Origin of the sequence: Duganella aquatilis, assembly GCF_009674565.1 — a bacterium.
GTDB classification, from domain to species: Bacteria; Pseudomonadota; Gammaproteobacteria; order Burkholderiales; family Burkholderiaceae_D; genus Rugamonas; species Rugamonas aquatilis.
On sequence record NZ_WKJL01000039.1, the window covers coordinates 1 to 42,806 of the forward strand.

The following is a 42,806-nucleotide window of genomic DNA, read 5'->3' on the forward strand; positions in this document are numbered from 1 at the left end:
GGCGCGACGGCGGTCGGCGCTGTCGGTGCGGCCGGCATCGGCGCCGGAGCGGCGACTGGCGGCGCGGTGGCGATGGCTGCGGCTACCGGCGCATCCTCCTCCGGCCGCTCATCCGCCAATGCCTGCACTGCCGCTGCAAAACCATCGACCTCCTCCGGGCCGCTGCGCAATTTCCATTGCACGCCAACGCCCATTTCCTGCAAAAACGCGCTGCTACGCGCCGCCGACTGACTCATAGCTTAAACCGCATCACAATGGCGTCCTCGCGTTGCTGGTTCGCCGCCGGGTAATATCCCTTGCGCCGGCCGATCTGTTTGAAACCATAGCGCTCATAAATCTCCAGCGCCCGCGTATTCGACGGCCGCACTTCCAGCAGCACCGACTCCATGCCCAGCCCGCGCGCGCAAGCGGCCGACTGGTTCAGCAGGAACCGTCCCAGGCCCTGCCCCTGCTTTTCCGCCGACACCGCCACATTCAGCAAATGCGCCTCGTCGACGATCGCCATCAGCAGGAAATAGCCGAGCAGATCGCCGTCGCGGTCGCGCAGCACCCAGGCCTCGTAACTGCTGTTGAGCGAATCCTGAAAATTGGCCATGGTCCACGGATGCGGATACACGCTCTGCTCCAGCGCGAACACCTCGTCCAGGTCCGCTTGCTGCATCGGCTCGTAGTTGAGCCGGGCCAGATCCCAGACTGGCGCGGTCATGCGCCACCTTCGGCCGGCTTGGCGGCGGCCATGTCGCGGCGCTCGGCCTGCGTGTAGGCCACCTTGTTGCGCAGGTACAGCGGCTGCGCCTCGGCCGCCGTCACCGTGCGGCCGGCGGCAAAGGCCACCGCCGCCAGCTGCGCGATCTGCTCGGCATGCGGCATCACCTCGGCAAAACCGCCGGCCGGGAAGGCCTCGGCATAGGCCGACAGGCCATTGCCGCACGCCACCGGCGCACCTTGCGGCTGCACATCGGCCGGCGCCGACAGCACCGGCGGCAGCACCGCCACCGGCATGCCGTTTTCAAAACGGTATTGCGCCCAATAGACCTCGCCCATGCGCGCATCCAGCACCACCAGCACCTCGGCGGCGCCGTGCTGCTGGTGGCAGGCCAGCGCCATCGCGTCCAGCGTCACCACCGGCACGGCCGGCAGCTTGCCGCCGAACGCCAGGCCCTGCGCCACGCCGCACGCGGTGCGCACGCCGGTGAACGAACCGGGACCGGAACCATAGGCGACGGCGTCGCAATCCTGCAGCGCGATGCCGGCTTCGGCCAGCAGTTCCTGGATCATCGGCAACACGGCCTGGGAATGGGTACGCACGCCGCTGGAGAGGCGGCTGATGACGGCATCGCCCCGCAGCAGAGCGCAGGAGGCGGTTTCGGACGAGGTTTCAATGGCAAGAATATTAGGCATGCCGTATTTTAACCCGGCGCGCTGGCAGGCGCGACCCCGCGCGGCCATGTAAAATACCGTTTTGGGCCGAGCTCGGCCTTGCCAGATCACCACCATGCATAGTCTGACTCTGAATTCCGAAAACCGCGAAGACGTGGCGGCGGCCCTGGCCGGCGACCGCTGGATCGTCGCCTGCCTGTGCGCCGCCTGGTGCGGCACCTGCGAATCCTACCGCGCCACCTTCGACGAACTGGCGGCGCGCCACCCGGACAAATTCTTCGTCTGGATCGACATCGAAGACCATGCCGACGTGGTCGGCGACCTGGACGTGGAGAACTTCCCGACCCTGCTGATCCAGCACCACGAGCTGGTGGCCTTCTTCGGCACCATGCTGCCGGACGCGGGCATCGCCCACCGTCTGGTGCAGTCCACCACCGCCCAAAGCGACGACGAGCTGCAGGAACTCATCGTCAACAACGCCGAACGCGCCGAATGGCAGCGCAACTGCAACCTGCGCACGCTGCTGCGCGACGCCCTCTAAACCGGGGTCAGTTCTGCCAATCGCACACGAGCTCAACTACGCTATAGTTGAGCTCGTGTGCGATTGGCAGAACTGACCCCGGTTTTACAACGTCAACGGCAAACTGCGCAGGCGCTTGCCGGTCAGTTTGAAGACGGCGTTGGCGACGGCCGGCGCGATCGGCGGCATCGCCGGTTCGCCCATGCCCTCGGGATGCGCGGTGCTTGGCAGGATGATTGTTTCCACTTCCGGCGCCTGATTCAGGCGCACCACCGGATAGTCGTGGAAATTGCTTTGCTCGATCTTGCCGTCCTTGATGGTGGCGGCGCCAAACAGCGCCGCCGACAAACCGAAGATCACGCCCGATTCCGCCTGCTGCGCAATGATGTTGGGGTTGACCGCCAGCCCGCAATCAATCGCACAAACCACGCGGTGCACGCGGATCTCGGCGCCGTCCACCGACACCTCCGCCACCTGCGCTACGATGGTGCCGAATGACTGGTGCAGCGCCACGCCATGCGCGCGGCCTTCCGGTGCGGCGCCGGCCTTGGCCACCGCCGCGTTCAGCACCGCCAGGTGGCGTGGATGCTGGGCCAGCAGCTCGCGCCGGAACGCCACGCTGTCCTTGCCCGCCGCATGCGCCAGTTCGTCGATGAAGCTCTCCTTGAAGAAGGCATTGTGCGAATGGCCCACCGAGCGCCAGTAACCCAGCGGCACCGCGCTGTCCACGATGACGTGGCGGATGCGCTGGTTGGCGAAGTGGTACTGCATGTCGAATTCGCCTTCGGCCGTGGTCTTGTCCGGCCCACCGGACGGCAGGCCGAGATTCCGCTTGAAGAACTGGTGCGAGATCGAGCCGCTGGCCGACTTGTTGTCGTAGCCAAGCACATTGCCCGCCGCGTCCAGCGTGGCGCTGAAGCGCGCCAGCGCCGCCGGGCGATACACGTCGTGCGTGGTGTCGTCCTCGCGCGACCAGATCATCTGCACCGGCTGGCCGTCGGCCTGCCTGGCGATGGCCACCGCCTGCGCCACCATGTCCACATCCAGCCGGCGTCCGAAGCCGCCGCCCAGCATGGTCACTTCCAGCACCACGTTCTCCGCCGCTACGCCGCCCACCTTGGCCGCCACGTCCACTGCGAAGCCCGGCGACTGCGTCGGCGCCCACACATGCACCTTGCCGTCCTTGACCTGCGCAGTGCAGTTGACCGGCTCCATGGCCGCATGCGCCAGGTATGGCGCGCGGTATTCGGCCTTCACGGTTTTGGCGACGCCGGCGGCCTTGCCTTCCACCGCGTCCATGTCGCCGGCCTTGTAGTAGGCGAAGCCGTCTTCCTTGTCCAGTTTTGCAGCGAAATCGGCGTAGATGGCGGCGCTGGACAGGCCGGCCTGCGGCCCGTCGTTCCATTTGACCGCCAGCGCCAGCGCCGCCTGCTTCGCCTGCCAGTAGGTTTTGGCGATGACGGCCACGCCGGCGCCGGCGCCGGTTTTCTCGGTCAGCGCGCTCGAAAAATCGACGACCTTCAACACGCCGGGCATCTTCAGCGCCGCCGCGCTGTTCACGCTGGCGACCGTGCCGCCAATCACCGGCGACATGCGCACCGCCGCATACACCAGCCCCTGCGGCCGCGCGTCGATACCGAAGATGGCCGTGCCATTGACCTTGGACGGCGTGTCGCGGCGCGGCTGCGGATGGCCGATCAGTTTGAATTCTTCAGGAGACTTGAGCCGCACCTCGCCCGGTTGCGCATGCACCGCCTTGTCGGCCAGCGCGCCATACGCGAGGCGGCGGCCGTCGGCATGCACCACGTGGCCAGCCTCGGTACGGCAGTCGGCGGCGCGCGCCGACCATTCGGCGGCGGCAGCGGCCACCAGCATCGCGCGCGCGGTGCCGCCGGCTTCGCGCATCGGCTCCCACGCATCCTTGACGCTGGAAGAGCCGCCGGTGATGATCAGCCCCAGTTCGCGCGCGACCTTGCCCACCACCCAGCTGACGGCGGATTTCAAGCGCCCCGTATCGTCCGGATGGAACGGCAGTCCATCCCTGAGCATGGCGATATTGCCGAAGATTTTATCGATGGGCGCCTGCACCAGGCGCACGGCGGACAGCGGCACGTCGAGTTCCTCGGCCACCAGCATCGGCAAGGCGGTGTGCACGCCCTGCCCCATCTCGCTGCGCGGCATGGCGACGGTCACGCTGCCGTCCTTGCCGATGCCCACCCAGCCGTTCAACGCCACGCTGTCGCCGGCCAGCGGCAAGGGATGCGTACCATTCAGGCGCTGGCGCGGCGGCATCACGCCCCAGCCCACCACCAAGGCGCCAGTTACCGCCACGCCGCCCATGATGAAGCGGCGGCGCGATTTGCTCTTCGCTGCCTGCATTGCGTCTCCTGCTGTTTTTATTTTTTCCAGCGTGTGAGCATATCATCCGCCGCCACCGGACGGCTGTAGAAATAGCCCTGCGCCATATTGCAGCCATGGCGCAGCAGGAAGGCGGCCTGCTCTTCGGTCTCCACGCCCTCGGCGATCACCGACAAATTCATGCTCTTGCCGAGCTGGATAATCGCAATCGCGATCGCTTCGTCATTGACGTCGGTCGAGATGTCCTTGATGAAGGAACGGTCGATCTTCAGCGTTTCCACCGGCAACTGCTTGAGGTAGGCCAGCGAGGAATAGCCGGTGCCGAAATCGTCGATCGCCAGCGCCACACCGATCGAGTGCAGGTCGTTGATGAAGACCATGGCGTCACCGGTGTTCATGATGACCGACTCGGTCACTTCCAGTTGCAGGCGCTGCGGCTCCAGGCCCGTATCGCGCAGGATGTCGGCCACCATGTTGACGATGGAGCCGCGCTCGAACTGCTTGGCCGACAGGTTGACCGCGATCTTCGGCACGTGCAGGCCGGCTTCCTGCCAGCGCACCATCTGGCGGCAGGCTTCGTGCAGCACCCACTTGCCCAGCTGGTTGATGAAGCCCGTGTCCTCGGCCAGCGGAATGAAGCGGATCGGCGGGATCAGGCCCAGTTCCGGATGGTTCCAGCGCACCAGCGCCTCCACGCCCACCAGGCGGCCGGTGTCGATTTCCACCTGCGGCTGATAGTTGAGGAAGATCTCGTCCTTTTCGATCGAGCGGCGCAGGAAGGTTTCCAGGCGCAGGCGCTCAACGCCCTCGCCGGTCATCGACGGCGCGTAGAAGCTGAAGCCGTTGCGGCCGCGCGCCTTGGCCTGGTACATGGCCACATCGGCGTTACGGATCAGCATATTCAGATCGGTGGCGTCGTCCGGGAACAGGCTGATGCCCACGCTGCACGTGACAAACAGCTCGTGGCCGGCCACCATGAACGGCTCCTCGAACATCTGCACCAGCTTTTCGGCGACCTGGCTGGCGCCGTACTGGTTCTCGATGTTCTCCAGCAGGACGATGAATTCGTCGCCGCCCAGGCGCGCCAGCGTGTCGCCTTCGCGCAGGCGGTCGTGCAGCGCCGCCGCCACCTGTTTCAGCAGCTCGTCGCCGATGTGGTGGCCCAGTGTGTCATTGACGTTCTTGAAGCGATCCAGGTCGATGAACAGCAGCGCCAGCTGTTCGCCGTCGCGCGAGGCGCGCTGCAAGGCGTGCTGCAGGCGGTCGTGGAACAGCAGGCGGTTCGGCAGCGCGGTCAGCGGATCGTGGTGCGCCAGGTGGTCCAGTTTTTCCTGCGATTCCTTGGCCTTGGTGATGTCGCTGAACACGCCGACATAGTGCGTGGCCTTTCCGCGCGGGTCGCGCACCGCGCTGACGGTCAGGAATTCCAGGTACAGCTCGCCGTTCTTGCGCTGGCTCCACAGCTCGCCGCGCCAGAAGCCCTTGTCCAGCTGTTCCTGCCACATGCCTTCGTAGAACGCGTGCTCGTGGCGGCCGGAGCGCGTCAGCGTGCGGTCCTTGCCCAGCGCTTCCTCTTCGGTGTAGCCGGTGATCTGCGTGAAGGCCGGGTTGACCGCGACAATGGTGCCCTCCGCATCCAGCACCACCACGCCGTCGGCGATGTGCTCGATCACGGTGCCGGACAGGCGCAGCTTTTCCTCGGCTTCCTTGCGCTCGGTGATGTCGGCGAACACCCAGATGCTGCCCTCGTTGGCGCGGTGGTGGTCCAGCGCATAGCCGCTGACCAGGCACCAGAACACGCCGCCGTCGCGGCGGCGGTACTGGCGCTCTTCGTTGAAGTAGTCGCCCTTGGCCAGCAGCGGATACTGGCGCGCGCCGGACGATTCGAAATCGAAGTCGTCGAGGAACAGGATCGAGGTCGAAGCGCCCGACATGTCGCCCGGCTCGTAGCCGAACAGCTCTTCGCAGCGGCGGTTGACCGAGACAATGGTCCGGTGGCGCACGAACATCACGCCGAACATCACGTTGTCGAGAATCGCGCTTTGCTCGGCCAGCAGCGCCTCGATGCGCATTTCATTGTGCTTGCGCTGGCTGATGTCGGAGATGATGCCATCGACCCACGGCGCATCGCGGTCGCCGTCCGAGGGCTGCGGCTGGCCGTTCTCCTGCACCCAGCGTTCGGCGCCGGCGGCGTCCTGGATGCGGTATTCGATTTCGTAGGGTTCGCCATCCTGGATGGCCTGGGCGATCACGCGGCGCTGCTTCTTGCGGTCTTCCGGCGCGATCAGATTGGTCCACGAATGGGTGGTACTGCGCATGAACTGCGCGGCCGAGTAGCCGGAGATGTCCTCGATGGCGTCGGACACGAAGTCGATCGGGCCGTCGGGACGGAAGCGGAACACCGCGCCCGGCACCTGCGTGACGATGGTGCGGAAGCGCTCCTCGCGCTGGCCGATGTCCTCGAACAGGCGCTTGATCGCCACCCGCATCTGCTCCAGCTGCTGCGCCAGGCGGCCCAGTTCATCGCTGCCGGTGACCTCCAGCCGGGTTTCAAAGTCGCCGTGCGACAGGCGGTCGGAGAAGCGCATCAGCTTGCGCAGCGGCTTGATCAGGCGGGAATTCAGGAACAGCACGATCAACAGCAGCGACACCATCAGCTGCGCCGCCAGCACGAACACGTAGGACAGCTGTTTCTCGCGCAGCTCCTGCTGGCTGCGCGCATCGTCCATTTCAACCATGATGCGGCCGATGCGTTCGCCGCGCACCAGGATTTCGCGCTCGGCGCGGTACACGTTGCCGCTGGCCGCGCGCGGCGAGCGCACGTGCATGAACTGGGTGTCGGCCTGGCCGACCACCTGCACTTGCAATACGGAACGGTCGCGCATCACCGATTCGACCAGCGAATGGGCCGATTCGGCATTCATATTCCACAGGGATTCCTGCATGCCCAGCGCCAGGATGTCGGCGTTGCGCTGCAGCGACTCGTTGAGGGCGACGCGGGCCGACTGCTGCTCGTGCACGCCGATCAGCAGATAGCTGCCGATAATGGCCGGGATCACCAGACCGCCGAACACCACCAGCAACAATGCCCCGTAGATGGACAGACCGTAGAGCGCGCTGAGGCGGGCACGCAGTTTCTGATAAATCGTGCTAGTCATGCACAGGTACGGCGTATTGATTAGTTTGCATCGTCGGTCTGAGGTTGTTACTTAATAGGAATTATGCACGTAAATATACGCAAAAAGTATCGGAGTCAGCAAAAATCCCACAGCCGCGCTATGATCGCGACTCTTTTTCCCACACATAGGAACCGCCATGACCACCTTCTCGATGTATTCCGCTTCCATTCCTGTGTTTAAGCAGATCCTGAACAGCCTGAACGCCATCCTCGACAAGGCCGAAACGCACGCTGCCGACAAGAAAATCGATCCGGCCGCGCTGCTGCAATACCGCCTGTTCCCGGACATGCTGCCGTTCACGCGCCAGATCCAGATCGCCTGCGATTTCGCCAAGGGCGCAGCCGCGCGCCTGGGCGGCCAGGAAGTGCCGTCGTATGAAGACAAGGAAGTAACGTTCGCCGACCTGAAGGCGCGCATCGCCAAGACACTGGCCTACATCGACAGCGTGCCGCAAGCGCAGATCGAAGGCAGCGAAGAGCGCGCCATCACCACCGGCAGCGGCGAGAAGACCAAGCACTTCGTGGGCCAGACCTATCTGTTCCACTACGCGCTGCCGCACTTCTACTTCCACGCCACCACCGCCTACGACATCCTGCGCCACAACGGCCTGGACATCGGCAAGAAGGACTTTATCGGCTCGTATTAATCAGGTGTTCCGGCGCGGGTAGCCCTGCGCCAGGATGCGCTGCCAGACCAGCTCTTTGGCCTCGGGTGTCATCGACACCCAGTGCGCCACCTCGACCACCGTGCGGCCGCAGCCGCGGCAGATTTCATCAAAGGTGGTCGAGCACACTGCCACGCACGGCGTATCCGGGCGGATCGGCAGATCGCTCATGGTTTCCCCATCAGTTTGTCCCAGCCTGCACGCCCCAGCTTTTCCAGCGTCTCGATATTCTTGTCGAAGATGTCGGACGCTTCCGGGAAAGCCTCGACCGCGCGGTCGATCGATTCCTCGCGCAGCAGGTGCAGCGTCGGGTACGGCGAGCGGTTGGTGAAGTTGCTGATGTCGTCGACGTCGGTGCCGTCGAACTGGTACTGCGGGTGGAAACTGGCCACTTGCAGGAAGCCATCCAGTCCCAGATCCTCCAGCGCGGCGTCGGCGACGTCGAGGAATTCGTTGTAATCGAAGAAGTCGGTCAGCACTTGCGGATGGATCAGCAGCGTGGTGTCGAGCTTGTCCGGATCGGCGTCGGCCAGGTGCTGTAGCTCTTCCATCAATTTTTCCAGCAGCTCTTCCGGCGTTTCCGCCTCGCTGACCACATAGCGCACCTGCTTTTTCACATGCACGCTCTTGGCGAACGGGCACAGGTTCAGGCCGATGACGGCTTTTTCCAGCCAATGCACGGTGTCGGCGATGACCACATCGCGGTCGATGGCAGGGGTACTCATATTGCTATTCCTCAATCACTACGCAAAAGCAGGATTGTACGCACTCTTCCCCGCAGCGCCTACGCCTCCCCTCTACTTCCGTCAATTTGACGCGATCTGACTCTTATTTGTCCGGAATTGTTGCATATAAGAATTTGTCATAAGGGTGACATATTCCTTGACTGATTGTAGGGACATTCGTACACTCCACGTTTAATTCATAGTCCACGCGAAGTTTCTTCTCGCTAACTCACGGAAAACTATGCAAGCACGAATTCCCACATCTTTCGCCCTCGCCACCTTGGTAGCGCTACTTGCGCCCACACTGGCCCTGGCTTACGATCATGCACCAGAGTTGCCGACGGTCACCACCGCGCTGTCTCCCCTGCCAAAATCCCCGATTCCCGACGTCACCTCCCTGAAAACCACCAAGCCGGCCAAACTGGTCGACGAAGATGCTTTCCGCGAAAAAGACGTGTGGGGCCGGATCCGCAGCGGTTACGCCATTCCCGACGTGAACAACGACCTGGTCGCCAAGCACATCAACTGGTACGCCACCCGTCCCGACTACATCGCCCGCACCACCGCGCGCGCTTCGCTGTACCTGTTCCACGTGGTGTCCGAGCTGGAAAAGCGCGGCATGCCGACCGAACTGGCGCTGCTGCCGTTCATTGAATCCGCCTTCAACCCGAACGCCCTGTCGAGCGCCAACGCGGCCGGCATGTGGCAGTTCGTGCCGGGCACCGGCCGCGACTTCAACCTGAAGCAGGATGCCTTCAAGGACGAGCGCCGCGGCATCCTGGCCTCGACCGACGCCGCCCTGACCTATCTGCAGCGCCTGTACGATATGTTTGGCGACTGGCAACTGGCGCTGGCCGCGTATAACTGGGGCGAAGGCTCGGTGCAGAAAGCCATCAAGCGCAACCAGGCCGCCGGCAAGCCGACCGACTTCGAGAGCCTGGCCGACCTGATGCCGGCCGAAACCCGCAACTACGTGCCGAAGCTGCAGGCGGTTAAGAACATCGTCGCCAATCCGCAGCAGTACGGCCTGAACCTGCCGCTGATCGACAATTCGCCGTACTTCACCGCCGTCGACAAGACCAGCGACATCGACCTGACCGTCGCCGCCCACCTGGCCGAGCTGTCGGTGGACGAGTTCAAGGCGCTGAATCCGCAATTCAAGCGTCCGGTCATCACCGGCGACGAGCAGACCAAGATCCTGCTGCCGAAGGAAAACGCCGAGAAGTTCCACCTGAACCTGTCGCAATGGACCAAGGAACTGTCGACCTGGAGCACGCACAAGATCACCAGCGCGCGCGAATCGATCCGTTCGCTGGCGTCGCGCTTCCACACCTCGCCCGAGGTGATCCGTCAGGCCAACAATATTCCGCAGAACTCGGTGCTGAAAGCCGGTTCGACCATCCTGGTGCCGAAGATCTCCACCTCGGCCAGCATCGACATCGCACCGGACGTGGCCGACACCGCCAACATCTCCTACGAAGCCGAACGCGCCAGCGGCAAAACGGCCAAGGGCTACAAATTGCCGAAGGCTAGCAAGTCGGATAAATCGAGCCCTGTCTCGCTGGTCAAGGCGCGCGTCTCGCGTGACGCCGCCCACGGCAAAAAGCACCGCAAAGCCAGCCAGTGACGCCGGCCCGGCCCCGCTCCGGCGGGGCCGTTCACCGCGATTCAGATGTTGCAGTCGCGGCTGACACGTCCTACAATCTTGGTCTTGCGTGTCGGGCAATACTCGCACACTAAAAAAACATAACCCCACTGACGTCGCCAGCCAGCTCTGAGAGCAAGCCCGGGCACGCAGTCGCAATCGGAGTCCCTATGGCGTTCTTGCAAGGCAAAAAAATCCTCATCACTGGTTTGCTGTCGAACCGTTCCATCGCTTACGGTATCGCCAAGGCTTGCCACCGCGAAGGCGCCGAACTGGCGTTCACCTACGTCGGCGAACGTTTTAAAGACCGCATCACCGAATTCGCCGCCGAATTCGACAGCAAGCTGGTATTCGACTGCGACGTCTCCAGCGACGAGCAGATCGACGCCCTGTTCGCCGACCTCGGCAAGAGCTGGTCGCAGCTGGACGGCCTGGTGCACGCGATCGGCTTTGCGCCGCGCGAAGCCATCGCCGGCGAATTCCTGGACGGCCTGAGCCGCGAGAACTTCCGCATCGCCCACGACATCTCGGCCTACAGCTTCCCGGCCATGGCCAAGGCTGCGCTGCCGCTGCTGAAAAACGGTTCGTCGGTGCTGACCCTGTCCTACCTGGGCGCGGTCCGTGCGATTCCTTACTACAACACCATGGGCCTGGCCAAAGCCTCGCTGGAAGCGTCGGTACGCTACCTGGCGGAAAATCTGGGCAAGCTGGGCATCCGTTCGAACGGCATTTCGGCCGGTCCGATCAAGACCCTGGCCGCTTCGGGCATCAAGGACTTCGGCAAGCTGCTGGGCTTTGCCTCGTCGCACGCGCCGCTGCGCCGCAACGTCACCATCGAAGAAGTCGGCAACACCGCCGCCTTCCTGCTGTCGGACCTGGCGTCGGGCATCACCGGTGAAATCACCTACGTCGACGGCGGCTTCTCGCACGTGATGGGCCTGAACGCGGAAGACTACCAGTAAGCCCTCCCCGCTTCGCGGACATCAAAACGCCCTGCCTGCTGGGCGTTTTTTTATGGCAGCGTGGCCAGGCTGGCGTACAGCTTGTCGCAGTCGGCCATGCTGGGCGCCTTCTGCTGCGAGATGCCGAGCTGGTTGGTCTGCCAGTCCTGCAGCGTGCGTTTTTCCTCTTCCAGCAGCGGGCCCATGGCCCTGGCGTCGTCGCGGCTGGTGAGGCTGACCATCAGCACATCGGCCTGCTTCGGCTTGGCCTCATTGGCCTTGCGCCAGGCTTGCACGGCGCTGTCGTAGGCGCTGGCGTGTTCAGGGAACTTGCGGCCGCAGGCGCCGCTGACGGCGGTCAGGAAATCGCGCCGGATGCCGAGCTTGACCGCCGACCGGTCCGCATCGCTAAGATCTGCCGCCAGCGCAGCCCCCACCTGCACGGCACATAGTCCAGCCACCACCAATTTTCGCCACATAGATCCCCTTTTTTTCAAAATACAAAGTTATCTTATAGACAACTACTGTGGCGCACGATAGAAATTATCAAATCGGTTAACCGGCGAACAGCTGGTCCATCGCATTCCGGCAGGCTGGAAACTGGCGTGGATGGAAGGCGCGGCGGATGGCGCCTACATGGCCGAATACATTCGCGAGAAAGAAGAAATCACCAGCTGGCGCGAAGGCTCCTACCTGGCGTTCGCCGAGGGCAGGGATTTCCTGTTCCAGATCCAGTACGGCTGGCGCCCGCGCACGCAGGACGAGCACGACAGCAACCTGCCATGGCGTATTTCCGCCGAGGCCAGCCTGTCCTACCTGAACGCCATCAAGGACACCATCCTGTGCGGAGGCACCAGCGAACCGGCGTGCTGATAAATCGGCGCACTGTTGACTGACCTATACAAGAACGGCAAACTAAGGCATAATAGCTGTCTTGCACTGCAATGCGTGTGTCGATAGCAAGCGATACCGGTTGTCCAGTCAGTAGTTTTTTAGCAGCATCGCAGCCTCAGCGCATCGTTCCTGGTGCCCTTATAAAGCCCTCCCGCCTCTGGTGTCGCTTCCTGACACCGTCCCGGCGCAAAGCTTTTGTGCCGAAATTTCTTTCGATTTTGATTGAGTCATTTCGTTTTGGTAGGCGTTGCTATTTCGCGTTCCGTATTTGCGTGAACGCAGATTTTTACGAAAGAAAAGCATGACATTTGAAGCACTAGGTCTCAACACGTCCATCATCAAAGCCCTGACCGACGCCGGCTACACCGCGCCGACCCCAGTTCAGCAGCAGGCCGTGCCTGCCGCGATCGCAGGCAAGGACTTGTTGGTTTCCTCGCAAACCGGTTCCGGCAAGACTGCAGCCTTCATGCTGCCGTCGCTGCACCGTTTGTCCGAGATCGATCCGGCCACCGCCGGCAAGACTCCAAATCAAGAAATGCAAGCCGCCCGCGCCCGTGGCGAGCGTCCACGTTTCAAAGCCGCACAGCCAAAAATGCTGGTGTTGACCCCAACCCGCGAACTGGCCCTGCAAGTCACCACCAATACCGACAAGTACAGCGTCAACCTGCGCCGCATCAAGGCCGTGTCGATCCTGGGCGGTATGCCTTACCCTAAGCAGATGCAACTGCTGGCCAAGAATCCTGAGATCCTGGTCGCCACCCCTGGCCGCCTGATCGACCACATGGAATCGGGCAAGATCGACTTCTCGCAACTGGAAATCCTGGTGCTGGACGAAGCCGACCGCATGCTGGACATGGGCTTCATCGACGACATCGAGAAAATCGTTGCCGCGACCCCGGCCGGCCGTCAGACCATGCTGTTCTCGGCCACGCTGGATGGCGTGGTGGGCAATATGGCCCGCCGCATCACCAAAGACCCGCAAGTGATCCAGATCATGAGCGCGGCCAACAAGCACGAAAACATCACCCAGCGCGTGCACTTCGTCGACGACCTGTCGCACAAGAACCGCCTGCTGGACCACCTGCTGCGCGACGAGACGCTGGACCAGGCCGTGGTGTTCACCGCCACCAAGCGTGACGCCGACACCATCGCCGACCGTCTGAACATCGCCGGTTTCTCGGCTGCCGCGCTGCACGGCGACATGCACCAGGGCGCGCGTAACCGCACCCTGGACAGCCTGCGCCGCGGTTCGGTGAAGATCCTGATCGCCACCGACGTTGCCGCCCGCGGCATCGACGTGCCGACCATCACCCACGTGTTCAACTACGACCTGCCGAAGTTCCCGGAAGACTACGTGCACCGCATCGGCCGTACCGGCCGTGCCGGCCGCAATGGTCACGCGATCTCGCTGGTGAACCATGCTGAAGGCATGAACGTCAAGCGCATCGAACGCTTCACCAAGCAGCTGATTCCGGTGAACGTGGTCGAAGGCTACGAGCCGAAGAAAACCGGTTCCGCACCACGCTCGTCGGCACGTCCAGGCGGCTGGAAACCAGGCGACAACCGTGGTGGCGCCAAGCCAGGCCAGCGTTCGTTCAGCAAGCCGGGCAGCAGCAGCGGCGCCCCGCGCCGTGAAGGCAGCGGCGGCGGCTACAAAGGCAGCAACCCACGCAGCGCCGACGGCCAGCGCCGTACCTACGGCGACCGTTAATCCCGGTTAGTCTGTGACAAAAGCCGCCAGAGCGATCTGGCGGCTTTTTTTATTTGAGCACGGCGACCGTGTCGACGATGTCGACGCCCTGCAACTGGCCGAGCCAGGCGTCGAACCACGGCTTGTGGGTGGCGCCGACGATGGACAGCACGCGCGCGCCGGGGCGTTCGCGGAAGGTTTCGCGGATATTGGCCACCATGCGCATGTTGCGAATCTCCCAGCCCGCCACCCATATTTGCGGATAGCCTTCCGGCGATTGGGCGCGCATGGCGGCGCCGACGTTGCCGTCGGCCCGGACTTTCAGCGCGGCGGCGTCGTTGAGCTGGCGGTACAGCGGCAGCAGGTCGTCCGCCTTGCCGAGCGCGTCCAGCTGCTTTTCCTGCTCGCCCAGCGTTGCACCGCCGGCCGCCCACGCGCCTTCGATCGAGCGCACGAAGGCTTTGATGTCGGGCACGTCGATGTAGTCGCCGGTGTGGTTGTCGACCGGGTAGACGCGCTGCCGGCCCAGGCGCGCGGCCAGGCGGGCTGCCAGCTGGTAGCTTTCGTCGTTGACCGTGCTCATCTTGTTGAGCTTGTCCACCAGCGCGGCATCCAGGCTGTCGCCGGCGTGACGCTCGGCCTCGGGCAGTTGCAGCCACTGCACGTAGGCGGAAGCGCGGTTGTTCGCGGCCAGGAACAAGGCGGCGAGGTGGCGCCGCTGCGATGGCGTCGGCTGCGCCGGCCAGGCGGCCAGGGTTTTGTCGGCTTCCGTGATGGCGGCCGGCGCGTCCAGGCCGGTGGCCGCCTTGGCGGCGTCGGTGGACGGGCAGTAGTCGTTGCCATACTTGGACGGCTGGCGCGACGCCAGGTCGCATTCGTCGCCCGGCAGGTCTTCAATGGTGATGATGTCCGGCTTGAACGCCGCCAGCCGGTCCAGCACGCCGCTCAGCGAGGCCGGGTTGAATTCCTTGGACATGCCGCGCAAGTGCACGGTGCCCAGCACCAGCACCTGGGCGCGCGGCCCGGTCATGCCGCGGTCCAGTCCTGACAAGTTCCCCTGCGCTTGCGCAGCCAGCGGCAATGCCGCGATGACGCCCCATTTCCACCACTTGCCCATGACGCTTCCTTCTCATCGTTAAAGAGAGTCCAGTGTAAAAAAGAAACTATTGCCGGACAGCCGGTTTGGGACAGAACGCCGATTTTGCCGTCCAGACGGTTAAATAGGTGAGAATGTGTGATTATTGGGAGTTGCCAAATGGGTACACTGGCGCATCCTCCATATTTGAAAGGCAGGCGGCATGATGGACGGTTTGCTCAAGCTGGCCCGCATCACGACCCGCCTGCTCAGTGGCGCGCTGGCGCTGGGCCTGCTGATGATGTCGGTCATGTTGTCGCTGCTTGCCGCGGCGATGCCGCAAGGAGAAGACTTCATCCCCGGCTGGCAGATCATCGCGGCGGTGATTGCTGCCGGTGCGCTGGTGGCGTCCGGCTTCATGATGTTTTCGCTGGGCTGGCCGATACGCTTCGCGCGGCCGTCGTTCAGGTGGCTCACCGCCCTGCTCCTGCTGGTTCCTCTGGTGGCGGGCTGTGTGCTGGTGAACGCGACGCGCACGCAGTTTCCGCCGGTGGATCTGGCCTTCATCTTGATCGGATTTACCGTCTGGCTGCTGCTGTTGTGCGTCAAGCCGGCTTTGCTTGGAACGGCGGAGAAATAACATGACGTTCGATTGGCATGGTGAAGAAATCACGCGCCAGACCGCTGTTGATGCCGGCTATAAAAATACGCAGAACGCACGCCGCTTCCTGATCGCCCAATGCGGCGACGGCTTCAAGTTCGACCGCGAGTTCATGGCGTGGATACGCAGCGGCGCCGCCAGAACCATGGGCGATGTCGCCGACGAATGGCAACGCCGCCATGCCGCCACCAATGGAGATTCGTGATGCGCCACCTGATCACCGCCGGGCTGCTGGCATGTGCACTGAGCGCCCATGCCGCCGATGCGCTGCCGCGCTACCTCACCGGCACCTGGGGCACGGCGGCGTCGCTGCATGAGGGGGCGGAGAAGCAGGCCGACATCTATCTGCTGCCGGACGGTTTCGGCGCGCTGGCAGGCTCCACTTCGGCGCCACGCCGCGCCGATGGCTTGGACGACGGCAAGCCGGCGCCGCGCGGCATCGTCGGCTTGCCGATTTTCGCGACGCTGGATGGCGATACGCTGACCGCTCGCCTGTTCCTGCCCGACACCCTGTCGGCCGCGGAGGTCAAGGGCGCCGCCAGCATCCGCCTCATTTGCCGCTACCAGCAAGCCGGCCCGGTAATGACCTGCACCGGACTGGACGGCGCTCCCATGGTGATGAAACGCCACAGCGACACCACACCACCCGACATCATCAGCTTGCGCGACAGCATGCGGCACTAGCGATAAGTGACTTCCAGCCCGTCGCTGTCGGTGAAGCGTCCCAGCGCCACCATGATGAAGTCGACGAAGGCCCAGATGCCGAAACCGCCGAACGTAAACAGTTGCAGCAGGCCGGTGCCGATCTTGCCGACATAGAAGCGGTGCACACCGAGGAAGCCGACGAAGAAACACAGCAACAAGGTCACGGCAAAATCCTTGTCGGAACGCGGCGTCTGGCGGTAAGGCGAAGGCAAACCTTGCGGCGCGCCGCATTGCGGACAGGTCGGCGCCGTCTCGTGTATCTCCCTGGCGCATCCGCGACAAAAAACCATGGTCATGCAGCTTTCCTTTTAAATAATTATCAGATTGTCACAATAAAGGAAAGTGCTTGCTTCGCCAGGCATAATTCCGGCTCAATACAATATTCCCCGCAGGTCACACGTCTTACAAACATGACCGCACCAATAACAACAACTGAGCAAGATCAGGCCATCACCGCGACGGTGCTGCGGGAGCGTTCGCGCCTGTGGAATTTCATCCGCCGCCGGGTGGCCGACCAGACCGACGCCGACGATATCCTGCAGGACGTGTTCTACGAGTTCACCCAGGCTTACCACCTGCCCGAACCCATCGAGCAGGTCAGCGCATGGTTGTTCCGCGTCGCCCGCAACCGTATCATTGACCGCTTCCGCAAGAAGAAGGAAGTGGCGCTCGACGATCTCGGCGGCGGTGGCGGCGACGAGGACGACTGCCGCCTCGACCTGATGCTGCCCTCGCCCGACGCCGGCCCGGAAGCCGCCTACACCCGCGCCATGCTGCTGCAGGAATTGCAGCTGGCCCTGGAAGAATTACCCGCCAACCAGCGCGACGTCTTCATCGCGCACGAGCTGGAAGGCGTCAGTTTCAAGGAGATGGCCGAACAGACCGGCGTCTCGATCAACACTTTATTGGCCCGCAAGCGCTACGCCGTGCTGTACCTGCGCCAGCGCCTGCAAGCCCTGTACGAAGAATGAAAGGAGTAAGACCAACATGCGTCCCGAAAATATGAGCTACAAGAAATTCAAAGTGATGAAAGGCCTGTTCATCCTGGCCTGCGGCGCCCTGCTCGGCGCCATCGTCATGCTGTTGTGGAACTGCCTGATCCCCAACATCTTCCCCGGCGCCAATGCCGTCAATTATTGGCAAGCCCTGGGATTGCTGCTACTCTGCCGCATCCTGTTCGGCGGCTTCCGCGGCCACCACCGCGACTGGCACGAAAAGCGCGAGCACTGGCAGCGCTGGCAAGCCATGACGCCCGACGAACGCGCCCAGTTCTTCAAACAGCGCGAAGGGTTCTTCAAGCACCGCCCGCCGTTCTGCCGCCCAGGTTCACCAGACGAAACGAAAGAATAATTAATGAAGAAAACCCCTGCGCCGCCCTTCAGCGGCTACCAGAAAATCGTCGTGGCGATGCTGGCCTTCCTGCAGTTCGCCGTCATCCTGGATTTCATGATCATGTCGCCGCTGGGCGCCGTGATCATGCCGGACCTGAAGATCGGTCCGGCGCAGTTCGGCCTGGTGGTCTCGGCCTACGCCTTCAGCGCCGGCGTCTCCGGCCTGCTGACCGCCGGCTTCGCCGACCGCTACGACCGCAAGAAACTGCTGCTGTTCTTCTACACCGGCTTCATCGTCGGCACCGTCTGGTGCGGCCTGGCGCAGAGCTTTGAAAGCCTGCTGGCGGCGCGCATCTTCACCGGCCTGTTCGGCGGCGTGATCGGCTCCATCGTGCTGGCCATCTCCACCGACCTGTTCCCGCCGCAGATGCGCGGCCGCGTCATGGGCCTGATCCAGACCGCGTTTGCCGCCAGCCAGGTGCTGGGCATCCCGGCCGGCATCTACCTGTCCAACCAGTGGAACTGGCACGTGCCGTTCATGGCGATGGCCGCGTTCGGCCTGGCGGGCGGCCTGCTGGTGGCGTGGAAAATGCAGCCGGTGAACGGCCACCTCGGCAAGCCGCAGGAACACAGCGCCTTCATGCACCTGTTCCACACGCTGACCGAGAAGCGCTACCTGCTGGCGTTCGCCATCACCGCCCTGCTGACCACCGGCGGCTTCATGCTGATGCCGTTCAGCAGCGCCTACATCGTCAACAACATGGGCATCGATTTGCACCATCTGCCGACCGTGTACCTGATCACCGGCGTGTGCACCATCTTCATCGGCCCGATGATCGGCCGCGCGGCGGACGCCTTCGGCAAGTTCCGCGTGTTCCTGTTCGGCACCGGGCTGTCGATCGCCATGGTGCTGATCTATACCCACCTGGGCCGCGTGCCGCTGTGGATGCTGGTGGTGGTGAACACCATGATGTTTGTCGGGATCTTCTCGCGCATGATTCCGTTCCAGGCGCTGTCGTCGACGGTGCCGGTGCAGACCCAGCGCGGTTCGTACAACGCCATCAGCGCCTCGATCCAGCAGCTGGCTGGCGGCCTGGCGTCGGTGGCTTCCGGTCACATCGTCACGCAGGCGGCGGACGGCCATTTGCAGCACTTCGACACGGTCGGTTACGTGGTGGTCGGCACCTCGCTGGTGGCCTCGTTCCTGGTGTGGCGCCTGCAACGCAACCTGACGGCGGAGGCGGCACTGGCGCCAGCCTGAGCCCGGATAGAGGTATCAGTTTGTTTCTAATTGTTAAGAAATTCTAATTTAGTTGCCATGCGGCATTATTTCGAATTACAATGTTAACAGTACGAAACTAACCACTAACTATCTAGGGAGAAGTGCATGAACTCCAGAAATATGGATGCCGCCTGCCTGCGCGCCCTGCGCAGACGCGGTCATTCCGACGCCAGTATTGCTGCGATGACGCCGGAGGAAGCGTTTTGTGAATACTGTGCGTACCACGGGATCATGAACCTTCTGCCGACCACCTTGCAGATGCTGGACAAATTGCGCGGCAACGTCAGCGCGCAGTAAGACCGAGTCGCCTGCGGCCATCGAGGGCCGGGTTCCGTTTCGCGCGGAACCCGGCCCTTTTATTTGGCGCCCACGATAAGGCGCACTTATTGCAAGGATAATAATTTCGAATTGGAGTGCGGCTTGCATCCTGCGTAGAATTCGGCCGGTCCCGTTGAAAATTTCCCGCATGCGCAACCGAAAAGTCCTGATTACGCCGGCTGAGCTCTCGGACCTGGTTTTTCGCGAGCGGCAGGCCGAGCGCAACCGCATCGCCCGCATCCTGCACGACGACTTCCTCCAGCAATGCCAGATGATCGTGCTGTCGCTGCAAAGCAGCTCGGCCAACCTGCATGCCATCGCGGAAAAAGCGGCCGACGCCATGGCGCTGGGCCGCGACCTGATCCTGGAACTGCGCCAGCCCAACGTCTCGGCCTCGCTGCAAACCCGCCTCGACAGCCTGGCGCGCGCGGTGTGCGAGCCGGCCGGCATTCAATTCCGTTGCAGCCTGTCGGCGGCGCTGGCGGCACAGCGCGACGGCTTTGCCGACGAACTGTTCATGTGCCTGGCGGAAGCGGTGCGCAACGCCGTGCGGCATGCGAACGCCAGCACCATCTCCATCACGGAAGAGTGGATCGCGACGCGGGTGATCCTCAGCGTCACCGACGACGGCCGCGGCATCCCGCTGCATGTGCTGAGCCAGAAACACGTGGGCAGCCATTTCGGCCTGCATGGCATGCGCGAGCGCGCGGCCGACCTGGGCGCGCGCTTCGGCATCGCCAGCGACAACGGCGCCGGCACCACCGTGTCGTTCTGCTTCGGCCTGCCGGCGTGGCTGGCGCGGCTGCACCCGGCGCGCACCGCGCGGAGTAAAATGCAACGCTACACTCAGCGCAAAGGTTCAAACCTGTGAAACCCTCGGAACTGAGGCTGTATCAAAACTTCCTGCTGCTGGCCCAGGAACTGCACTTCGGCCGCGCCGCCGAGCTGGCGTCGATCACCCAGCCCGCGCTCAGCCAGCAGATTGCCCGGCTGGAGGAAAGCCTGGGCGTCAAGCTGCTGGTCCGCGACCAGCGCCAGCTGGCGCTGACGCCGGCCGGCGTGGTGTTCCGCGACGGCATCGCCAAGATCATCAGCAACTTCGACCAGCTGGCCCAGCAAACGGCGGCGGCCGCCGGCGGCGAAAACACGTCGATCTCCATCGGCATTACCGAATACGCCAACCTGCCGGTGCTGGCCGACGCCATGAGCCAGCTGCTGCTGGCCTATCCCGGCGCCCGGCTGGAACGCCACGAGATCCTGCACCAGCAGCATGGCGGCGCGCTGATGCGCGGTCAGATCGACGTCGGCATCGGCGTCGTGCTGGGCGGATCGCAGGCCGCCATGGCGCACTCCGCCGAGATCAGCAGCCGGCTGGTGGCGGCGTCCGACTGGTCGCTGCTGCTGCCCGACACGCACCGCTGGGCCGGCGCACAACAACTGCCGCTGGCTAGCCTGGCGGAAGAACGCATCGTCACCTTCGCCCGCGAAGTCAATCCGCCGGTGTATGACGGCCTGGTGGCGGCCTGCCAGGCGGCCGGCGTAACGCCGAATTTCGTGTTCGGCGCCACGCAGTCGCTGTTCGGCATCCAGCTGGCCAGGGACGGCATGGGCCTGATGCTCGGCACCGCCTTTGTGCTGGGCACGCCGCCGCCCGGCATGCGCGTGGTGCCGCTGACGGGACTGGAGCCGCTGACCATGGTGGCCAACTGGCGCAGCGACGAATGCCGGCCCGTTGTAAAAAATTTCGTGGAGCTGCTGTTCGCTTCGGCCGGCCGTTAATGCAAAAAAGCCGCCTCGACGAATCGGGCGGCTTTTTTTGTGCAGCGCGGGCTTAGCGGTAGAACGCTTCGACCGTGCCTTTCAGCTTGATCAGCATCGGGTTGCCGTAGCGGTCCAGCGATTTGCCGGCTGGCACCTTGATCCAGCCTTCGCTGATGCAGTACTCGTCAACGTCCATGCGTTCTTTGCCGTTGAATTTGATGCCGACATCGTGTTCGAACACGGCTGCGACGTGGAATTTGCTGCGAGGATCAATCGACAGACGATCCGGCAGTGGTGGGAGTTGGGTAGTATCGTTCATCCCGTAATTATATCAGTTCGTTTTGAAGATCAGCTGCGCCACGCGCTGCAATTTTGGATACACCATCGGCACCGTCAGCATGGTGCTGCCGATCGCCATCAGCAGCAGCGCGGTGAAGGTTTCGCTGGTGATGATCTGCTTGTCCAGCAGGATGTTGACGAAAATGATCATGATCAGCGCCTTGGTCTGCAACAGCCAGCCGATGACGGAGGCCTCGCCCGGGCCCCATTTCAGGATCTTGCCGGCCAGGTGGATGCCGGCCAGCTTGCCCGACACCGACGCCACCAGCAGCACCAGCGCCACCACGAACACGGCCGAACCGCCCACCGCCCAGTTGGTGCGCAGGCCCGTGCTCAGGAAGAACACCGGCATCACCGCCATCAGCACATTGGCGCGCAGCAGATCCATCTTCTGCTGGTCGAACCACTCGGCATCCATCACCGCGCCGGCCAGGAAGGCGCCGACCATGAAGTGCAGGCCGGCCCAGTCCGCCGCGAGCGCGCATACCGCCAGCCAGATGAAGGACACGTACCAGCGGTCGCGCTCGGGAATGCGCACCATCATCATGCGGAACAGCTTGGTCGCCAGCGCGAACACCAGCAGGAAGCCGGCCTGGCGGCCGACGCGGTCCCAGTCCAGCAGGATCACCGCCAGCACGCCCCAGATGGCGATGTCGTCCAGGCTGGCGTAGCGCAGGATGCGCTGGCCGATCGGCTGGCGCAGGATTTCCAGCTTTTCCATCAGCAGGATCAGGATCGGCAGCGCGGTCACCGCGCAGGCCATGCCGACGCCCAGCACGAACTGCCATGCATGCGCCTGCGGCCCTACCCAGCCGGCATAGCCCAGCAGGCCCAGCGCGGCGACGCAGCCGAACACCAGCGGCGTGCCCAGCGCCAGGCCGGCGGTGATGGTGCTTTCGCGGCGGTGTTCCCAGGCCTTTTTCAGGTCCAGCTCGATGCCGGCGATCATCACGAAAATCATCACCGCCCACCAGGCGATGCCGTTCAGCGACTGCACCACCTGCGGATTGAACACGAAGGAATAGTACTCGGGGAAGGCGCGGCCCATGATGCCCGGTCCCAGCAGGATGCCGGCGATGATCTGCACCACCACCAGCGGCGCGTAGTAATCCGTACCGCCCAGGCGCCAGATCAGATACGGCACGCTGAAAATAATTGTCATCGCGATCAGAAAGATCTCGGTGGTCCCCATGTGCATTGCTATCCCCTGTTATGTAGTTTTCTTTCAGTTTAACGAATCCCGAATAAAAACTATACAATGATTGCTTACTCAAGTATTATTCAAGCATAACTCAACAAGGACGCAACCATGGAAACGCCTATCAGCCCCAGTCTTGAATTCACGCTGCGCCTGGCGCGCGCCCAGGCCACCCTCGTCCGCCGCCTCGACCAGGTGCTGGGCGGCTACCACGGCATCAGCTTCAGCGACTTCATGCTGCTGCACTACCTGAACCGCGCACCGGGCGGCCGCCTGCGCCGCGTCGACCTGGCCGAGCGCCAGGGGCTGACCGCGTCCGGCGTCACCCGCACCCTGCTGCCACTGGAAAAAATCGGCCTGGTCGAGCGCCAGCAGGATCCGCGCGACGCCCGCGTGGCCTACGCCGCCATCACCGACACCGGCCGCGAGCTGCTGAACAACGCCGTCACCGTCGCCGACCAGATCAGCAAGGATCTGCTGCGCAGCTGCCCGTCGACGCAGTTCGATGACCTGAGCAACGCACTGGCGCTGATCGCCGGCATGAACGCCTCCAACTCATGAGCGCGCTCAGGCAGAACGCCAACTTCAAGTGGATGATGCGCGGCAGCGTGATCTCGCTGCTGGGCGACCAGATGACCATGATCGCCCTGCCCTGGCTGGTGCTCAGGCTGACCGGCAGCACGCTGGCGCTGGGCCTGGTGATCGCGCTGATGAGCATTCCGCGCGCGGTCTTCATCCTGCTGGGCGGCGCGCTGGTGGACCGCTACTCGCCCAAGCGCGTGCTCATGCTGAGCAAGTACGCCAACGCCGTGCTGCTGGCCCTGCTCGCGCTGCTGGTGATGAACGCCGACGCCGCCCCCACCGTGCCGCTCGGCGAGTCGCTGTCGCTGACCATCGCGCTGACGCCGCAACTGACGCTGCGCCTGATCTACGTGCTGGCTTTCGGCATCGGCCTGGCGCAGGCCTTCGGCATCCCGTCCGGCACCTCGATGATGCCGCTGGCGCTGCCGCGCGAGCACCTGCAGGCGGCCAACGGCGTGATGATGGGACTGCGCCAGGTGTCGATGCTGGCCGGTCCGCTGCTGGCGGCGGGCCTGCTGGCCGTCGCGGGCGGCGATGCGCGCGGCCTGGCGCTGGCCTTCGGCTTCGACTGCCTCAGCTTCCTGGTGTCGGCGTGGACGCTGTCCAGGGTGCGGCCGCTGGCGACGGCGGCGCCGCAGTCCGCGCCGCAATCGGTGCTGCGTTCCGTCGGCGCCGGCCTGCGCATGGTGTGGGACGACGTGCCGCTGCGCCAGTGCTTCATCTACTGGAGCATCGTGTCGCTGTTCATCGGCGGCACCATGCAGGTGGCGATACCGGTGCTGGCCAGCGACCTGCACGGCGCTTCCACGCTCGGCTTCCTGATGGCGGCGCATGGCCTGGGCACCTTGATGGGCATGGGCGTGGCGGCGAAGTTCGGCGCGCGCCTGCGCTTCGCCAGCTTCGGCGTGATGATACTGCTGATGGACGCCGTCGCCGGGCTGCTGGTGGCGCCGCTGGGCCTGGTGCACGCCGCGTGGCAGGCGGCCGCGCTGATGCTGTCGCTCGGCCTGCTGACCGGCTATATGCAGATCAACGTGTTCACCTGGATCCAGCGCCGCGTGGCGCCGCAGATGATGGGCCGCGCCATGAGCATCTTCATGTTCATCTTCATGGGACTGGCGCCGTTGTCGGCGGCCAGCGCGGGATGGCTGCTGACGCTGATCCCGCTATCGCAATTGTTCATCGGCGGTGGCATGATACTGGTGCTGTTCGCGGCGGCGGCGTATCTGTTCACGCCGATGCGCAACATCACCTCGACCACCGCTTAAAGGATTTGCATGGAAACCAAATGGCTGGAAGACTTCATCTCGCTGGTGGAGACCAATAACTTCAGCCGCTCGGCGGCGCTGCGCCATGTGACGCAGCCCGCTTTTTCCCGCCGCATCCAGTCGCTGGAAAACTGGCTGGGCACGGACCTGATCGACCGCACTTCCTACCCGACGCGCCTGACGCCGGCCGGCATCGTGTTCTACGAGCAGGCGCTGGAGATGCTCTCCAAGATCAACGGCGCGCGCGAGATGCTGCGCTCCAAGCGCGCCGCCGCGCAGACCAGCATCGACCTCGCCGTGCCGCACACGCTGTCGCTGACCTTCGTGCCGAAGTGGCTGACCGCGCTGGAACAGGACTTCGCGCCGATCCGCAGCCGGCTGATGGCGCTCAACGTCCACGACGCCGTGCTGCAGCTGGTGGAAGGCGGCTGCGACCTGCTGCTGTGCTACCACCATCCGCGCCAGCCGGTGCAGCTGGACCCGGGCCGCTACGACATGCTGGTACTGGGCCGCGAGTCCCTGCGCGCGTATGCGCGCTGCGATAAAAACAGGGTGCCGGAGTTCACGCTGCCCGGCACCAAGCGCGCGCCGCTGCCGTTTTTATCGTACACCAACAACGCCTACCTGGGCCGCATGGTGGAGCTGATACTGAACGACGCCAAAACCCCGCTGCACCTGGAGCCGCATTATGAAACCGACATGGCCGAGGGACTGAAAATGATGGCGCTGGAAGGCCGCGGCGTCGCCTTCCTGCCCGAATCGGCCGTCACGCGCGAGCTCAAACAAAAGCAGCTGGCGCGCGCCGACGGCGATACCTCGGACTGGGAAATCGAGATGGAAATCCGCCTGTACCGCGAGCGCCCGTCCGCGCACCGGCGCGGCAAACCGATCGTCGACAGGCTGTGGGAATTCCTCGAACTGCAGCAGAACGGCGGCCGCAAAAAACGCCGCATCGAGGTATCGGAAAGATAACTATGCATCTTTTGCATAGCCGAATGCGCATACAGCATTGGCCGCCTTAATTGCCCAGGCATAAGATTCGTCCCACTTGAGCGCTGCCACGAGCAGCGCTCAGCCAACGAATCCACGGAGCCTTGAGCATGACCACTGTACAAGCACAACACGCACTGCCCTCCTACCTGAATGCCGAAGATCTCGGCCCATGGGGTGTCTACCTGCAGCAAATCGACCGCGTTACCCCGCACCTCGGTAGCCTGTCGCGCTGGGTCGAAACGCTCAAGCGCCCGAAACGCATCCTGACCGTCGACGTGCCGATCGAGCGCGATGACGGCTCCATCGCCCACTACGAAGGCTACCGCGTGCAGCACAATATGTCGCGCGGTCCAGGCAAGGGCGGCGTGCGCTTCCACCAGGACGTGACCCTGTCCGAAGTGATGGCCCTGTCGGCGTGGATGACCGTGAAAAACGCGGCCGTCAACGTGCCATACGGCGGCGCCAAGGGCGGCATCCGTGTCGATCCCAAGACCCTGTCGCGTGGCGAACTGCAGCGCCTGACCCGCCGCTACACCAGCGAAATCAGCCTGATTATCGGCCCGAACAAAGACATCCCGGCACCGGACGTCAACACCAACGAACAAGTGATGGCGTGGATGATGGACTCCTACGCCATGATCGAAGGTAACCTGTCGACCGGCGTCGTGACCGGCAAGCCCATCTCGCTGGGCGGCTCGCTGGGCCGCCGCGAAGCGACCGGCCGTGGCGTGTTCGTGGTGGGCCGCGAAGCCGCCGCCAAGCGCGGCGTGGCGATTGAAGGCGCCCGCGTCGCCGTGCAGGGCTTCGGCAACGTCGGCGGCGTGGCCGCGACCATGTTCGCCGAAGCAGGTTCGAAGGTCATCGCCGTGCAGGATCACACCGGCACCGTGGTGAACCAGGGCGGCCTGGATATCCCCCGCCTGCACAAGCACGTGGCCGAAGTGGGCAGCGTCACCGGTTTCCCCGGCGCCGAAGCCTTCCTGGACCGCGACGCTTTCTGGGGCGTGGAATCGGACATCCTGATCCCGGCCGCGCTGGAACAGCAGATTACTGCCGCTAACGCGCCGCGTATTCGCACCAAAATCATCCTGGAAGGCGCCAACGGCCCGACCACGCCGGAAGCCGACGACATCCTGACCGACAAGGACGTGTTGATCGTTCCTGATGTGCTGGCAAACGCTGGCGGCGTAACCGTGTCATACTTCGAATGGGTGCAGGATTTCTCCAGCTTCTTCTGGAGCGAAGATGAAATTAATGCACGCCTTACCCGCATCATGCAGGACGCATTCAATGCAGTATGGACCGTTGCGCAGGACAAGAAAGTCACGCTGCGTACCGCCACCTTCATCCTCGCTTGCACCCGAGTGTTGCAAGCCCGTGAAGTTCGTGGCCTGTATCCATGATTCACTGAATCCCCAGCAGTTTGCGCCTGTACCTGCCTCTGGCTCGTGCAGGCGTTTTTCGCTTTATAGGAATAAATAATAATATGACCACGATTGAACAAAAGGCACTGGCCTACCATCGTTCCGGCAGTGCCGGCAAAATCGCTATTGAAATTACCAAGAGCGTCAGCACCCAGGAAGACCTTGCCCTGGCTTACTCGCCCGGCGTCGCCGCGCCGTGCGTCGAGATCAAGCGCGACCCGACCAAGGCTTACGAATACACCGCCAAGGGCAACCTGGTGGGCGTCATCACCAACGGCAGCGCGGTGCTCGGCCTGGGCAACATCGGCGCGCTGGCCGGCAAGCCGGTAATGGAAGGTAAAGTCGTGCTGTTTAAAAAATTCGCCGGCATTGACGCCTTCGACATCGAAGTCGACGAGAGCGATCCGGACAAGCTGGTGGACATCATCGCCGCCCTGCATCCGACCTTCGGCGGCATCAACCTGGAAGACATCAAGGCGCCGGAGTGCTTCTACATCGAGCGCAAGCTGCGCGAGCGCCTGACCATTCCGGTATTCCACGACGACCAGCATGGCACCGCCATCGTGGTGGGCGCGGGCATGCTGAACGCGATTGAAATGACCGGCCGCGATATCGCCACCGTGAAAATCGTCTGCTCCGGCGCCGGCGCCGCGGCCATCGCCTGCCTGGAACTGCTGGTGGACCTGGGCGCGCAGCGCAAGAACATCTTCGTCTGCGACAGCAAGGGCGTGCTGACCACCGCGCGCAACCTGGACGGCGAAAAAGCCGCCTGGGCGCAGGACACCACGGCCGCCACCCTGTCCGATGTGATGGACGGCGCCGACGTGTTCCTGGGCGTGTCCGGTCCTGGCGTACTGTCGCAGGCCGACATCCAGCGCATGCACGCGCATCCTATCGTCTTCACGCTGGCCAATCCGGAACCGGAACTGCGTCCGGAACTGGTGCGCGAAGTGGCGCCGGATGCGATCATCGCCACCGGCCGTTCGGACTATCCGAACCAGATCAACAACGCGCTGTGCTTCCCTTACCTGTTCCGCGCGGCGCTGGATTCGGGCGCCTCGACGATCAACCAGGAAATGAAGCGCGCCTGCGTGGTGGCCCTGGCCGACATGGCACGCAGCGACGCCCGCTTCAGCAAGGATTACATCGTTCCAGGCCTGCTGGACCCGCGCCTGCTGAGCGGCGTGACGCCGAAGATCGCCACCGCCGCATGGCGCAGCGGCGTCGCCCGCAAGGAACTGGTCGAACTGGAATACGCAGACGACCTGAAAGACCTAGCGGAATCGCTGCTGTAATCAGTTCTTCGGCGGGCGGATTCCGGTGTATTGTGCCGACACCAGCAGCCACTTGCCGTCCTTGAACTGGGCCACATAGCCGGCGCGCATCGCAAAGGTGCGCGCCGCATCGCCGCTGCCCATGATGAAATTCAGGCGCGCATAGATCACGGCGCTGTCGCCGAGCACGCGCACCTGCGGCTCATCGACCTGCAACTGCGGCGCCGGACGTTTCAGTTCCGGCGCGTAGAACGACAACATCTTCTCGCGGCTATCCACTTCACCCAGCGGCGACACCTCTGCGTAGTTGTCGGCGGTGATGGCCTTTAACGCCGCCTGGTCAAAGGTGGCCTGCGCTTCGGCATGGCGCTTGACCAGCGCTACCAGTTCCGCATCGGCCGGCGCGGCAAATGCGCTGGACATACCGGCCGACGCAACCAGCAAACACTTCAGAACGAATCTCGACATCATCAACTAGCTCCTATCAAAGGTTGTACTTCAATGACCGGCGATCCGCTTGCTCAACTGATCGCGCAGGGTTCTTGCATCGGGTGCGGCGGCGGAGGCGAAAAACTCGATCGTTTCGCCGAACACCGACTCGAATTTCAAATGCAGCACCAGCCATTCCTGGTCCTCGGACCTGCCCAACTCGATCCTGTCGATATCCCGCCAGGCGGCATAGGCCTCCAGATCCTTGTGCTTGAATCCCAGTCCATCGCCGCAGTCAAAGACCTGCAACTGCAAAGCCGCCATGCGCGCGGCGCCCAGCAATGCGGCTGCCGCAGCCACCACCGCCACCGCCGTCAACACCTCCCAGCGCGCGGGATAAAACCACGTCGACACGGCGGCCACCAGCGACACTGCAAGGAAAACCAGCAGATGCCAGCGCATGAAACGGCGGCTGGGCGATCTGGAAATCAGCCGCCGCGTTTGCGTGGCCGGCATCAGTGCCTTCTTCGCCTGCTCAAAGTGCGCCAGCCACTGCCTGATCTCCTGCAGGCGCTCCGGAAAGCGCTGCGCATCGATATCGCGCAGCACCTGCCGCAGCTGGAACTCGGTGTAGCGCGTATAGTCCGGCGCATCCATTTCTACTGCGCCGGCTGCAACGCGATGACCGCCATGCCGGCCAGCGCCAGCACGGCGCCGGCGATGTCGAAACGCGTCAGCGCCACGCCATCCACAAAACGGAGCCACAGCAGCGCCACGCAAATGTAGGCGCCGCCGTAGGCCGCGTAGGTGCGGCCGGCCGCCGTCGGGTGCAGCGTCAGCAGCCAGGCGAACAGCGCCAGCGACAATGCCGCCGGCAGCAGCAGCCATGCGGGCCTGCCGTGCTTCAGCACCAGCCAGGGCAAGTAGCAGCCGACGATTTCCGCCAATGCCGTCACGAAGAACAGCGATGTAATTCTCAGGATATCCAACTAGCGCACTCCGAATTTTTCGTTAATCACGCGGACCGCTGTGGCGACGCCGTTTTCCTGCGCCATCGCATGCGAAACGGCGGCGGCCCGGATTTGCATTTCTGGCTGCAAGGCGCTGATCCGCGCCGCCAGCTGCTTGGCCGTCACGCTGAGCCGCTTGGCCAGCTTGCCGGCGACGCCCAGCCGCCGCAACTCATTGCCCCAGTGTTCCTGCTCGCTGATATGCGCCACCACCACCGACGGCCGGCCCGCCAGCGTGGCCGATTGTGTGGTGCCGGCGCCGCCATGATGCACCACCGCCGCACAGCGCGGGAAGACCAGGTGATGCGGCGAAGCCGATACGTAAAGGATCTGTTGACTGGATTGAAAACCGCAGGCCGCCGCATCCTGCGTCTGAATGATGGCGCGGCATCCGGCCAGTTGCGCCGCCTCGGTGAACAGGCGCAGCGTCTCGGTCTGATTGGGAATGTCGGGCGGCGTCCAGCTGCCGAAGGTCATGTAGACCGGCGCAGCCCCGGCGGCAAGGAAGGCTTCCATCGCTTCCGTCAGCCGCCCTTCCAGCTGCATATTGGGCATATCGAGGAAGCCGCACACCTGGATCGAAGGCGGCCAGTCCGGCTGCCGCTCGCAGATCTGCGGGCTGACACCCACCAGCGTCAGCTGCGGCGACAACCACACCTGCGTGACGATGTCCGTGGTCAGCGGCATGTGCAGCCGCGCGCGCAAGCGATTGGGATAAGGACCGGCGGCCCTCTGCAATGCCCACCGGGTCAGCCGCCACAAAACGCCCTGCCCGAACGGCAGGCCAAGCGGATGGCTGTAGGCGCTTGGTATCGCCGCATGGGACAGCAGCACGCTGACATACGGCTTGCCCGCGCGCTCCGCGGCGATCTGCAAGGGATACATGAAGTAGTGGCCGACCAGCAGGTCCGACCGTTCCGCCACTTCCAGCGCGGCCGACAGCATGGCCTCTTCGGCGGGCAGCAAGCCGCCTTCGATCAGCTTCTTCATCTGCGTCAGCGGATTGCGCATCCTGATGGCCGCCTCGCCCAACTCCGAGGCGCTGGACGGCTCGATGACCGGCGAGGCGATCACGCGGATGTCCACGCCGGACGGAGACACCATGTCGGCATACACCGCGCTGTCCACGCAGGTAATCAGCAGCGTGACCGCATGCCCCGCCAGCTGCAAACCTTCCGCCAGCGCGACAAACGGCCGTATGTCGCCGTGACTACCCCACGTTTGCAGTCCTATTTTCATGCATTGCCCATCGCCATAACAATTTATCAATTATGGAATGGGCAAGCACCGCGTGCAAGAGATTAATTAACCATTTGCGATGCGGCGCACTTCCTCGTCCGGCGACGATACCGCCGCCGCCACGGTACGCGGCCGACGGCCACGCAGGCCGCTGACGCTGGCCGTGTGCGACTCCAGCTTGAACACGTCCACCACGTGCGCCAGGCTGGTCGACTGGTCCTGCAGCTCCTGCGCGGCGGCGGAAGCCTGCTCCACCAGCGCGGTGTTCTGCTGCGTCATGCTGTCCATTTCGCTGATGGCGTTGTTGACCTGCTCGATGCCCGCCGTCTGCTCCATGCTGGCGCCGCTGATCTCGCCCATGATCTCGGTCACGCGCTTCACGCTGGTCACTACTTCGTGCATGGTCTCGGCGGCCTTGTGCACCTGTTCCGAACCAGCGCCCACCTTCACCACCGAATCATCGATCAGCGACTTGATTTCCTTGGCCGCCGCGGCCGAACGCTGCGCCAGCGTACGCACTTCCGACGCCACCACCGCGAAGCCACGCCCCTGCTCACCGGCGCGCGCCGCTTCCACCGCCGCATTCAGCGCGAGGATATTGGTCTGGAAGGCGATGCCGTCAATGACCGAAATAATATCCACGATCTTCTTCGACGAATCGTTAATCGACGCCATGGTCACGGTAACCTGCTCCATCACCTGGCCGCCCTGCTCCGACACGCTGGACGCCGACACCGCCAGCGTATTCGCCTGCATCGCATTCTGCGCATTCTGACGCACGGTGCCGGTCAGCTCTTCCATCGCGGTGGCGACTTTTTCCAGCGACTCCGACTGGTGCTCGGTGCGCAGCGACAGATCGCGGTTGCCGCTGGCGATTTCCGACGACGCGGTGGCGATCAGATTGGTCCCCTGGCGCACCTGGCCGACGATGGACGACAGGCTGTCGCGCATCGCCGCAATCGCGTGCAGCAGGCTGGTTTGATCGTTGACCTTGACCTGCACCGCCACCGACAGATCGCCCTCGGCGATCTTGTTGGCGATGTCGGTGGCGTAGGCAGGCTCGCCGCCCAGTTGCTTGAGCAGCAGCTGCGTGTTCACCCACGCGATCAGCACGCTGACCAGCAGCGACAGCACCGCCTGCAGCACGATCCACAGGAAGGCATCGCTGGCGTGCGCGTCGACGTCGGCGCCGGCGGCGTGGGTCTCGGCCAGCACGGCTTTCAGCACGGTCGCGATATCGGCCACAATCTGCTTGCGCAGCGGGCTGCACTCATTGGTCAGGAAGGCCGCGTAGCCTTCCATGTCGCCGGCTTCGCGCAGCTGGCGCGGACGCTTCAGCGAATCGGCCATCTTCAGCAGGCCGCTGCGGACCTTCTCGAAATCGGCGTCGCCCTTGTACGCCGGCGCCATCTGCTCCAGCGCCGCCAGGTAGATGGCTTTCTGTTCGTCGACAATCGCCAGTTCTTTGGACGCTGCCGAGGCGTCGGCAAAGACGTAGGCATTGCGCGCGGCCAAACCGGTCTGCGCCAGCGCTTCGCGCGCGACGTACAGCGGCTCCAGCTTCTCTGACATCACGCGCTGCTCGTCGTGAAACGCATTCGTAATCGACGACATGCGCACAATCGCGAAGGTGGCCATGATCAGCATCAGTGCAGTCAGCGTGCCGAAACTCAGCGCCAGCTGAGTACCTATTTTTAGTTTTTTAAACGCTTCCATCAACTTCCTGTTTGTAAAGGACGAACGCAAAAAAACGGCGCGGATGGCGCCGTTAGCTCTTTTCGATCAAAGGGGATGAACAGTGACTAATTGCAATGTGAATTATGCATTACCCAATTATATTGTCTATGACAAATAGGTAACTTGCGCAGATTTACCACACTTTTGGTAGAGGGCTAAGGGTTACGCTTAGTGTAGAAGGCCTGCAAGCCGCTGTCGTCGCCGGCCAGCAGCAGCGCGTGGTCGGCGAACAGCATCTGCCGGAAGACCGGACTCGCTCCCAGCGACGCACCGCTAGACAAGGTGAAACGCAGCAGCACCGGCGCCTGCGCCGACAGTGGCGACGCGTTGACCGCGTAGTCGGCCAGCACCAGCACGTCGCCTGGCGTGTCGCCGGTCTTGAAGGCGCCGACCACACTGGCGGCGATGGTGACGCCGCCGCTGAACGCGTGCGCATCGATCTCCGTCGCCCGCGCATTGCCGCCCCAATTGGTGGACAGCGTTTCCTGCGTCAGATCGGTACGACCAGCCGGCAGCACCGGCGCGCCGTTGCTGTCGAGCGCCACGCCCATCACGCCACCGGCTGCGGCGACGGTGGCCTTGCCGTTCCACAGCACGCCCATCTTGCCGGCGGCGTTGAGCGCCACCGGATACGGTTGCGCGCCGCCGGTGCCGAGCGACCGGACGGTCGGCGCGCCGGCGCCTTTCGCCCACATCGCCAGCATTGCGCCGCCGTTCTCCAGCCAGCCGGCAAGCACCGCGCCGCCCGCCGCCGCAACGCGCGGATGCAGCGCCGAGGTGGACGTCGTGAACGGTGGCGTCAACTGCTTGCCGTTGAAATCGAACTTGCACAATTTGAGCAGGTACTGCGTCTTGTCGGTGACTGGCAGCAGCGAGAAAGTAGTGGCCAGCCAGAAGCCGTTGCCGTCCACCGCACCGCCATTTTCGGCCGGCGCGTAATCGCCGGCGGGATACAGGTCGGTAGCGCTGCCGGTCAGCCTGGCCTGGGCGTCGAAGTGCAGCAGCCGCGTGCCGGCGCTGGCCTGCACCATGACGAAACCGTCCGGCGACAGCATCATCAGCCATTCGCCGGTGTAGCCGGCGGCCAGCGTGAAGCCGTAATCGGTGGAGGATAGCAGCTTGCCCTGCTGATCCAGCACGCTCAGTCGCGTGGCCGCATACACAGGCCTGTCGTTGACGGTGACAAAGGCATCGGAGCGCGAGCGCACCACGATATGGTCGCCCACGACCAGCGCGTCGGCCATGGCAGGCAGCACACCGACAGTAATGGGACTGGAAACCGAGATGGAAGGCGAAGACGCCGCAGCGCCGGCAGTGACGGTCGCGCGGGAGGAAGAACCGGCGCCGCCACCGCAGGCGCTCAGCAACGCGACAGCAAGAAGAAGGAGAAAACGCATGCAGGCAGTATAAAAAGAAAAACAACTTCCCCCTACACCGCCCGCATGGCCTGGCGAGCCAGCGTGATGCCCGCTCAGGCCATCTTCATCAGTCGCGGATGACCGCGCCGCCCTTCATCACGAACGACACCTTGGTCAGTTCGGCCGCGTTCTCGGCCGGGTTGCCCTGCACGGCGATGATGTCGGCGTACTTGCCGGCGCTGATGGAGCCGACGCGGTCCTTCCAGCCCAGCAGGTCGGCGGCGTTGATGGTGGCGGCCTGGATCGCCTGCATCGAGGTCATGCCGTACTTGATCATGTAGGCGAACTGCCTGGCGTTGTCGCCATGCGGATAGACGCCGGCGTCGGTGCCGAAGGCCATCTTGGCGCCGCCCTGGAAGGCCTTGCGGAAGTTATCGCGCTGCAGCTGGCCGATGACCTTCTCCTTGGCGATCGACTCCGGCAGCATGCCGGCCTTTTCGCCTTCCTGCAGGATGAAATCATCGTTGTAGATGTCCATCACCAGGTAGGTGCCCTTCTCCTTGGCCAGCTTGATGCCGGCGTCGTCGATCAGGCTGGCGTGTTCGATCGAATCCACGCCGGCGATGATCGCATCGTGAATCGCGCTGGTGCCATGCGCGTGCGCGGCGACCTTGCGGCCCAGCTTATGCGCCTCGTTGACGATGGCCTGCATCTCTTCCAGCGTGTACTGCTGCGCGCCCGGCTCGTCGCCTTTCGACAGCACGCCGCCCGAGGCGCAGATCTTGATCACGTCGGCGCCGTACTTGGCCATCTCGCGCACCTTGGCGCGCGCTTCCCATGGGCCGTCGGCGACGCCGCGACCGGTGAAGTTGACGTCCGGCGGCAGCAGGTTCTCGTCGCAATGGCCGCCCTTGATGCCGATGGCGTAGCCGGCGGTACGCATGCGTGGGCCGATGAAGTCGCCGTCGTTGATCGCATCGCGCAGCGCCACGTCGCCAAAACCGGAGGCGCCGACATTGCGCACGGTGGTGAAGCCGGCTTCCAGCGTCTTGCGCGCCGAGCGCACGCCGTACAGCGCGGCGCGGGTGTCCGACACGCCCAGCGAGTTGTAGCCGCCCAGGTAAGGGTCGCCGGTCAGGTGGGTGTGCATGTCTATCAGGCCTGGCAGCACGGTCTGCGCCGACAGGTCGATGACCTTGGCGCCCGCCGGCACCTGCGCCGAGGCGCTCGGGCCGACCGAGGTAATGCGCTCGCCGGTGATGACGATGGTCTGGTCCTTGAGCACCGTGCCGGCCACCACGTCCACCAGTTTGCCGGCGCGGATGACGGTCACCTGGTCTGCGGCATTGGCCTGTGCGGCGGCGCCGAGGATGGCAGCGGAAATCAGTAAGTGCTTCAGTTTCATGGAGGACGCCCCAGGCATGGAAAACGAAAAGCATAGCAGAGCGCCCGCCAAACGGGAAACTATCCCGGCCAGGCGCAGGTGCGGAAACCTGCAAAGAGGTCGTCGCGCTCCGGCAGCGCGAAACGGCGGAACTTGGCCGAGCCAAAGCGCGCCGGCGTGGCGAACGAAGCGCCGCGCAGCACCTGGTGCGTGTGGAACCACGGCCTTGAATATTCCAGCCAGCGGTCCGCCTTGAAGTCCGGGTAAGGCTCGAACGGCGACGCCGTCCACTCCCACAGCTGTCCCCAGCGCAAGGCGGGATGGCCGGACAAGGCGGCATATTCCCACTCGGTTTCGGTGGGCAGGCGGCGTCCGGCCCAGGCGCAATAAGCCTGGGCTTCGTACAGATTCACGTGCCGCACCGGCTCCGAGGCCGGCAGCGTGGACAGCTTCCCGAAGCGCATGGCGCGCCACTGAGAACCGTCGCGCTGCCAGTAGCGCGGCGCCGAGCGCTCCTGCCGCATCAGCCAGGCGGCGCCGGCGTCGCTCCAGAACTGGCGGTTGTCGTAGCCGCCGTCGATGACGAAATCTGCATACTGGCCGTTGCTCACCGGTGCGCTGTCCATGTTGAACGAGGCTACATGGAAGCTGTGCGCCTGACGCTCGTTATCGAAGGTGAAGCCGTCGCCGGACTTGCGGCCCAGCTGGAACGTGCCGCCGGGGAAGCGGATTTCCGACGGCGCGGCCACCTGCAGCACTTCGCCCGCCGCCTGCACCGGCGCCGGCAGGCCCAGTGCCTGCAAGGCCTGGAGCATGGCTTCGCCCTGCATGTCCTCATAGGCCAGCGCCAGGCGGTAGGGATACAGGGCTTCCTCGGTATTCGGTTCGCGCGTCAGCTTGTCCAGCACGCGGTCCAGCACTTCGTGGCAGTAGGTTTTGACGCCGCCCGGCGTCGGCAGGTCCAGCGTCCAGCGGCTGCGATGCGGCACGCGCTCGGCGTCGAACCAGTCGTCGCCCTTGGTCAGCAGGCAGTTGCCGCTGGCGTCGGCCGGATGGCTGGACGCCGCTTCGCGCAGGATGAACCATTCGGCGAACCAGGCGATCTGCCCCAGCTGCCACACCGGCGGATTGATGGTCTGCAGGGGCGGCACGCGCGCCGCCATGTCCATGCCGGCGGCGGCAAAACAGTCGAACAGCGAAAGCGTATAATCTCTCGCATGCTGGAGAGCCTGTGCCAGTTGCTGCGACGTCGCGTTCCTGAATGAAGAAGTCATGCGCCGATTGTACCAGCGCCTCCGCCGCAATCCGAATCAACCAGGAACCGAACCATGAGCAATGACGCTATCAAACTCACCTCCTTCTCCCATGGCGGCGGCTGCGGCTGCAAAATCGCGCCCGGCGTGCTGTCCGAGATCCTGAAGAACTCCAACGGCTTCCCGGTGCCGAAGGAACTGCTGGTCGGGATCGAGACCGCCGACGACGCCGCCGTCTACAAGCTCAATGACGAGCAGGCGCTGATCGCCACCACCGATTTCTTCATGCCGATCGTCGACGATCCGTTCGACTTCGGCCGCATCGCCGCCACCAACGCCATCTCCGACGTGTATGCGATGGGCGGCACGCCGATCATGGCGCTGGCCCTGGTGGGCATGCCGATCAATAAACTGCCGGTGGAAACCATCGGCCAGATCATCAAGGGCGGCGAGTCGATCTGCGCCGAGGCGGGCATTCCGATCGCCGGCGGCCACACCATCGACTCGGTGGAGCCGATCTACGGCCTGGTGGTGATGGGCCTGATCCATCCGTCGAAAGTGAAGCGCAATGCCGACGCCAAGGCCGGCGACGTGCTGATACTGGGCAAGCCGCTGGGCGTGGGCGTGCTGTCGGCCGCGCTGAAGAAAGGCGCGCTGAATGACGAAGGCTACCAGGCCATGATCGCCAACACCACCAAGCTGAATAAGCCGGGCAAGGCCTTGTCCGAGCTGGCCGGCGTGCATGCGCTGACCGACGTCACCGGCTTCGGCCTGCTGGGCCACCTGCTGGAACTGGCGCGCGGCGCCAAACTGGAGGCGCATCTCGACATGCAGCGGATTCCGCTGCTGCCGGGCGTGGAACAGCTGGCGGGCGACGGCTACTTCACCGGCGCCTCGGGCCGCAACTGGGAAGCGTATGGCAAGGACGTCAAGCTTGCCGAGAGCATCACGCCGGCGCAGCACTCGTTGCTGACCGATCCGCAGACGTCCGGCGGCCTGCTGGTGTCGTGCGATGCGGCCAGCGTGGACGAAGTGCTGGCCCTGTTCCAGCGTGAAGGCTTCGGCGAGGCCGCCGTCATCGGCCGCATGACCGCAGGCGAGGCGCGCGTCATCGTCAGCTGATCTTATTTTTCCGGGATGTGCACCGACCAGACTACGGAGAAAATCTTCCACTGGCCGCCGCGCTTGACCATCTGCCAGGTCTCGACGCCGTAGTTCTCGACCACGCCGTCGCCGACAAACTCATAGTCGAACATCACCCAGGCCAGGTCGCCGTCCTGGGTGACCTTGACGTTGTAGAAGCGCTCTTCGATGGGCAGTTTGGCGTCTTTGACGAAGTGCGCGAAGTCGTTATAGCCGCCGCTGGCGCGCACGCCGTCGAAGTTCGGATCAAGCTCCGCGCGGATCTGCTGCACGCGCTTGTCGGCCATGGGCGCGGTCCACATGATGTTCGAATTCAGCATCAGCGAAGACAGCGCCTTCACATCCCTGGCCTTCAGCGCGGCCTGGAACTGCTCGGTGACCGCCGTGATGGCCGCCACATCCTCCGGCGTACTCACCGGCTTGGGTGGCGCGGCCAACGCCGCGCTGACAAACAAGCCACACAAAACAGCAGAAATGAATCGGCGCATGCACAGTCTCCATAAGTGAAAGTGCCTTGATCCTATGCTGAAATTGCAAATCAAACAAATGGATTTTGAAGCCTGACGCCCGTGGAGAGGAAATCGGAGATGTTGCGGGTAACAACGGTCAAGTCGTAGACCAATGCAATGGCCGCAATCTGTTTGTCAATAATGTGCTGCGGTTGTGGGCACATGAGGCGCCCCCAAACCTGAGCACATTCAATATCAAAGCTCAGCTGACGATCAGCGTAATCGTTAAGGATCAAGTCCAGCCAAGCTTCCAGTCGAGCAGCATCCATGCTACGTCCCCGGTAGCGCAAATTTTCCAAACCGCAGCGTATTTCACCTACGGTTTGGGCCGCGATGAAAAGATTATGCTTACTGGTCAAACGAAAAAAATCCATCACGCCCGGATTACACCGGCGTCCCTTGCGCGCTTCGCTGAGAACGTTGGTATCGATCAGATACATAGCCGCGTTACGTGCGACGTGCGCTGAAATCGTCATCTTCACCGACATATGGCATGCTCGCCAAAACCTCGCCAAAGGGCCGGCGTTCCGGGCGCTTTAACAATTCGGCAAGCATGTCTTTGGCCTCCTCTTCAACGCTCCAGCGATGCTCTTTTGCTCGTTTTTCCAAAGCGCGCATTACGATGTCGTCCACATCGCTTAATAACAGGTGCTTAGCCATAAACGCCTCCTTATGATTAATCCAGTCTAGCAGCACGACTCGCCACTTCAATTGAGATACCACAGCAAGACCAACGATGCAAAAACGACAATCATCCCAATTTAGCTTGACGGGCGCGGCGCCGATCGCTTACATTTGAGGAATGATCTCGCATCTGCACCTATCCGCTTTCCTGCTATCGCCTGCCAGCGCCCTATCGCTAGCAGCGCGTCTACTAGCACGCGTTTAATCCGCGTCCCTGTTGTACCCCGTGCCGGCCACAAGCCGCACCCGTCTCAAAATCCAGGAAAGTTGTACCGATGCTCCCAGCCTTGTCGCTACTGCTAAAACTACCGATCGGTTGCCGCGCCTAGTATCCCGTGGCCGCGCCGCAGCCTTTCGCCACATCGTTTTAGCCAGTCCCCCTCTATTCCCGATCCAGGAGCATTACCATGATGTTGCAGAACCCAGCGAGCAAATACCGTCCATTCCCAGCCGTGCAGTTGACCGACCGCACCTGGCCGAACGCCATCATTAGCAAACCGCCGATCTGGATGAGCACCGACCTGCGCGACGGTAACCAGGCGCTGATCGAGCCGATGAGCATCGAGAAAAAACTGCGCTTCTTCGACCTGCTGATCAAGATCGGCATCAAGGAGATCGAAGTGGGCTTCCCTTCCGCCTCGCAGACCGACTTCGACTTCGTGCGCAAGCTGGTGGAAGAAAACCGCATCCCGGACGACGTCACCATCATCGTGCTGACCCAGTCGCGCGAAGAACTTATCCGTCGCACCGTGGAATCCTGCGTCGGCGCCAAGCGCGCCATCGTCCACCTGTATAACTCGGTGGCGCCGGTATTCCGCAAAGTGGTGTTCGGCATGTCGCGCGAAGAGATCACCAACATCGCCACCACCGGCGCCAAGCTGGTGAAGGAACTGACCAAACAGCACCCGGACACCGACTGGGGCTACGAGTACACGCCGGAATCCTTCTCCACCACGGAGCTGGACTTCTCCAAGCATATCTGCGACGCCGTCAGCGCCATCTTCGAGCCGACGCCGGGCAAGAAGCTGATCATCAACCTGCCGTCCACCGTCGAATGCAGCACGCCCAACGTCTACGCCGACCAGATCGAATGGATGTCGCGCAAACTGGCGCGCCGCGATTCGCTGATCATCAGCGTCCACCCGCACAATGACCGCGGCACCGCCGTGGCCTCGGCCGAACTGGCCGTGATGGCCGGCGCCGACCGCGTCGAGGGCTGCCTGTTCGGCAACGGCGAACGCACCGGCAACGTCGACCTGGTCACGCTCGCACTCAACCTGTACACCCAGGGCGTCAATCCTGGCCTGGACTTCTCCGACATCGACGAAGTACGCAAGGTGGTGGAAGAGTGCAACCAACTGCCGGTGCACCCGCGTCACCCCTACGTGGGCGACCTGGTATTCACCGCCTTCTCCGGCTCGCACCAGGACGCGATCAAGAAAGGCTTCGCCAAACAACAGGAAGGCGCGATCTGGGAAATCCCGTATCTGCCGATCGACCCGCAAGACCTGGGCCGCAGCTACGACGCCGTCATCCGCGTCAACAGCCAGTCCGGCAAGGGCGGCATGGCCTACCTGCTGGAACAGGACTACGGCCTGGTGCTGCCGCGCCGCCTGCAGATTGAATTCAGTCGCGCGGTGCAGGCGGTGGCCGACCAGACCGGCCTGGAAATCACTTCCAACGGCATCTACGACATCTTCAGCAAGGAGTACTTCGAGCAGAACGCGCCGTACGCCTACCAGTCGCACAAGATGGTGGAAGACACCAGCAGCGACGAGCCGGTGCAGATCGACATCGCCATGATGCACCGCGGCGCGCCACTGGCGCTGCAAGGCGGCGGCAACGGCCCGATCGACGCCTTCGTCGACGCGCTCGGCCTGGACATCAAGCTGATGGACTACCACGAGCACTCGATCGGCTCCGGCGCCAACGCCAAGGCCGCGTGCTACGTCGAACTGCGCCTGGCCAACGGCCCGACCCTGTTCGGCGCGGCCACCGACAGCAACATCCTGACCGCGTCCTTCAAGGCCGTGCTCAGCGCCGTCAACCGCCAGTTGATCCGCTCGGAAGCGGAACAGGCCAAGGGCGCCGTCAGCGCCTGATGCCGGCGAACGGGACGCCCGCGCTGGCGTCCCGTTCGCGCAACACCTCGGCAAAAGGGAGGTTTTCCGCACTGCAACATAGCGCTATACTGGGCTGTCGACCTCACGGAGTCCAGGATGAATATCTCGAATCTGAAAATCGGCGCGCGCCTCGGCCTCGCCTTTGGCGCCGTCCTGCTGCTGATGGTGATACTGATCGGGATCGGCCTGCAGCGCCTCAGCAGCATCGGCGCGATGAACGACACCATCATCGACAACGACTGGGTCAAGGCCGAAGCGGCGGCCACCGTCACCGCCACCACGCGCGCCAATGCCGCCCTCACCCTCGAACTGTTCATCACCGACGACAGCGCCCGCCTCGCCACCATCAGGAGCGAGATGGACGCCAACAAGAAGATCATCACCACCGCGCTGGAAACGCTGGGCCGCCTGGTCACGCGCGCGGAAGGCAAGGCGCTGCTGGCGCGCATCGGCGATGAGCGCAAGGCCTACGTGGCGTCGTTCACGCAGGTGGGCAAGCTGCTGGCCGACGGCCAGCGCGACGCCGCCCTGGCCTTCATGCGCAGCGACATGCAGCCCAAGCTGAATACCTTGCAGGACAGCATCCGCACGTTGAACGCATTGCAGAAATCCGTGGTCGAAGAAAACGGTGCGGCGGTCAAGCACGACATCTCGATGGCGCGCCAGATGATGGCCTGGCTGGGCCTCGTGGCGCTGCTGCTGGGACTGGGCTTCGCGTGGCGCGTGACGCGCTCCATCACCGAACCAATCGGCGATGCGCTGCAAGTGGCGCGCGCCGTCGCCGCCGGCGACCTGACGCAAAACATCAGCAGCACGCAGCGCGATGAAATGGGCCAGCTGCTGGAGAGCATGGCGCAGATGAGCAGCAACCTGTCCAACATCGTCGGCCGCGTGCGCAGCGGCACGGGCGCCATCAACACCGCGTCGGCGGAAATCGCCAGCGGCAATATGGACCTGTCGTCGCGCACCGAGGAGCAGGCCAGCTCGCTGGAAGAAACCGCCGCCTCGATGGAAGAGCTGACCAGCACCGTCAAGCAGAATGCCGCCAATGCGCAGCAGGCCAACCAGCTGGCGCAGGACGCCACCAACATCGCGCAGCGCGGCGGCGCCGTGGTGGCGCAGGTGGTGGACACCATGAACGCCATCAACGACTCTTCGCGCAAGATCGTCGACATCATTTCGGTCATCGACGGCATCGCGTTCCAGACCAATATCCTGGCGCTGAATGCGGCGGTGGAAGCGGCGCGCGCCGGCGAACAGGGGCGCGGGTTTGCGGTGGTGGCGTCGGAAGTGCGCACGCTGGCGCAGCGCTCGGCCAGCGCCGCCAAGGAAATCAAGCAGCTGATCGACGATTCGGTCGACAAGGTGGCGGCCGGCGCGCAGCTGGTCGACCTGGCAGGCAACACCATGAGCGAGGTGCAGGACAGCGTGCGCAAGGTGACCGAGATTGTCGAAGAAATGTCGCTGGCGAACCGCGAGCAGACCAGCGGCATCGAGCAGATCAACATCGCCATCAGCCAGATGGACCAGGTGACGCAGCAGAACGCCGCGCTGGTGGAAGAAGCCGCCGCAGCCGCCTCGGCGATGCAGGACCAGGCCGGCGAACTGAATGAAGTCGTCAGCCAGTTCCGCCTGTAATCCGGGGTCAGTTCTGCCAATCGCACACGGCCTCTACCGTAGCAGCCGCTACGGTAGAGGCCGTGTGCGATTGGCAGAACTGACCCCGGATT

47 protein-coding genes are annotated in these 42,806 nt (G+C 63.6%); 24 read left to right on the forward strand and 23 right to left on the reverse strand.

The window, feature by feature from the left end; genetic code table 11:
- The 3 genes from GJ698_RS28525 to tsaB all read right to left on the reverse strand — a co-directional run.
- Positions 1-182: hypothetical protein (locus GJ698_RS28525; protein ID WP_208023893.1), on the reverse strand; the 182-nt coding region annotated here is incomplete at its 3' end.
- Positions 183-232: 50 nt separating this feature from the next.
- A complete protein-coding gene (rimI, locus tag GJ698_RS28530; RefSeq protein ID WP_154361239.1) occupies positions 233-706 on the reverse strand; it encodes a ribosomal protein S18-alanine N-acetyltransferase in 474 nt (157 codons plus the stop codon).
- Positions 703-1,401, reverse strand: a complete 699-nt coding sequence (gene tsaB, locus GJ698_RS28535) for a tRNA (adenosine(37)-N6)-threonylcarbamoyltransferase complex dimerization subunit type 1 TsaB (RefSeq protein ID WP_154361240.1) — start codon at positions 1,399-1,401, stop codon at positions 703-705. The genes rimI and tsaB overlap by 4 nt, the downstream gene beginning before the upstream one ends.
- Before the next feature lie 94 nt (positions 1,402-1,495).
- Between tsaB and GJ698_RS28540 the strand changes: the two genes are divergently transcribed.
- Positions 1,496-1,921, forward strand: a complete 426-nt coding sequence (locus tag GJ698_RS28540) for a thioredoxin family protein (RefSeq protein WP_154361241.1) — start codon at positions 1,496-1,498, stop codon at positions 1,919-1,921.
- An 84-nt stretch (positions 1,922-2,005) separates the two neighbouring features.
- Here GJ698_RS28540 and GJ698_RS28545 read toward each other — a convergent pair whose 3' ends face one another.
- Together GJ698_RS28545 and GJ698_RS28550 are read right to left on the reverse strand one after the other, a co-directional pair.
- Positions 2,006-4,279 (reverse strand): xanthine dehydrogenase family protein molybdopterin-binding subunit, encoded by a 2,274-nt coding sequence (locus GJ698_RS28545; protein WP_154361242.1) that lies wholly within the window; start codon positions 4,277-4,279, stop codon positions 2,006-2,008.
- Between the two features lie 17 nt (positions 4,280-4,296).
- Positions 4,297-7,416 carry a bifunctional diguanylate cyclase/phosphodiesterase gene (locus GJ698_RS28550; RefSeq protein WP_154361243.1) on the reverse strand — a complete coding sequence of 1,040 codons (3,120 nt, stop codon included), beginning with the start codon at positions 7,414-7,416 and terminating at the stop codon, positions 4,297-4,299.
- A gap of 157 nt (positions 7,417-7,573) precedes the next feature.
- Between GJ698_RS28550 and GJ698_RS28555 the strand changes: the two genes are divergently transcribed.
- Positions 7,574-8,083 (forward strand): DUF1993 domain-containing protein, encoded by a 510-nt coding sequence (locus GJ698_RS28555; protein WP_154361244.1) that lies wholly within the window; start codon positions 7,574-7,576, stop codon positions 8,081-8,083.
- On the opposite strand, the gene GJ698_RS28560 is transcribed toward GJ698_RS28555, so the two are convergent.
- Together GJ698_RS28560 and GJ698_RS28565 are read right to left on the reverse strand one after the other, a co-directional pair.
- A complete protein-coding gene (locus GJ698_RS28560; RefSeq protein WP_154361245.1) occupies positions 8,084-8,272 on the reverse strand; it encodes a DUF1289 domain-containing protein in 189 nt (62 codons plus the stop codon). It abuts the gene before it with no gap.
- Positions 8,269-8,826 (reverse strand): DUF1415 domain-containing protein, encoded by a 558-nt coding sequence (locus tag GJ698_RS28565; protein ID WP_154361246.1) that lies wholly within the window; start codon positions 8,824-8,826, stop codon positions 8,269-8,271. The genes GJ698_RS28560 and GJ698_RS28565 overlap by 4 nt, the downstream gene beginning before the upstream one ends.
- A 241-nt stretch (positions 8,827-9,067) precedes the next feature.
- On the opposite strand from GJ698_RS28565, the gene GJ698_RS28570 reads away from it, so the two are divergent.
- Together GJ698_RS28570 and fabI are read left to right on the forward strand one after the other, a co-directional pair.
- Positions 9,068-10,453 (forward strand): transglycosylase SLT domain-containing protein, encoded by a 1,386-nt coding sequence (locus tag GJ698_RS28570; protein ID WP_154361247.1) that lies wholly within the window; start codon positions 9,068-9,070, stop codon positions 10,451-10,453.
- Positions 10,454-10,641: 188 nt separating this feature from the next.
- Positions 10,642-11,433 (forward strand): enoyl-ACP reductase FabI, encoded by a 792-nt coding sequence (gene fabI / locus GJ698_RS28575; RefSeq protein WP_154361248.1) that lies wholly within the window; start codon positions 10,642-10,644, stop codon positions 11,431-11,433.
- A 50-nt stretch (positions 11,434-11,483) separates the two neighbouring features.
- Here the strand turns inward: fabI and GJ698_RS28580 are convergent, their stop codons facing one another.
- Positions 11,484-11,891 carry a hypothetical protein gene (locus GJ698_RS28580; RefSeq protein WP_154361249.1) on the reverse strand — a complete coding sequence of 136 codons (408 nt, stop codon included), beginning with the start codon at positions 11,889-11,891 and terminating at the stop codon, positions 11,484-11,486.
- Positions 11,892-12,048: 157 nt separating this feature from the next.
- Between GJ698_RS28580 and GJ698_RS28585 the strand changes: the two genes are divergently transcribed.
- Both GJ698_RS28585 and GJ698_RS28590 read left to right on the forward strand, forming a co-directional pair.
- Positions 12,049-12,285, forward strand: coding sequence for a hypothetical protein (locus GJ698_RS28585; protein ID WP_154361250.1), 237 nt, complete (start codon positions 12,049-12,051; stop codon positions 12,283-12,285).
- 322 nt (positions 12,286-12,607) lie between these two features.
- Entirely contained in the window at positions 12,608-14,017 is a 1,410-nt protein-coding gene (locus tag GJ698_RS28590) for a DEAD/DEAH box helicase (protein ID WP_154361251.1), read from the forward strand.
- Between the two features lie 49 nt (positions 14,018-14,066).
- Here the strand turns inward: GJ698_RS28590 and GJ698_RS28595 are convergent, their stop codons facing one another.
- Entirely contained in the window at positions 14,067-15,113 is a 1,047-nt protein-coding gene (locus GJ698_RS28595; protein WP_154361252.1) for a DUF5694 domain-containing protein, read from the reverse strand.
- Positions 15,114-15,294: 181 nt separating this feature from the next.
- Between GJ698_RS28595 and GJ698_RS28600 the strand changes: the two genes are divergently transcribed.
- From GJ698_RS28600 to GJ698_RS28610, 3 genes are read left to right on the forward strand one after another with little or no spacing between them, the layout of a single operon-like run.
- On the forward strand, positions 15,295-15,711 hold the full coding sequence (locus GJ698_RS28600; RefSeq protein WP_154361253.1) for a hypothetical protein: 417 nt from the start codon (positions 15,295-15,297) through the stop codon (positions 15,709-15,711).
- 1 nt (position 15,712) lies between these two features.
- Positions 15,713-15,937 carry a DUF6434 domain-containing protein gene (locus GJ698_RS28605; RefSeq protein ID WP_154361254.1) on the forward strand — a complete coding sequence of 75 codons (225 nt, stop codon included), beginning with the start codon at positions 15,713-15,715 and terminating at the stop codon, positions 15,935-15,937.
- The gene (locus GJ698_RS28610; protein ID WP_154361255.1) at positions 15,937-16,416 is read left to right on the forward strand and encodes a hypothetical protein; all 480 of its coding nucleotides are present in this window, start codon (positions 15,937-15,939) and stop codon (positions 16,414-16,416) included. Before GJ698_RS28605 ends, GJ698_RS28610 begins: the two co-directional genes overlap by 1 nt.
- Here GJ698_RS28610 and GJ698_RS28615 read toward each other — a convergent pair.
- The gene (locus GJ698_RS28615; RefSeq protein ID WP_154361256.1) at positions 16,413-16,733 is read right to left on the reverse strand and encodes a TM2 domain-containing protein; all 321 of its coding nucleotides are present in this window, start codon (positions 16,731-16,733) and stop codon (positions 16,413-16,415) included. The genes GJ698_RS28610 and GJ698_RS28615 overlap by 4 nt on opposite strands.
- A 114-nt stretch (positions 16,734-16,847) precedes the next feature.
- On the opposite strand from GJ698_RS28615, the gene GJ698_RS28620 reads away from it, so the two are divergent.
- The 6 genes from GJ698_RS28620 (at position 16,848) to GJ698_RS28645 (ending at position 21,147) form a co-directional block, all read left to right on the forward strand.
- The gene (locus tag GJ698_RS28620; protein WP_154361257.1) at positions 16,848-17,408 is read left to right on the forward strand and encodes an RNA polymerase sigma factor; all 561 of its coding nucleotides are present in this window, start codon (positions 16,848-16,850) and stop codon (positions 17,406-17,408) included.
- 16 nt (positions 17,409-17,424) lie between these two features.
- Positions 17,425-17,787 carry a hypothetical protein gene (locus GJ698_RS28625; RefSeq protein WP_371865468.1) on the forward strand — a complete coding sequence of 121 codons (363 nt, stop codon included), beginning with the start codon at positions 17,425-17,427 and terminating at the stop codon, positions 17,785-17,787.
- A gap of 3 nt (positions 17,788-17,790) precedes the next feature.
- On the forward strand, positions 17,791-19,029 hold the full coding sequence (locus GJ698_RS28630) for an MFS transporter (protein ID WP_154361258.1): 1,239 nt from the start codon (positions 17,791-17,793) through the stop codon (positions 19,027-19,029).
- Between the two features lie 126 nt (positions 19,030-19,155).
- Positions 19,156-19,347, forward strand: coding sequence for a hypothetical protein (locus GJ698_RS28635; protein WP_154361259.1), 192 nt, complete (start codon positions 19,156-19,158; stop codon positions 19,345-19,347).
- A 169-nt stretch (positions 19,348-19,516) separates the two neighbouring features.
- Positions 19,517-20,239, forward strand: a complete 723-nt coding sequence (locus GJ698_RS28640) for a sensor histidine kinase (RefSeq protein ID WP_154361260.1) — start codon at positions 19,517-19,519, stop codon at positions 20,237-20,239.
- Positions 20,236-21,147, forward strand: coding sequence for a LysR substrate-binding domain-containing protein (locus tag GJ698_RS28645; RefSeq protein ID WP_154361261.1), 912 nt, complete (start codon positions 20,236-20,238; stop codon positions 21,145-21,147). The genes GJ698_RS28640 and GJ698_RS28645 overlap by 4 nt, the downstream gene beginning before the upstream one ends.
- A gap of 52 nt (positions 21,148-21,199) precedes the next feature.
- Here the strand turns inward: GJ698_RS28645 and GJ698_RS28650 are convergent, their stop codons facing one another.
- A complete protein-coding gene (locus tag GJ698_RS28650; protein ID WP_154361262.1) occupies positions 21,200-21,448 on the reverse strand; it encodes a DUF3297 family protein in 249 nt (82 codons plus the stop codon).
- A 12-nt stretch (positions 21,449-21,460) separates the two neighbouring features.
- Entirely contained in the window at positions 21,461-22,666 is a 1,206-nt protein-coding gene (locus GJ698_RS28655; protein WP_154361263.1) for a cation:proton antiporter, read from the reverse strand.
- Between the two features lie 111 nt (positions 22,667-22,777).
- Between GJ698_RS28655 and GJ698_RS28660 the strand changes: the two genes are divergently transcribed.
- The 5 genes from GJ698_RS28660 to GJ698_RS28680 all read left to right on the forward strand — a co-directional run bounded on the left by GJ698_RS28660 (position 22,778) and on the right by GJ698_RS28680 (position 28,228).
- Complete coding sequence (locus tag GJ698_RS28660) at positions 22,778-23,227, forward strand: MarR family winged helix-turn-helix transcriptional regulator (RefSeq protein WP_154361264.1); 450 nt, start codon at positions 22,778-22,780, stop codon at positions 23,225-23,227.
- Entirely contained in the window at positions 23,224-24,516 is a 1,293-nt protein-coding gene (locus GJ698_RS28665) for an MFS transporter (protein WP_154361265.1), read from the forward strand. The genes GJ698_RS28660 and GJ698_RS28665 overlap by 4 nt, the downstream gene beginning before the upstream one ends.
- Before the next feature lie 9 nt (positions 24,517-24,525).
- A complete protein-coding gene (locus tag GJ698_RS28670; protein WP_154361266.1) occupies positions 24,526-25,488 on the forward strand; it encodes a LysR substrate-binding domain-containing protein in 963 nt (320 codons plus the stop codon).
- A 128-nt stretch (positions 25,489-25,616) separates the two neighbouring features.
- Positions 25,617-26,912: a Glu/Leu/Phe/Val family dehydrogenase gene (locus GJ698_RS28675; protein ID WP_154361267.1), complete on the forward strand. Its 1,296-nt coding sequence runs from the start codon at positions 25,617-25,619 to the stop codon at positions 26,910-26,912.
- 83 nt (positions 26,913-26,995) lie between these two features.
- Positions 26,996-28,228: a malic enzyme-like NAD(P)-binding protein gene (locus tag GJ698_RS28680; protein WP_154361268.1), complete on the forward strand. Its 1,233-nt coding sequence runs from the start codon at positions 26,996-26,998 to the stop codon at positions 28,226-28,228.
- Here the strand turns inward: GJ698_RS28680 and GJ698_RS28685 are convergent, their stop codons facing one another.
- From GJ698_RS28685 to GJ698_RS28710, 6 genes are all read right to left on the reverse strand, one after another.
- Complete coding sequence (locus GJ698_RS28685) at positions 28,229-28,630, reverse strand: nuclear transport factor 2 family protein (protein ID WP_166454961.1); 402 nt, start codon at positions 28,628-28,630, stop codon at positions 28,229-28,231.
- A 75-nt stretch (positions 28,631-28,705) separates the two neighbouring features.
- Positions 28,706-29,293 (reverse strand): hypothetical protein, encoded by a 588-nt coding sequence (locus tag GJ698_RS28690; protein WP_154361270.1) that lies wholly within the window; start codon positions 29,291-29,293, stop codon positions 28,706-28,708.
- 2 nt (positions 29,294-29,295) lie between these two features.
- Complete coding sequence (locus GJ698_RS28695; protein WP_154361271.1) at positions 29,296-29,625, reverse strand: YnfA family protein; 330 nt, start codon at positions 29,623-29,625, stop codon at positions 29,296-29,298.
- Positions 29,626-30,885 carry a glycosyltransferase gene (locus GJ698_RS28700; protein ID WP_154361272.1) on the reverse strand — a complete coding sequence of 420 codons (1,260 nt, stop codon included), beginning with the start codon at positions 30,883-30,885 and terminating at the stop codon, positions 29,626-29,628.
- 66 nt (positions 30,886-30,951) lie between these two features.
- Complete coding sequence (locus GJ698_RS28705) at positions 30,952-32,601, reverse strand: methyl-accepting chemotaxis protein (protein WP_154361273.1); 1,650 nt, start codon at positions 32,599-32,601, stop codon at positions 30,952-30,954.
- A 176-nt stretch (positions 32,602-32,777) separates the two neighbouring features.
- Entirely contained in the window at positions 32,778-33,866 is a 1,089-nt protein-coding gene (locus GJ698_RS28710; protein ID WP_229260207.1) for a hypothetical protein, read from the reverse strand.
- Positions 33,867-33,906: 40 nt separating this feature from the next.
- Here GJ698_RS28710 and GJ698_RS31220 point away from each other — a divergent pair, with 40 nt between their 5' ends.
- Positions 33,907-34,032, forward strand: a complete 126-nt coding sequence (locus tag GJ698_RS31220) for a hypothetical protein (RefSeq protein WP_267874851.1) — start codon at positions 33,907-33,909, stop codon at positions 34,030-34,032.
- A gap of 75 nt (positions 34,033-34,107) precedes the next feature.
- On the opposite strand, the gene GJ698_RS28715 is transcribed toward GJ698_RS31220, so the two are convergent.
- The gene (locus tag GJ698_RS28715) at positions 34,108-35,385 is read right to left on the reverse strand and encodes a Xaa-Pro dipeptidase (protein ID WP_154361275.1); all 1,278 of its coding nucleotides are present in this window, start codon (positions 35,383-35,385) and stop codon (positions 34,108-34,110) included.
- A 59-nt stretch (positions 35,386-35,444) separates the two neighbouring features.
- Positions 35,445-36,638, reverse strand: coding sequence for a selenoneine synthase SenA (gene senA, locus GJ698_RS28720; RefSeq protein ID WP_229260208.1), 1,194 nt, complete (start codon positions 36,636-36,638; stop codon positions 35,445-35,447).
- A 54-nt stretch (positions 36,639-36,692) separates the two neighbouring features.
- Between senA and selD the strand changes: the two genes are divergently transcribed.
- Positions 36,693-37,739, forward strand: coding sequence for a selenide, water dikinase SelD (gene selD / locus GJ698_RS28725; RefSeq protein WP_154361276.1), 1,047 nt, complete (start codon positions 36,693-36,695; stop codon positions 37,737-37,739).
- 2 nt (positions 37,740-37,741) lie between these two features.
- On the opposite strand, the gene GJ698_RS28730 is transcribed toward selD, so the two are convergent.
- Genes GJ698_RS28730 through GJ698_RS28740 form a run of 3 tightly spaced genes read right to left on the reverse strand, consistent with a single transcriptional unit; the run spans position 37,742 to position 38,929 of the window.
- A complete protein-coding gene (locus tag GJ698_RS28730; RefSeq protein ID WP_154361277.1) occupies positions 37,742-38,248 on the reverse strand; it encodes a nuclear transport factor 2 family protein in 507 nt (168 codons plus the stop codon).
- A gap of 50 nt (positions 38,249-38,298) precedes the next feature.
- Complete coding sequence (locus GJ698_RS28735) at positions 38,299-38,757, reverse strand: type II toxin-antitoxin system VapC family toxin (protein WP_229260209.1); 459 nt, start codon at positions 38,755-38,757, stop codon at positions 38,299-38,301.
- Positions 38,717-38,929: a FitA-like ribbon-helix-helix domain-containing protein gene (locus GJ698_RS28740; protein WP_154361279.1), complete on the reverse strand. Its 213-nt coding sequence runs from the start codon at positions 38,927-38,929 to the stop codon at positions 38,717-38,719. Before GJ698_RS28740 ends, GJ698_RS28735 begins: the two co-directional genes overlap by 41 nt.
- 431 nt (positions 38,930-39,360) lie before the next feature.
- Here GJ698_RS28740 and leuA point away from each other — a divergent pair, with 431 nt between their 5' ends.
- Positions 39,361-41,055 carry a 2-isopropylmalate synthase gene (gene leuA / locus GJ698_RS28745; protein ID WP_154361280.1) on the forward strand — a complete coding sequence of 565 codons (1,695 nt, stop codon included), beginning with the start codon at positions 39,361-39,363 and terminating at the stop codon, positions 41,053-41,055.
- A gap of 117 nt (positions 41,056-41,172) precedes the next feature.
- Entirely contained in the window at positions 41,173-42,714 is a 1,542-nt protein-coding gene (locus GJ698_RS28750) for a methyl-accepting chemotaxis protein (protein ID WP_154361281.1), read from the forward strand.
- Positions 42,715-42,806 lie beyond the last annotated feature (92 nt).

What these genes read in the sequence shown, in the direction of transcription:
- GJ698_RS28620 (WP_154361257.1), top strand. Translation starts at nt 16,848, where the DNA reads ATGACCGCACCAATAACAACAACTGAGCAAGATCAGGCCATCACCGCG.
- GJ698_RS28735 (WP_229260209.1), bottom strand. Translation starts at nt 38,757, where the DNA reads ATGTCGGTGAAGATGACGATTTCAGCGCACGTCGCACGTAACGCGGCT.
- GJ698_RS28670 (WP_154361266.1), top strand. Translation starts at nt 24,526, where the DNA reads ATGGAAACCAAATGGCTGGAAGACTTCATCTCGCTGGTGGAGACCAAT.
- rimI (WP_154361239.1), bottom strand. Translation starts at nt 706, where the DNA reads ATGACCGCGCCAGTCTGGGATCTGGCCCGGCTCAACTACGAGCCGATG.
- GJ698_RS28700 (WP_154361272.1), bottom strand. Translation starts at nt 30,885, where the DNA reads ATGAAAATAGGACTGCAAACGTGGGGTAGTCACGGCGACATACGGCCG.
- GJ698_RS28560 (WP_154361245.1), bottom strand. Translation starts at nt 8,272, where the DNA reads ATGAGCGATCTGCCGATCCGCCCGGATACGCCGTGCGTGGCAGTGTGC.
- GJ698_RS28750 (WP_154361281.1), top strand. Translation starts at nt 41,173, where the DNA reads ATGAATATCTCGAATCTGAAAATCGGCGCGCGCCTCGGCCTCGCCTTT.
- GJ698_RS28635 (WP_154361259.1), top strand. Translation starts at nt 19,156, where the DNA reads ATGAACTCCAGAAATATGGATGCCGCCTGCCTGCGCGCCCTGCGCAGA.
- GJ698_RS28625 (WP_371865468.1), top strand. Translation starts at nt 17,425, where the DNA reads ATGCGTCCCGAAAATATGAGCTACAAGAAATTCAAAGTGATGAAAGGC.
- GJ698_RS28730 (WP_154361277.1), bottom strand. Translation starts at nt 38,248, where the DNA reads ATGCGCCGATTCATTTCTGCTGTTTTGTGTGGCTTGTTTGTCAGCGCG.
- GJ698_RS28660 (WP_154361264.1), top strand. Translation starts at nt 22,778, where the DNA reads ATGGAAACGCCTATCAGCCCCAGTCTTGAATTCACGCTGCGCCTGGCG.
- GJ698_RS28680 (WP_154361268.1), top strand. Translation starts at nt 26,996, where the DNA reads ATGACCACGATTGAACAAAAGGCACTGGCCTACCATCGTTCCGGCAGT.
- fabI (WP_154361248.1), top strand. Translation starts at nt 10,642, where the DNA reads ATGGCGTTCTTGCAAGGCAAAAAAATCCTCATCACTGGTTTGCTGTCG.
- GJ698_RS28545 (WP_154361242.1), bottom strand. Translation starts at nt 4,279, where the DNA reads ATGCAGGCAGCGAAGAGCAAATCGCGCCGCCGCTTCATCATGGGCGGC.
- GJ698_RS28685 (WP_166454961.1), bottom strand. Translation starts at nt 28,630, where the DNA reads ATGTCCAGCGCATTTGCCGCGCCGGCCGATGCGGAACTGGTAGCGCTG.
- GJ698_RS28610 (WP_154361255.1), top strand. Translation starts at nt 15,937, where the DNA reads ATGCGCCACCTGATCACCGCCGGGCTGCTGGCATGTGCACTGAGCGCC.
- GJ698_RS28705 (WP_154361273.1), bottom strand. Translation starts at nt 32,601, where the DNA reads ATGGAAGCGTTTAAAAAACTAAAAATAGGTACTCAGCTGGCGCTGAGT.
- GJ698_RS28550 (WP_154361243.1), bottom strand. Translation starts at nt 7,416, where the DNA reads ATGACTAGCACGATTTATCAGAAACTGCGTGCCCGCCTCAGCGCGCTC.
- leuA (WP_154361280.1), top strand. Translation starts at nt 39,361, where the DNA reads ATGATGTTGCAGAACCCAGCGAGCAAATACCGTCCATTCCCAGCCGTG.
- GJ698_RS28710 (WP_229260207.1), bottom strand. Translation starts at nt 33,866, where the DNA reads ATGGCCGACGCGCTGGTCGTGGGCGACCATATCGTGGTGCGCTCGCGC.
- GJ698_RS28585 (WP_154361250.1), top strand. Translation starts at nt 12,049, where the DNA reads ATGGCCGAATACATTCGCGAGAAAGAAGAAATCACCAGCTGGCGCGAA.
- tsaB (WP_154361240.1), bottom strand. Translation starts at nt 1,401, where the DNA reads ATGCCTAATATTCTTGCCATTGAAACCTCGTCCGAAACCGCCTCCTGC.
- GJ698_RS28655 (WP_154361263.1), bottom strand. Translation starts at nt 22,666, where the DNA reads ATGCACATGGGGACCACCGAGATCTTTCTGATCGCGATGACAATTATT.
- GJ698_RS28740 (WP_154361279.1), bottom strand. Translation starts at nt 38,929, where the DNA reads ATGGCTAAGCACCTGTTATTAAGCGATGTGGACGACATCGTAATGCGC.
- GJ698_RS28630 (WP_154361258.1), top strand. Translation starts at nt 17,791, where the DNA reads ATGAAGAAAACCCCTGCGCCGCCCTTCAGCGGCTACCAGAAAATCGTC.
- GJ698_RS28590 (WP_154361251.1), top strand. Translation starts at nt 12,608, where the DNA reads ATGACATTTGAAGCACTAGGTCTCAACACGTCCATCATCAAAGCCCTG.
- GJ698_RS28580 (WP_154361249.1), bottom strand. Translation starts at nt 11,891, where the DNA reads ATGTGGCGAAAATTGGTGGTGGCTGGACTATGTGCCGTGCAGGTGGGG.
- GJ698_RS28565 (WP_154361246.1), bottom strand. Translation starts at nt 8,826, where the DNA reads ATGAGTACCCCTGCCATCGACCGCGATGTGGTCATCGCCGACACCGTG.
- GJ698_RS28690 (WP_154361270.1), bottom strand. Translation starts at nt 29,293, where the DNA reads ATGGATGCGCCGGACTATACGCGCTACACCGAGTTCCAGCTGCGGCAG.
- selD (WP_154361276.1), top strand. Translation starts at nt 36,693, where the DNA reads ATGAGCAATGACGCTATCAAACTCACCTCCTTCTCCCATGGCGGCGGC.
- GJ698_RS28650 (WP_154361262.1), bottom strand. Translation starts at nt 21,448, where the DNA reads ATGAACGATACTACCCAACTCCCACCACTGCCGGATCGTCTGTCGATT.
- GJ698_RS28540 (WP_154361241.1), top strand. Translation starts at nt 1,496, where the DNA reads ATGCATAGTCTGACTCTGAATTCCGAAAACCGCGAAGACGTGGCGGCG.
- GJ698_RS28715 (WP_154361275.1), bottom strand. Translation starts at nt 35,385, where the DNA reads ATGAAACTGAAGCACTTACTGATTTCCGCTGCCATCCTCGGCGCCGCC.
- GJ698_RS28595 (WP_154361252.1), bottom strand. Translation starts at nt 15,113, where the DNA reads ATGGGCAAGTGGTGGAAATGGGGCGTCATCGCGGCATTGCCGCTGGCT.
- GJ698_RS28615 (WP_154361256.1), bottom strand. Translation starts at nt 16,733, where the DNA reads ATGACCATGGTTTTTTGTCGCGGATGCGCCAGGGAGATACACGAGACG.
- GJ698_RS28640 (WP_154361260.1), top strand. Translation starts at nt 19,517, where the DNA reads ATGCGCAACCGAAAAGTCCTGATTACGCCGGCTGAGCTCTCGGACCTG.
- GJ698_RS28600 (WP_154361253.1), top strand. Translation starts at nt 15,295, where the DNA reads ATGATGGACGGTTTGCTCAAGCTGGCCCGCATCACGACCCGCCTGCTC.
- GJ698_RS31220 (WP_267874851.1), top strand. Translation starts at nt 33,907, where the DNA reads ATGGAAGGCGAAGACGCCGCAGCGCCGGCAGTGACGGTCGCGCGGGAG.
- GJ698_RS28665 (WP_154361265.1), top strand. Translation starts at nt 23,224, where the DNA reads ATGAGCGCGCTCAGGCAGAACGCCAACTTCAAGTGGATGATGCGCGGC.
- GJ698_RS28675 (WP_154361267.1), top strand. Translation starts at nt 25,617, where the DNA reads ATGACCACTGTACAAGCACAACACGCACTGCCCTCCTACCTGAATGCC.
- senA (WP_229260208.1), bottom strand. Translation starts at nt 36,638, where the DNA reads ATGACTTCTTCATTCAGGAACGCGACGTCGCAGCAACTGGCACAGGCT.
- GJ698_RS28555 (WP_154361244.1), top strand. Translation starts at nt 7,574, where the DNA reads ATGACCACCTTCTCGATGTATTCCGCTTCCATTCCTGTGTTTAAGCAG.
- GJ698_RS28570 (WP_154361247.1), top strand. Translation starts at nt 9,068, where the DNA reads ATGCAAGCACGAATTCCCACATCTTTCGCCCTCGCCACCTTGGTAGCG.
- GJ698_RS28605 (WP_154361254.1), top strand. Translation starts at nt 15,713, where the DNA reads ATGACGTTCGATTGGCATGGTGAAGAAATCACGCGCCAGACCGCTGTT.